This is a genomic window from Flavobacterium sp. MMLR14_040, from assembly GCF_033657265.1.
GTDB lineage: Bacteria > Bacteroidota > Bacteroidia > Flavobacteriales > Flavobacteriaceae > Flavobacterium.
This window is the reverse complement of record NZ_JAWVWO010000011.1, coordinates 115,343-169,057: the sequence shown is the minus strand read 5'-3', so window position 1 is coordinate 169,057 and position 53,715 is coordinate 115,343. Positions and strand designations below refer to the sequence as shown.

Here is a 53,715-nt window from a genome sequence, read left to right as displayed (position 1 = left end):
TGTATAAGAGACAGTTACCAATCTGTCAATGAACTTTCCGTGTTTTGCGGGGTGCAAATGTAACTTCTGTTTTTAAATCTCACAAGCTTTTTTGAATCTTTTTTTGAAAAAAATTTTCTTTCCAAAATTCGTTTGCTTGCCAGTATTTCAGTGAACGTCTATCGCTGTTGCGGGTGCAAAAGTAGCACCTTTATTTACATTTACAAGCCTTTTTTTTATATAATTTTAATCTTTTTCGAAAGTTTTTCTTAACACCCTGATAACACAAAACTTACGATTTAATATTTTTTGATAATTTTAAGAATTTTCTGTAGTGTTTGTGTTTGTCTCAATTCTTTTGCTTGCTGAACTACCGTTTTTATGGACTTTACATACTAACACATTCTTTTCTGAGAACTTTACAATATTTACCTTCTCCCATTTTTCCTGAATTTCATCCTCTTGAATGCCATTTTTGGTTTTTTGGACTCTTTGCCACAAAGGCACTAAAGACACGAAGTCTTTTTTCCTGCTTTCTCCTTACATAACAAACACTTCTCTTGAAAACAACTCCCCTAGCCCCGATGGGAGGGAAAATCCTTTTGTGGTGGGGTTCACCACAAAAGATTGGAAGGAACAGCGGGAAATAGCTCCTTACTAAAATAATAATTCCATAAAAGAGCTTCTACTTCGCTAAACCTGATAAAAACTACTCTTATATATTATAGTAGCAATATTCTACTTCTATAAAAAACAAATCCGACAGTTATTAAAAAACTTGTCGGATTGTAAATGTGAATCTTTAATTATTATAGTTAATCGAAACGAATAGCTTTAACTGGAGAAATCTTGGTTATAATATAGGAGGGAATTAATAACACAACGAAACAAACTGTAATAGTCATTAGATTCAATAAAATCACATATCCCCAATTTATATAAACCGGCGCCTGGTTTACATAATAGTTTTCAGGATTTAATTGAACGACTCCGAATTGCTGCTGTATAAGCAATATTGAAATCCCGATTAGATTACCCCAAAAAAGCCCTCTTATAATAAGATAGAAAGCATTGTACAAAAATATTTTGCGTACTGTCCAGTTATTAGCACCTAAAGCTTTTAGAATTCCAATCATTTGTGTACGTTCTAAAATAAGAACCAATAAAGCTACTACCATGTTTATTGTGGCTACTAAAATCATAACCACTAAAATAACGATGATATTGAAATCGAAAAGCTGTAACCAATCGAATATATAACCGTATTTTTCAACTATTGTTTTTGTATCCAGACTTGAAGATGTCTGTTCGTAAATCTGATCACCGGTTGCTTTGATATTTTTAAAATCTTTTACAAAAACTTCAAAAGCACCAACCTGATCCGGATTCCATTTATTAATTCGTTGTATATGACGAATATCTCCTATTATATAAGTTGCATCGAAATCCTGAAATCCTGAATTAAAAATACCCGTAATTTTGAATCGCCGGCTATTGGGCATCTTGCCTTGTTCTTCTTTAATAAAAAAGGTATTAAAATTATCTCCAACTTTTAAGCCTAAGCGATTTGCCAGGAATTTGGAAATAATTACTTCTTCGTTTAAGTTTTTAGAGAAATCCGGTAATTTACCTTCTACTAAATATTCTTTTATATTATTCCAGTCATAATCTCCTCCTACCCCTTTGAAAATAATTCCTTCAAATGCATTTTCGGTTCTAATGATTCCCGCTTTACTTGCGATTACCTGAATATGGCTTACCTCAGGAACTGACTTAAAATTGGGATAAAAATCTTGTTTTTTAGAAATTGGAACCAATGTTACATCTGAATTATTATTATCATAATTCGAAATAATAATTTGACCGTTGAAAGCTGAAACTTTTTCGCGTATTTTTTGCTGTAACCCAATTCCGGTTGCAACCGAAACCAACATCATTATAATACCAATGGCAATAGCCGAAATGGCAATTTTGATGATCGGTGCCGAAATACTGCTTTTATAATCTTTGGCAGTAATAAGTCTTTTTGCTATAAAGTATTCCAGATTCAATTTATAAGGGTCTTATTGATTTATTAAGTTTGCTAATTTTGTCTTTCAAAAATACATTTTAAAAAATAAAAACGATTGTAACTAAAAACAATTACAAAATATTTAAGTTCTTAAAGTGGTAATTTCTTTTTCATTTCTTCAACTATGTTATATGCTGCCGGGCAAATTGCAACATTTTTTAGTGTAAGGTCTGCAATTTGATGAAACTTTTTACGGTCAGTATGCGGAAATTCTCTGCAAGCTTTTGGCCGAACGTCATAAATCATGCAATAATTTTCATTATCAAGAAAAGTACAGGGAACACTTTTTAAAACATAATCTTTATCTTCATCTATTCGAAGATATTGATCAATGAATTGTTGTGGTTTTTGTCTGAAAGATTTTGAAATCCTTTCAATGTCTGCCAAAGTAAATAATGGCCCGGTTGTTTTACAACAATTGGCACATTGTAAACAATCTGTCTTTTTAAATTCGGCGTCATGCAAATCCTGCATAACATAATCTAAATTTTTAGGTTGTTTCTTTTTCAGCTTATCAAAATACTTTTTGTTTTCGATATGCTTATCTTTGGCTAACTTATTTAAGTTATTTAAAATCTGTTTCAAGTTTACTATTTAAAGTTGATGTGCAAAATTAAACAACTTTAAACTTGAAACCTTAAACTTTGAACTAAATTACCATGAAAGATCTTTTTGGAAAAGCGATGTTTGATTTTCAGACCAATAATTCGCCTGAAGATATTATTACCGAAACTACAATTTCTGAAGAAGATGAAATGAGTGTAGATTATTTATTCCGTTCTTATAATGAAATGCCTAAAATTGAGCAAAAGGCCCTACAACTAACAACTGGAAAAACACTTGATGTAGGTTGCGGAGCCGGAAGCCATAGCTTGTCCTTACAAAATGATCGAAATATAGACGTTACCTCTATAGATATTTCTGAAAAAGCAATAGAAACCTGTAAACTTAGAGGTGTGAAAAATGCCAAGGTTCAGAATATTTTAGATTTTGAGGGAGAAAAATTCGATACTATTATATTATTAATGAATGGTGTTGGCATTTTTGGAAAATTAGACAACTGTAATAAATATTTATCGAAACTAAAATCACTTTTAAATGAAGGCGGACAAATCTTACTAGATAGCTCCGATATAATATATATGTTCGACGAAGATGAAGATGGCGGAAAGTGGATTCCATCAAATAATGATTATTATGGCGAACTTGTTTTTAATATTTCTTATAAAGGAGAAAAAGAAGAGCCTTTTGATTGGTTGTACTTAGATTACAACACACTTCAAAATGCTGCTATTGCTAATGGATTAAAATGTGAACTTGTTTTAGAAGGAGAACATTATGATTATTTGGCCAGACTTTCAATTTAAATCACGCTTGAATTTATGGAAAATTTAGATTTAGAAAAATTAAAATATCCGATCGGAAAATTCATTGCTCCTAAAATGTATTCATCAGATTATATATTAGCTAAGATTGAAGAAATTGAATCTTTTCCTGAAAGGCTGAAAAAAGAATCAGGAGATTTAAATAATGATCAGCTGATCACTCCATATCGTCCCGGTGGATGGACGGTTCGACAAGTAATCCATCATTGTGCCGAAAGTCATATGAATTGTTTTATTCGAATAAAATGGACATTAACAGAAAATAATCCGGTTATAAAACCATATGACGAGAATCTTTGGTCGGCTTTGCCAGATAATTTACACATGCCAATAGAATCAAGTTTGGCTTTATTGGAAGGTTTACATGCACGGCTGGCATTTTTAATGAAAAGTTTATCCGAAACTGAACTTGAAAAATCATTTATTCACCCAGAAAATAATTCAGAATATAAAATAAAAGAAATTATCGGTCTTTATGCCTGGCATGGAAATCATCACCTAGCGCATATTACTTCCTTAAAGAAATATAAAAACTGGAAATAAAACATTGTATCCTTTTTATACATTCTTACACATCGTTGTGTACTATTTACTTAAAACAAAAAACTCTTCAAATGAAGAGTTTTTTGTTTTAGACCGCTTATGGAATATTTAAATATTTATGTGTTTGTAATGAAACTCTCCATTTTGGATTGTTCATTACATACTCAACAATTAAAGGTGTCATTTCTTCTTTTTTACTCCACTCGGGCTGAAGAAATAAAATTGCACCATCGTTTACAAGTTCCGCTTGTTCTTCTGCAAAGATAAAATCATGTTTATTATAAATAATCACTTTTAACTCGTGTGCATTGTCATATACAGTTTGAGTTGGTAATTTATTTTTTTTAGGAGAAAGACAAATCCAATCCCAAAACCCTGTTAGTGGATAAGCACCTGAGGTTTCTATATGAACTTTTAAATTTTTATTTTTTAATTCCTGAGTTAGTAATGTCATATCCCAAGTCAATGGTTCTCCTCCTGTAATTACAACTGTATCAGCATAACTTGCAGCATTCTTTACAATTAAATCAACACTTGTTGGGGGATGTAATTCTGCATTCCAACTTTCTTTTACGTCACACCAATGGCAACCTACGTCACAACCTCCAATTCGTATAAAGTAAGCAGCTGTTCCTGTATGAAAACCTTCACCCTGAATGGTATAAAATTCTTCCATCAAGGGCAACATCGCTCCTTTATTTACTTCTAATTGTATTTCTTTTGATAACATTATTTTATTTTAAAGTGCAAAGATAGTCAATTAAATACGGAACAAAAAAACCGATAGTCTTGCGAGCTATCGGTTTTATATTTAATAGAAAACTAAAAATTATTTTAAAGCTTTCACAGATTGTTGAGCGTAAGTATTAGCCGGATCTAAAACTAAAGTTTTATTGAAATATTCAACTGCTTTAGCTTTGTCTGTATTAGCGTAACTAGCACCAATACTATTGTAAGCTTCTACGATTTTTTTAACTGTAGCAGGTTTTGCTAATTCTTCAGCGCCTTTTGCAGTTATTTTAGTAATATACTCTTCATAGTTTTTGATGATTTGATCATCTTTCTCTAACAAGTTATTGATTCTGCCTTTGTATAAGTAAGCTTCGTCATAAGTAGGAGAAGCAACCAAAACTCTGTCAAAAGCAGCATCGGCTTTACCTAAATCAGCAATAACTTCCGGAGCGGTAGCCGTTTTATTTACATTTGCATAATAAAGAGAGATTCCATAATACACATTATCAGTTAAGTAATTTTTTGATTCTGTATTAGCAGAACTCAATTCATAAAGAGCAGCAGCCTGAGCAAATTGTTTTTTACCAAATAATTCTTTTCCAAAATCACCAAGTTCTTCAACAGCTAGAGGATCCATAGCAACTCCTTTTTTAATTTCGGCTAAACCAGCATTAAAAACTGCAGGATCAACAACACCTTCAGCATTAGTTCCTTTTTTAATCTTTGCGTAACCTAAATACAAATAATCTCTTCCGATTATTTTATTTGTTGGTACTTTGATATAATCTTCAATAGATTTAATAGCTACATCATAATTTCCATTTTCGTAAGCAGCATATCCTAAATATCTAAAGATTCTTGGATTAACTTTATCTTCAGCAATCATTTTGTTTGCAACAACCTCAAGATTTTTATAATCTTTAACTAAGATAAGGAAATCCGCATGACGCATTTTTGAATCTAAAGAATAATCTGTAAGGCTTAAATATTTCTCGTAATTCGTAATTGCTTTTTGTAAGTTAACAGTAGAAGTCGATGGTTTATTTCTTGCCCATTTGTAATATGTTTCAGCTAATTCTCTGTAAACAGGTCCGTAATTAGCATTTAAAGCAATAACTTCATTGAAAGATTTAATAGCTTCCTCGTAAGATTTTGCTCCTTTTAATAAAACTCCCAACTGCATTTTAGCTCTCAAAAGTGTCGGATCTGCAGTAAATGCATCACGATATGCTTTGTAAGCATCATTTTGATTGTTTGCTCCATAATATGCATCACCAATTGCCAAAAGTGCCTGAGCATTTTGTGGCTCAATAGCTAATGCTTTTTTCAAAGACGCAACAGCATTTGTATAATCAGGATTTACTGAATTCATGTATGCTTTACCGATGTAAATAAATTCATCTACATCTTTACGTTTTATGTCTTTTGTTGCTAACCCAAAATTAGCAGTAGCTGAAGCAGTGTTTTTATTATCAAGATCAATTTGAGCTAAACCTATGTAGTTTAAGTGTTTCTTTTCAGATGCTTCTAATCCATTTAAGTAATAAATTTTAGCAGAATCAATAATAGATTGATTTAAGTAAACATTACCTAAAACAAAATTAGCTTCTCCATCAGATGGTTTTGCTTTAATGATTGATTTCAGCAATGATTTTGCTTTTTGAAATTGCTCTGCATCGATTGCTTTTTTAGCTTCTTTGATATCTTGCGCTTTTACTACAGAAGCTGAAGCAACTAAGGCAAGACTAAAAATTTTAAATTTATTCATCTTTATTGTAATTAATTTATTCTTTATCATTTATAATTTGACTTCTAATTTGTAATTTTCTTCCCGGAGTTCTAACAGGAAGCAATCCAGATTTTAAAACTATACGTTGTCCTATATCTCCGGCGATGAATGAAGCAAACCCCATTCCTAATCCAGAATATCCCTGACAATTTATAATAAACAAATCACGTGCCAAAGGATATTTTAATTCAGCAAGATCATTTTGTGTTGGACTATAATAGTTATTATCTTTTAGTCCTTTTACGCTCAAAACATTAATTTTCTTTACAATGTCAACCATATTTTGAGAAGGCTGCGATAACCAATTTACGCCAACAACACCAATCATTCCGTCATTTTCTGAAACAAACTTAATAACTTCATCATTTGTTTTAAAAGAAAAAACACCATTTGCCGGAATTTCTTTAACCTTTGCCAAATCCTTCATATAACGTACTGTACTTGAATTTGGATTATCAAAAACTAACCCCTTTATTCTTGTATCTGACTTACCTTGCATAAAATCTATTACTGACTTCAACGCAATTAATGTGTCATTATTGCTCTTGTTTGAAATTAAAGCAATTGCATCAATTGCAAAAGGAGTTACTCTTGGATTAATTTTACTCTTTTCAAATTTTTGCAATTCTTCTTTAGTTAAATTTCGAGCGGTTACTGCTACTTTAGCTTTCTGACTTAACAAATCATTTATAAGCTCACCTTCTGACTTAGGTTTTACTGCAATTTTAGCATCATAATACGTCCCTTCAAAAACAGCTACCTGGTCATCTACAATTGGTTTTATCGTTTCATCAGTAACAATATCAATTGATCCTTTTAAAATTGTTTCTTTCGATTCGTTTTTGCTTTTTTGGTTACACATGGCAAACAAAAAGACAAAAACTATTAAACCGAAAATTTTACCATATTTCAACATAACTATTCTGCATTTGAATTAATTAACCTTAAAAAACGGATTGCCGAATAAACAATCAGTAAACCACCAAAAGCATATCTATACTTAGGCTCCATATCTAATGGAAGTTTTTTCCAGAACATAATCATTAAACCCAGCACAAGATATATTAAAAAAAACAGTATTCCTAAAACAAGAAGAAATCGCTCTTTGAGCGATTTCTTCTGAATATTATTAAGCAAATCTTTTAACATTATTCTGCAGATTGAATAGTAATAGGAAGAGAGTAAAGTACTCTGACTTTTTTACCATTTTGCTCGCCGGGAGTCCATTTTGGACACTTTTTAAGAACACGAATTGCTTCAGCTCCTGTACCGTAACCGATATCCCTTAAAACTTTAATGTCCGTTAACGAACCGTCTTTTTCAACTACAAAAGTAACATAAACTTTACCTTTTAAACCTTCTTCTTCCGGAGTCTTGTAATTATTTCCTACGAATTTGTAGAATTTTTCAATCCCTCCAGGGAAATCTGGTTTTACTTCGATACCAGCTGTGTTATACACGTTGTTATCTTCTTCTACTACCTGAGAAACAGGACCTGTTCCTACGGGCTCATCTACAGTAAGTACTGCATTTGGATCTCCTTTGATAGTTTCAGAACCAACTTTTTTATCCTTAAGTTCCTCAATTTTCGGAGGATCTTCAGTAATTTCATTTGCTTTAGCCACAACCGGTTTCACAAACTTCACCTGATCCACTTTTGGTGGTGGCGGTGGCGGTGGTGGTTGGTTTGGCTTAATTTCCTCTTTTTTTGGAGGTAATTTCACAGTAGCAATCTTAATATCGTTATTTACATCTTCTTCTTTAGAATCTGGCAATAAGCTTGCAATAAGAGGAGCTGCTACAGCAAAGCTAAAAATAACAGAACCTATAATAAGCGCTTTTATTGTAGTGCTTCGATTCGATTTCCTTAACTCATATGCACCATATATCTTATTACGCCCTTCGAATACGATATCAAGCCACTGATTTTTAATTATATCTAATTTCATTTTTCTTGAGTATTAGGGTATCCAAAAAAGATTATTGCTCTTTTTTATCTACCAATTTTGTTTCTTCAGGTGTAAACTCAGGAACGATAGCATAAGTTTCAACTCCGGTGATAGCCATTTCATCTAACATATCAACCAAATTACGATAATTTGATTTCTTAGTTGGTTTAATAATAACTATTATCCCGTTTTTAGGTTTCCCTAATGCTGTAGAATAAGCTAAAACCGATTTCTTTCTTGATAATAATTCTCTACGAATTCCATCTTTACCATAAGCAATGTCTTTTGGTCCAGCAATTGGACTTTCAAGTAATCCCATATAATAAACAATTTTATTATCTGCACCCAACATTACAGTCATTGTACGATTCTCATCAACCTTAGTTGGTTTCGCTGTTGGATCTGGATCTTTATCTGGCAGAGACAAATCCATCGATTGAGGTTTTGACAACGATGTGGTCAACATAAAGAACGTGATCAATAAGAATGCCAAATCCACCATTGCCGTTAAATCGACTTTAGAATTCTGCTTTTTACTTCTTACTTTGCCACCTTTTCCGCCGCCACCGTCGCCGGTATTTAATTCAGCCATTTTAGTGTATCTTTTTTAATTAAAAGTCTTTTCCTCTCATACCTGTAACTAAGTTAAAGGAATTGATTTTCTGATCTTGTAAAATATCCATAATCTTTTTGATTTGTGGATATTGTTCTTTCGCATCACCTTTTATTGCAATTTGCAATTCTTTATCATCTATATCGATCGCAGCTCTTCTTGAAATCAAAAGCCAATCTTTTAATTGATTATCTAAAGAATCTAATGGAATTCCAGGTTGATTTGCTTTTGTTCTATCAGCCGCTTTCATATCAATGATTTGCTTTAAATTTGTTACCGGAACACCAAAGTCATCCATTAACGCAAATTTAGTTTTATCATCTTCTGAAAAAGTCACACCGTATTTTGAACCCATTCCTTCAAGAGTTTTTTTACGAATCTCTCTTCCTTTAATGTCAAAAAACACTTTGCTTTTCCCGTCATCTCCTTTACCTATTGTAATAATTGCCAAATCTGAATCTGGTAATTTACTTTGTACAGTAGATGAAGGTGTATCAACAGGAAGCGCTTCTGGCACTTTAGCAGTAGCGGTCAAGATAAAGAACGTAAGCAAAAGGAACGCAACATCACACATGGCAGTCATATCTGTCGATGTTGACTTCTTTTTCATTTTTATTTTAGCCATTATCTTTTTATTTTATTTTGATATAATTAATTGTAATATTAATATCAAAAATTAATTATTGTTTCAAACTTCCTCTGAATCTTCTGTAAGTATTCACGATTGTAGTACCAGCCTCATCGATAGAGTAAGTTAAATCATCAATTTTAGCAGTAAAGAAGTTGTAAGAAACGATAGCCAAGATTGAAGTAGAGATACCTGTTGCAGTGTTGATAAGTGCTTCAGAAATACCTGTTGCAAGAGCAGCCTGGTCTGGAGTTCCAGCAGAAGCTAACGCACCAAACGCTTTAATCATACCAGATACAGTTCCTAATAATCCTCCTAAAGTTCCTAATGATACTAAAGTAGAGATAATAGTCATATTTTTTTCTAACATTGGCATTTCTAATGAAGTTGCCTCTTCGATTTCTTTGTGGATTACTTCTGAAGCTTCTTCACTGTTGAAACCTTCTTTTTTAACGTCTTGGTATTTAATCAAAGCAGATTTAATTGCATTTGCAACTGAACCTTGTTGTTTATCACATGCAGCGATAGCAGCTTCAATATTTCCTTCTTTAATACTTCCCTGAACGCTTTTCATGAATTTGTCTAAGTTAGCTTTTCCAGCCGCTTTTCCAATAACGATAAATCTTTCAATAGAAAACACAACAACCATTAAAAACATACCTAATAATACTGGTACAATAAATCCTCCTTTATATACTTGTCCTAATGTATTAATTGGGTGACCTGTTTCAGGATTACCTCCTTCGAAGTTAGCAGCATCTCCCATGATAACTTTCCAAATAAACACCCCAACCAAAATACACGCTACAATAATGATTCCAGTGATCATTCCTCCCCCATTCGAAGTGCTTTCTTTTTTAACTTTAACGTTTGCCATTTTTTTAAATTTTAATAGTTTTAAATAATTTTTATTTTTTAGTTATATTTAACTTGTAGAGGAGCAAATTTATACGTTTAGTTTAAATAAAAAAACTTTTTTTAATTTTATTCAAGCAAATTTAACGTCAATTTAAAAAATATCTCATTAAATTGCGAACCTCAGGTTTTCGATAAAACAAAAAATAGCATGATTTCTGGGAAAATTACAACGTTTTAGTAAATATTCAAAGATTCCATTGATATCTTCTTAAAAAGTTGCGAAATAATTTTTTATTATATTTTTAACCCGAAAAAGCTTTTTCTTACTAAAAAAAAAGTAATCAAATTGTTAAAAAACAAAGCAATACTCTTATAATCATCTAAATTACAAACAAAAAAATGAATAAAAAAGACAATTTCATTCAAGATATAAACAATGGTTATTTATCTAAGGGTGACAGCATCATTCTTGGTGGTGCAATTCTTGACGGCGAGCCAATTGCGGAGGCACACGTAAAAATTCCGCTAAAAACTTTAAACCGTCACGGGTTAATTGCCGGAGCCACCGGAACGGGAAAAACTAAAACTATTCAGGTTTTTTCAGAGCAATTATCAAATGCCGGAATTCCTGTCCTGATGATGGACATAAAAGGTGACTTTAGTGGTATAGCCAAAGAAGGAAAAGAAGAAGGTTTTATTACAGAGCGTCATGCCAAAATAAACATACCTTATAATGTAACTGCATTTCCTGTTGAATTGATGTCTTTGTCTAAACAAAACGGAGTTCGCTTGCGTGCCACGGTTTCTGAGTTTGGTCCTGTACTGTTTTCCAGAATTTTAGACCTAAATGATACTCAGGCCGGAGTTGTTGCGGTAATTTTTAAATATTGTGATGACAAGCAAATGCCTTTGTTAGATTTAAAAGACATTAAAAAGGTCATTAATTATATTACCGAAGAAGGGAAAGACGAAATTACTGAAAGCTACGGCAAGATTTCGACTGCAACAACGGGAACAATTTTGAGAAAAATAATCGAATTAGAACAACAAGGCGGAGATTTGTTTTTTGGTGAATTATCTTTTGAAATTGATGATTTAATGAGAATTGATGAAAACGGAAAAGGATATGTAAACATTATCCGTTTGACGGACATTCAGGACAAACCTAAATTATTCTCGACTTTTATGTTGAGTTTATTGGCCGAAATTTATCAAAAGATGCCTGAAAAGGGAGATGCTGAACAACCGGAATTGGTCATTTTTATCGATGAAGCGCATTTAATTTTTAACGAAGCCAGCAAAGCATTGTTAGAGCAAATTGAAACTATTGTAAAATTAATTCGTTCTAAAGGAATTGGTGTTTATTTCGTAACACAAAACCCAATGGATGTTCCGAGTGGTGTTTTGGCACAATTAGGATTAAAGATTCAGCATGCCCTTAGAGCTTTTACTGCAAATGACAGACAGGCAATTAAAAAAACAGCTGATAACTATCCAACTTCACAATATTATAAAACCGATGAGTTACTGACCAATTTAGGAATTGGGGAAGCTTTAGTGACTGCCTTGAATGAAAAAGGAGTTCCAACACCGCTTGTCGCTACTATGATGCGTGCACCAATGAGCCGAATGGATGTTTTGACTTCTGATGAAATCGAAGCCATCAACAGCAAATCTAAATTAGTAAAGAAATACAGTGAAGAAATTGACCGTGAAAGCGCTTACGAAATTCTAAATAAGAAAATTGAAGAAGCCACTCAGGCTGCTGCAGAGCAGGAAGAACAAGCTCCGACAAGATCTTCAAAATCTGAACCAAGTACAGCAAGTGTTGTTGGAAAATCTGTTTTGAAAGTAGTAACAAGTGCTACCTTTATAAGAGGTGTTTTTGGCGTTCTAACCAAAATCTTCAAAAAATAAAAGAATTTCACCATATAAGTTATATAAGTTCATTTAATCTTTACGCAAACTTTTTATTTGAACTTATATAACTTATATGTTTAAAAAATTAACCGCTTTGTAAATCTTTGCGTACAGTTTTTAATTGAACTTATATAACTTATATGGTTTAAAAAAATTATGCGTTTTGCAATAACTTCAAAATTCTATTATCGATTTCCGGAGTGTTCCAGATATTCTCGATGTTGTCTATTTTTAGAATTTCTTCCATAATTCCGTTTTGAAAATCTCCAATTGCTAAAGCTTCTGCATATGGGCGATCGCTAAAAGTGACACGGCTATAGAGTGGAATCCATTTATCAGGATGTTTATCAGAAAAAGCCTTTTCAATTTTCTTTTGAAGCAAAAACTTCTCATCGGCAGTTTTCGTACTCATTTCCATGAAATTTCGGTATGAAAGTTCTGCAATTGCATCGGCATTAGGTTTGCGTGAAACTTGATATTCAGAAAAAATCTTCTTCCAATCGTTACCATATTTTTCAATCATTTCATTTAAAACCGTAATATCTTCAAAACCTGCATTCATTCCTTGTCCGTAAAAAGGAACAATAGCATGACAGGCATCTCCAATTAGGGCAATTTTATCTTCGTAAGTCCAAGGAAAACATTTCATGGTTACCAAAGTACTCGTTGGATTTTTAAAGAAATCTTCTGCCAGTTTCGGAATCACCTCAATCGAGTCCGGGAAGTTTTTTGTAAAGAAATCTTCGACCATTTTTCGATCTGTAAGCGATGCAAACGAATTTTCTCCTTCAAAAGGCATGAATAACGTACAGGTAAAACTTCCATCCAAATTAGGAAGCGCAATCAACATATATTCGCCACGAGGCCAAATATGAAACGAATTTTTATCTAATTTATGTGTTGCATCTGCATTTGCCGGAATATTCAATTCCTTATATCCCATATTTAAAAACTCCTGCGAATAATTAAACATACTCTGGCGTTGCATTCTGTGACGAATTCTCGAAAAAGCACCATCGGCGCCAAAAACCATATCGTATTTCTTTTCTTCCCACTCGCCTCTTTCGGTTTCGCCAATATGCAAAGTCGCATCGCTTAGCGTTACATCCCAGATTTTTTGGTCAAACAGAAATTCAGCTCCGGCTTCTTCGGCAAGATCAATCATTTTTCGGTTTAAAGTTCCTCTGGAAATCGAATAAATCGACTCCCCTTCCTGACCATAATTCTGAAAATTGAGTTTATCAACCAAATGAATCGCCCGTTTGTCCATCGGAATTGCGATTTCACGAACCGAATCGCCAACGCCAACGCCATCAAGTGCTTTCCAGCCACGATTAGACATAGCCAGATTGATGGAACGCCCAGAAAAATTTATTTTGCGAATATCAGGGCTACGATCATAAACATGAACGGTGTGACCTGCTTTTTTAAGATAAATTGCCAATAATGATCCTACCAATCCAGAACCTACAACGGCAATTTTTAGTGAAGTTTGCATCAAGAAAAATCTAAATATAAGATCGTAAAAATAAGTAATAATTCTACAAGACCTTAAAAATAAAGGAAATATTTATGATTTATATGGGCATGACCCGCCAATCCCGAAGCCTCGGGAGCGGGTCGGGCTATTCACTTGTATCTTTTATGGCGAACCCCGCCATAAAAGGATACCGCTGCTATCCCTCATGCACACTCATTTTCATAACAAAATCCCGGTTTTATTGATTTATTTACCATTTGCAAAAGAGTATTTTCGCTGAAAAACATAATCGCGCAATCCCGATAACTATCGGGAGCAAAAAGCGCAAAGTTTCTTTCTTTTTGTCATCCTGACGGAGGAAGGATCACATACGTAACTCTACAAAGATTGACGAATCAGGCGCGGAGCTTCTAGTGTGATCCTTCCTCCGTCAGGATGACAAGATCGTGTTAAAAACTTTGTGCCCTTGCGCCTTTGTGGCAAAATCAAAATCATATGAAAAGCGAACTATTACAAACAAACATTATCTTAGAAAACGAACGCGTTTTATTACTCCCATTCGAAAACGAAAGAAACATCGAACTCAAAGAAATCATTTTTGATGACGAAATCTGGAAATACATGGGAATGTACGTTCGAACTGAAAATGACTTCGAAAACTACATCAAAAGTACCTTAAAACAAAAAGCAGACGGAATTTGTTATCCGTTTTTGATTATTGACAAAGCCACAAACAAAGTCGCCGGAAGCACAAGATATGGTTATCTAAACCACGCAAGCCAAAAATGCGAAATTGGCGCTGGACCTGGTACGGAAAAGCATTTCAAGGAACTGGTTTAAACAAAGCCTGTAAATATGAATTATTGAATTTTGGTTTCGAAAATATTCAATTCAAAAGAATACAATTTAGTGCTGATTTAGAAAATAAAAAATCACAAAGAGCGATTGAAAAACTGGGTGCAGTAAAAGAAGGAATCTTTAGAAATAATTATGTTGATTCTGAAGGAAAAAGTAAAGATGATGTTTATTATAGTATTATTTTGGAAGAATGGGAGAATACTAAAGGAGAATATTTTTTGGAGTTTTTGTAGAAATCAATAAAAACTTGAAACAAAAACAAAATTTTTACGTCTAATAATTAGAAACAAATCTCAGAATTATTCACCAACATAATACTCTAAAAATGAACTTATATTCAGAATATTATGTGAGCGAAAATTGCGAACGATTTGTCAATAAAATTTGGTGTCTCGATAACAGCATCGGCGAAAGCCTGATCGAAAACAAACTCGTTTTACCAAACGGCTGTTTTAATCTCGCCATTGTGAGCGGAAATGCTATTGAAGTTCATACAAGCAAGCAAAAATATGAAATGCCAGAAGGTTTTTATTTTTGTTCGCAAATGACGAATAAAGTTTTGGTCAACATTCAGCCGAGAACAAAAGTCACTATAATTCAATTGCATGCCTGGACGCTTTCGATGTTCCCGAATTATGATTTAAGCAATTTTACCGATTCTATTATCAAAATTAATTCTAATGAATTGCCTTTTGAAAAGGAAATTGATTTGGATTTAAACAGCGATATTTCGGTATTATTAAACACAATAAATCATTATTTTGAAGGATTAAATAACCAGAATCCAAATAAAAATATCGTCGAAAAAATCTGTGAACTTATTAAACTTCAGCATGAAGAAATTACGGTTTCGGAAATTGGAAACATTTTAAATATCTCACAAAGATCATTGCAAATTAAATTTAAATCCGCAACCGGACTTACAATCAAAAAACACATTACGATTCTGAAATTCAGAAAATCAATCGATCAAATGGTAAATATCGGTCTTGAAAAATTAAATCTGACCGATGTTGCCCTTTATAATAAATATTTTGACCAGTCGCATTTTATAAAACAATTTAAAGATGTGATGAAAACATCTCCAAAAACATTCAATTCAGATTCTTATTTTCTTTCTAAAAAAAGAGCCTAATTCGCATTTGTACAATTTTATCCGCAATATTTATCCTAATATTGCAAATCATCAATCAAATCAATCAAAAAATGAAAATCAATCTATTATTTTTCCCAGTAAAGACAATTTTAATTGGGGCATTACTTCTTCAATTCCATTTTGGATTTTCTCAAGAGAAACCAAACTCAGAATTGTACAAAACTATTATGTCAAAAGACAGTCTTCTGTTTGATATTGGCTTTAATACCTGCGACATTTCACAGTTTGAAAAACTGTTTACTAAAGATCTTGAATTTTATCACGACAAATCCGGTGTTTCTGACAAAGCTTTGTTTGTGAAAAATATGCAAAAAGGTTTGTGTGGCTCTATTGGAACACGTCAATATAGAAGATATTTAGTTCCAAATACTACTGAAGTTTATCCATTATACAATAAAGGTGTTTTATATGGTGCAATGCAAATGGGAATTCATCAATTTTATGAAAAATCAGTAGAAAAAAATGAATCTCTGGCAAATGCTAAAGAACATTTTGGCAGTACAGCTCGATTTACACATGTCTGGCTATTGAAAGATGGAATTTGGAAACTGGCAAGATGTTATAGTTACGATCATCAAACGGAGAATACTGCAGAAACTTCTAAATAAAAAACATATAGAAGCTATGACACGAATGATAAATACATTAGCCTTTTTTATATTGTTTTTGAGCAGAGAAGCAAAAGGCCAAACCAGTAATGATATGGTGAAAATGGATCTTCTGAAAAATGAAATCCTGAAAATGGACAGTTTGCTTTTTGATGTTGCCTTTAATCAATGCGATGCTGCACTTTTTAAGAAAATAATAGCCGAAGATGTCGAGTTTTACGACGATCGTTTCGGATTAAATACTTCTAAAGGAAACGAAATAAAATCGCTGGCCGAAAAATGCGCCGGAACAGAAAAACTTACCCGAAAATTAGATTCCACCACAATCGATAAATTAGGCGATTTTGGAGCGGTACAATTAGGCGAACATACTTTTCTTGTCAATAATATTCCGGTTGGAACGGGTAAATTTATTCACATTTGGGAACGGAAAGAGGATAATTGGATATTGAAACGAATTGTGAGTTATGAGCATAGGGCAATCAAAAAGTAATCTTTCTTTTTTGTGGTATTTATAAGTTATTAAGACAAATACCAAAAAAAAGATTGATATTTGAAACAAAATGAAAGAATAGTCGTCTAAATAATTAGAAGAGTTTCATTCATCATTTCACAATCAAAAAACGCTCATTAACCTAACTAATTAATCAAATGAAAAAACCAATCAAACTTATTGCAGTTTGCTTTCTTGTATTATCTGCTTTTAATGTTGCTGCACAGGACAAAGCAAAACAAATTGAGCAATTATTAAACCAATACAATCAATACGGATTATTTAACGGCTCTGCACTTGTATCAGAAAACGGAAAAGTTATTCTGCAAAAAGGATACGGTTCTGCCAATATGGAATGGAATATTCCAAATCAGCCTGATACAAAATTTAGATTAGGTTCTATAAGTAAACAATTTACGGCTCTGTTAATTGTGAAATTAGCAGAAGAAAGCAAAATAAAATTAGATGTTCCAATCACAACTTATTTACCGGATTATCCAAAAGAAACGGGTGAAAAAATCACGATTCATAATTTATTGACACATACATCCGGAATCCCAAATTATACCAATGCACCCAACTTTATGAATGAAAAGGCCCGAAATCCATATTCGCCTGCAGATTTCGTGAAAACATTTTCGAATTTACCACTTGAATTTAAACCTGGTGAAAAATTCGCTTACAGTAACTCCGGTTATTTTTTATTGGGATATATTATTGAAAAAATTACAGGTAAAACCTATGAGCAATATTTACAGGAAACTATTTTTACTCCTTTAAAGATGGTTAATTCTGGTTACGATCACAGCGATGTGGTATTAAAAAACAGAGCGGCAGGTTATGAAAAAGCGGGCAAAAAAATCGTAAATGCTTCTTATATCGACATGAGTATTCCGTATGCCGCGGGTTCTTTATATTCTACTGTAGAAGATTTATATTTATGGGATCAGGCACTTTATACCAACAAATTGCTCTCAGAAAAATCAATGGAATCTTTGTTCAAGCCTTATATTGCACAAGGAGATGAAGCTTATGGTTACGGATGGTTTCTTAGAGATGTAACAAACGGTAAAGGAAAAGTAAAAGTTATTGAACATGGCGGAGGAATTAATGGTTTTAATACCAATATCTCCCGCGTTCCATCTGACAAGATTCTTATCGTTTTATTAAATAATACAGGAAGAACTGTTTTGGGTGAAATGACAGAATCTATTAGAAATATTTTATACAATCAACCTTTTAATCAGCCAAAAAAATCAATGGCATTTGAATTATTAGATGTACTAACAGAAAAAGGCGCGGCCACAGGAGCAGAAACTTATAAAAAACTAAAAGCAGATGCAACTTATGGCATTAAGGAAGATGATATGAATAATGTTGGATATCAATTATTAATGACTGGAAAAAAGAAAGAAGCACTTGAAGTTTTTAAAATTAATGTAGAGGCTTTCCCTAAATCCGGAAATGCGTATGATAGTTTAGGCGAAGCTTATCTTGCCGATGGAGACACAAAATTAGCAATTGCGAATTACCAAAAATCGATAGAACTTGATCCTAAAAACGAACATGGAAAAGAAGTTTTGGCAGAAATTTTGAAAAAGAAATAATCAGAACGAAGAATAAATCATCAAATTAACTCTAATACTTCAGCCTAAAAACTGAATTGTTAGAGTTTTTTTTTATTTTGAAAATGATTATTTTAGCTAAGCTCTTCAATCAATAAATGTTATGAAAGTTCACACTACAAATTATCAAAATACTTTTATTGAAGTTGCCGAAGATTGTCCGGCATCGAATGGTGAAATTCCGCAGCAAAAAAGCGACAAGAAAACGGTTGCCAATATTGAGTTTGACATGATCAGTAAAAATCCATATAAATATTCTTCTGATGATGTTTTATTTCAGGTTTTTGCAGATAAAAATGATTTAACCCAATCTGAATATGAAAAATCCAGAGAACAGTTTTTTTCAAAAGGTCAGGCCTGTTTTCGCGCTTCACCTTTAACCAAAAGATATGGTTGGGGAATTCACAATGATGAAAATGGAAAAATCGCCTTATACGGAATGGAAACTCCCGAATACCAAAAACTCTCAAAAGATAAAAACCTGAAAGTCGTAAAGGCAATGCGAACTTCGAGAAAATAAAGGATTGAAAAATGCAAATCTTCGAAAGCAAAAATTCAAAATTTGCTTTCGGAGATTTTTTATTTAAAAGTCATTTTTTCCATTGAATATTTAGAACAAAAAAACTATTTTAGCCAAGCCCAAAAAATAATATTTAAAATCTAAATCAACCTGATTTACAGCTTAAAAACTGTAATCAATTTTAAGATAACCTATGAAAAAAAACTACTTCCTGTTTCTTGTATTATTGATGTTTGTTCCTGCTATTTGTATTTCTCAAACTTCGGTTGCAAAGGCGCCAATGCCAACACAGCAAAATACTATTATTGTCAATAAAATTATTGATGTAACGAATTACAAAACCTATTTTGTTGATTATTGCTTAACCAAAATAAACGAAACGGCTTATAAAGAAAAATGGAACGAGCAAAAAACAGTTCAAATAACTGAAACCATCAACTTTAAAAACTTTAGGGATGCGGTTTATAATATGTTTGCCTTTTACAACGAAGTAGAATTGGAAACGTTATTAAAAGAATATCAAAAAAATACTGCTTACCAAACCACAAACGCAATGACAACCAACAAAGTACTACTTAACAATCTGGACATTTATGCCAAAGATGTTGTTGAAGGTAAATATTTATTGGTTAAGTAAGGCACAAAGGTTCAGAGTTGCAAAGGTTCAAAGGTTTTTTCTAACCTTTGAACTAACTTGAAACCTGAAACTTGAAACAAATCAAACTATTTTGTTGTTGGCTTGAAAACCAATTTTGTCGAAGTTTTTATAATTTCTTCTTTGTTCAGTTTCATTTTTCTGAATTTTCCGTGAACAAACATATCGGCCTGATCGTCGTAATGCTTGCTAAAAGGGTTTCCCGATTGTCCGGTTGGTAAAACGCTCCAGCTGTTTTCAATATCTGCAAAATCAACGATTCTTCTGGTTGAAGGACCGCCTTTTACATAATATTTCCCTTCTTCATTATATCCAAAAAACTGATTGTTGATTACTTCATTCGATCCCGGATCTGCAAAGGGACCAACATTAAATAATTTTCGTAAAGCTGCTACTTTCCCCAACGGATGTTCGTGTTCTACGGTATGCACTTTTCCCCAATTCCAATTGGGAACATTGTTTCCTAATTGTTTTTTAAGTGCTGTGATCGCTTCGTGAAATGATTTTGATACGATTTCACTTCTGGTTTCTTTTACGTTTTTGGTTTTTATATTATCCCACCAAACCGAATTTTCGTTTACAATTTGTCTGGCTATAACTTGTTTTCCTAAACTCACTCCCAGAAATAAATTAAAATTATCAGATCCCATTTCGTCTTCAAAAGTATTCTTCAAATACAAATAAATCCATTTGTTGTAAATGGTTGGCGCAATATCTTCTAAATTATTGGTTCCTTTCCATGCTTTTAATACTCCAATTGCCTGTTTTTCTTCTATCGAAAGGGATTTTTTATTTAAACTCAAAATTAAATTTTGAGCAACGCCTGTCGAGATATCAGAAGTATTGTCATAAATCATTTTACTAACTTCTTCCTTATCCCAATTTGATTTTGCATCCATCAAAGAAGAAATTCTTTTTGCACGATCTTCCGGCAAATAATATCCCGGATATAAATAGCCATCAATAGCTTCCGGCTGATTATTGGCGGAATACACATAACCCCATTCAGGGTTTTCTGCCGATGGATTTTTGGAGAAATCCAGATATTCTGCAATATCATCTTTTCCGCTTGCGCCATCTAAAATAAAGTACGAACTCACGCCTTTATTGTGTTTGTATAATTTTCCCGTTGCCCACCAAGCCACATTTCCTTTGGCATCGCCGTACATTACGTTTAATCCCGGCGCCGCAACTAATTGTACTGCTTTTTTAAAATCATCTTTGCTTTTAGCGTGCGAAAGTCCGTAAACGGCATCCAAAATCTGAATCGGCTGTTGGGTATAAGTCCACGTCATTGCAATTGGATTTTTACGATCTAAACGTTCCAGCAAATCATTCATAATAGGTCCGTGTCGACTTGATTTTACACTTAAAACCACATCAGAACTATCTTTTATTTTAATTGTTTTTTTTATCAATTGATATTTGGCAAAACCATCAGGCGTTTGATATTGAGTTGAATCTCCGGCTTTATTTTTTTCCTGATAAAAATCGATATCATCATTTTCAAACATCGTTAATCCGTAAGCATAATCGCGATTGTGCGCCAATAACGGAAACGGCGTTCCGGCCAGATAGCAACCGTACAATTCATGATTTGGCGTTACCAAGTGCGCTTCATACCAAGTGCCAGGCTGCGAAAACCCAATATGTGGATCATTCGCAAAAATTACTTTTCCGCTTTTGGTTTTATTTGGTCCTGCAACCCAGCTGTTACTGCCCACAAATGGAGGAATTGGCGATTTATCCAGCAACGCTGCAACCGACTTTGAAATTGCCGTATATTCTTCAATATTTTCTTTTGAACTTTTGATTTGTGTCGTATTAAATTCGCCTTCAATTCCTAAATCTTTCAAATATTCTGCTCCGTATTTATTGCGAATATCTGTCAATAACGGATCTGTTTTTTGCGCCATTGCGAAACTAAAAGACATATATCCAAAAATATTATAAACATCCTCTATCGTAAATTTTTTCTTTTTCACACCAACCAGAGTAAATTCAATTGGCGTTACGCCTTCATCCAGATATTGGTTGATTCCGTCTAAATACGCCATTGTTAATTGATAACTCTGGCTGTTTTTATCCAATTTTGCTATGGCTTTCGCCGAAGCGTCTTCGATACCAATTCCGGAGAAAAACATATCATTTTTAAGCGCAACAGATCCAAAAATCTCTGATAATTTCCCTGGAGCAATTCGGCGTAGTAATTCCATTTGCCACAATCTTTCCTGTGCGTGTACATAACCTAAAGCTGTCATTGCATCTTTTTCAGAGTTGGCATAAATATGAGGAACACCAAAATCATCAAAATAAACGATGGTTTCTTTTTGAATGTTTTTAAGTTGTAATTCGCCTTCATACTTTGGTTTTAAATAAAAAATGTAACCGCACAAACCAATTCCTAAAACAACAATTAAAGTCAGTAAAACAAGTAAGATTTTTTTAATAATTTTCATATTCAAAAGATTAAGCAAATAACAATTATGTAATGATGTAACTTAATGATTGAATCATATAAGAAACATGACTTTTAAAAAGCCTAAATTTATGTATTTAAAACCAATACCATAAATGTCAATCTATAAAAAAATAGCAATCGGTGTCATTTCAGTCTTTCTTTTTTTGATTTTAATCAATTTTGGGTTGAATATTTGGATAAAAAAACAATTACCGATTATTATTCACGAGAAAAACAAAACAGTCTACAACATCAACTACGAGAAAATCGAAGTATCTCTTTTTTCCCGAAACATCTATGCCGAAACTTTATTGGTTCATCCGAAAAACCAGCCTAAAGACAGCAAGAATGGACTTTTCTGTAAAATCGAATCTATTACAATACAACATTTTAATATTTGGGATTTGGCTTTCCGCGACATTATTCAGGCCGAAAGCATTATCATCAATAAACCAAGGGTTATTTTATATAAAAAAGGCGAAAAACTTTTGAATAACAGTAAAAGTATCAAAAATGAAATCATTGCACCGTTTCGTAAAATAATTGCAGTTTCAAACATTTACCTGAATGACGCATCTGTGGATGTTGTTTCCTTAGATTCTCAAAAACCAATTTTTAGTATTAAAAAAATGATTTTAAAACTGGAAGGTATTTTAATAACCGATGCAACCTTAAACGAAAAAATTCCGCTTCAATATAAAAGTTATGCTTTGGTTATTGATAGTTTATTTTACAGACCAAGTGCTTTTTATCATATTAATATTGGCAAAATAAGTAGTGAAAAAAACTTTCTAAAAATCAATAATTTCTCTAATCTTCCGCAGTTTAACCGACAAGATTTTGTGAAGCGTTTAGAGAAGGAAAAAGATATTTATACATTAAAATTTGATTCGGCTCAAGTAGCAAAAATGGATTGGGGTTTTAAAAATGATCGTTTTTTCTTTAAAGCAAATTCACTTGTAATTAATCATTTTGATGCCAATATCTATCGTGGTAAAATGCCAAAAGATGATTTAAGCAAAAAATATCTTTACAATCATTTATTACGAAATATCAAATTCCCACTTGAGATTGATACTTTGCAAGTCTTAAAATCGAAACTGGTTTATGAGGAAGAAATTGATTTTTCAAAAGGTCCGGGTGTTTTAAACTTTGATCATTTTAATCTGCAGGCAACAAACTTGAAAAGTGGTTTTGGATTAAAAAAAACTGATGATGTAAAAATCAAAATTAATTGTGTTTTCATGAAAACGTCACCTTTAAATGTTAATTGGAATTTTAATGTTTTAGATAAAAAAGATAGTTTTCATATTCAGGGCGTTATCTCCAATTTTGATGTTGCGGCTATTGGCCGATTCAGTAAACCTTATATGAATGCTTCATTCACTGGTGTCTTTAATAAATACCGTTTTAATTTTTATGGAAATGATAATATTTCAAAAGGAAATGCTTCATTAGATTATGACGATTTGAAAGTCAAATTATTCAAAAAGAAAAAACCGGAGAAAGAAGCTAAATTAAAATCAGCCATTGTTAATTTACTTGTCAAAAATGATTCAAAAGATAAAACAAAAAATGCTGATGTTGAAGTAGAAAGAATTCAGGAAAAATCGTTTTACAACTTTTTATGGCGAAATATCGCAGAATCTTTGAAGAAGATTTTGATTTAGTATTTTTTAGCCACGAATTACACAAATTACCACGAATTAATAATTTCAACTTTATCTAAATAAAAATTTGTGTTAATTTGTGTAATTCGTGGCAAACATTAATTCTCAAACCTGACAATTATCAGGTTTTCAATAATTATTTTTTTCAACATTTGTTTTTATTTTAATTTGAAAACAAATGACAAAAAGGCCTTTACATACTTTTCATATTCCGGTAATGGGACTCGCTTATACTATTGACAGCCCAATACGAGTGGCGCAATATGGGATTTCGTCTGTAATTTCTATAGCCGACGATGATTTAATCGAAAAGATGCGTAATTTTTACAGCACTAAATTCAATTTTCCATATGAAGAAATCACGCAAAAATTTCACGATTACCGTGCGGAAAGAATTACTTCTTACCTTAATTTAGTTGATACAATTGTAAAACAGAAGTTTGAAAGTTTTAAAACAGAATTAGCTGAAAGTAAAACCGCTGTAGAAAATTTTATAGCAACATTACCCAATACTTCTGACATTAAAAAGGGTTTTCAAAATTTACTGGAAGATGGAATTTTATTCAAAGAAAACATTCAAAATTACATCGAATCCAATCTTTTTCCCGGCGAAATTGATGTGAATATCATGACGAAACTAGATAAAGATAATTTTGTAAAAAACGAACAGCTTCCGATTGAATTTAATGACGCTCACGCCGCTTTAAGAGGATTTGCCAACAGTAACCTGGAATCTTCAGTAGTACTTTCTGCAGGAATGAATCCAAGACTTTACAGTTATTTTGAGAATTTTCCAGACTTTTTTCCAAATCAAAAAAACGAACTCAAAAAGAAAATTATTCTAAAAGTTAGTGATTTTAGATCTGCAATGATTCAGGGAAATTTTTTAGCTAAAAAAGGACTTTGGGTTTCTGAATATCGCATAGAATCAGGTTTAAATTGCGGCGGACACGCTTTTGCCACCGATGGCCTTTTATTAGGAACTATTCTGGAAGAATTTAAACTAAAAAAAGAGCAATTAGTTCAATCTGCCCATGAATTAATGGTAAAAGTGCTGCAACAAAAAAATGCACCTATTCCTGATCAGCCTCTGCCTTTAAAAATTACAGTTCAGGGCGGCGTTGGAACTGCTGAAGAACATGAATTTTTATTAGAAAAATACGAGGTTGATTCTGTTGGCTGGGGTTCTCCTTTTTTATTAGTTCCCGAAGCAACATCTGTAGACCAGACAACCCGAAATTTATTGATAAATGCGAAAGAAAAAGATTTGTATTTAAGTCATATTTCGCCATTGGGAGTTCCTTTTAATACCGTGAGAGGCACATCAAATGAAATTTTAAAACAAAAACGAATTCACGAAAATAAAGCAGGAAGCTCTTGCCCTAAAAAATTTCTGGCGCTGAGTAAAGAATATGACCCACACGGAATTTGTACAGCTTCAAAAAAATATCAGGATATAAAATTAGCCGAATTAGATAGTATAAAAAATACAATTTCGATTAATGCTTTTGAAAATGCTAAAACTAAAATCACAGAAAAATCATGTTTGTGTGTTGGTTTAGCCAATTCATCTTATTTAGAAAATGATATTAAAATAAAAGGACAGGACCAGGGTGTTGTTATTTGTCCAGGCCCCAATATGGCGTATTTTGATCAAGAAGTTTCACTGACTGATATGTTGCAGCATATTTATGGAAATACATCTGTTTTAAGGGCTAAAAACCGTCCTAATTTATTTGTAAAAGAATTAAAGATGTATATTGATTATTTTAGAAGCGAGATTGAAACTATTTCCGGCGAAGTTACTGCCAACCAACTTAAAAAATGGAATAGTTTTAAAGCTAATCTTCTGGAAGGTATTGATTATTATCAGAATTTATTTGAATCTGGCTTATACTTTAAAAGCGATACAGAAAAAATCAAATATCAGTTCGATTTTTATAAACTGGAATTAGCAGCAATCAAAATTCCAACGCCGCAATTGGTATAAAAACAAAACCCCGATTTAGAAATCTAAATCGGGGTTTTATATATAGCGCTATTTAGCTTACTCTTTTTTATTTTTACTATCAATAACAGCACCTGTTCCAGTACCTAAAGCAGCACCGGCCAAACCACCAATAATGGCACCTTCTCCTTTTTTCTTACTTACGATTGCTCCGGTTGCAGCACCAACTCCCGCACCAATTACAGCACCTTTAGCAGTAGCACTCCAGCCTTTCTTTTTGGTTGTAGTTGTCGTTGTTGCAGTTCCATTCGCATTATCTTGTTGATGAACGACCACAACTTTTTGCGATTCTACTCGTTGCTCTTCTTTTATTTTTGCCATCTCAGTTTTCATCGAGTCCATTACTCTTTGTTTCTCGATTTCAACTTTCATAGAATCTATACTTGCCTGTTTTGCCTTCTTCATATCTGCATTCGATTGATTCTGACAAGAAACAATTGATATAGCGATCAATATTACATATAAGGTTTTCATGATTGTAGTTTTATTAGATTTATACACTACAAAGTAAAGAAGATGTTTTTTGCTGATGTTATATGATTTGTACAAAACATTATAGAATTTGAAGATTACTATGATAGTTTGAACGCGGATTAAAACGGATTTTTTAAGTCAATACCTAAAAAGATCAGAAGTCGAAAATTTCAATTATTGGCCGTATTCTGCACCAATTTGTCATTTCGACTCAGGAGAAATCTCCGCGAGAAGCTCAACCAAGATTGGATTCTCGTTGCGGAGTTACTTGTGGAGATTTCTCCTGCGTCGAAATGACATAAAATGAGATAAAACTTTGTGACTTTGTTTTACTTCTCTAAAATTCCCTTTTTCAGAATTTGCCCAAAATCATACATATCTTCATAGGAACAATACAATGGAACTGGTGCGAGGCGAATTACATTAGGTTCACGCCAATCTGTAATAACTCCGTTTTTCATTAAATAATCGAATAAACTTCTTCCTTCTCCGTGTAAAAAAACAGACAACTGAGAAGCTCTTTCTTCAGGGTTTGAAGGCGTAATGATTTCAAAATTACCTTTTACTTCCTTATCAATTTCATGCAGAATAAACTCTAAGTAAGATGTAATATGATCTCTTTTAGCGATTAAAGCATCCATTCCAACCTCAGCAAACATTTCAACTGAAGCCAGATAAGGTGCTAATGAAAGAACTGGTAAATTACTAATTTGCCATCCTCCTGCACCATGAACAGGATCGAAAGTTGGTTCCATTTTAAAACGACGTTCTTTATTATGTCCCCACCAACCGGCAAATCTTGGTAAATCAGCATCATTGTGATGTTTTTCGTGCACAAAACATCCGGAAGCATTTCCCGGACCTGAGTTCATATATTTATAACTGCACCATGCCGCGAAATCTACATTCCAATCGTGAAGTTCCAATTTGATATTTCCAGCAGCGTGTGCCAAATCCCAACCCACTTTTGCTCCGGCTTTGTGTCCCGCAGCAGTGATAGTTTTAATATCAAAAACTTGTCCTGTATAGTAATTTACTCCGCCAATTAAAACCAAAGCAAGTTCATCTCCAACTTCTTCAATTTTTGCCAGAACATCTTCCAGGCGAATATTATGTTCTCCCTCACGTCGTTTGATTTCTACAATCGCATCTTCTGTTTTATATCCATGAAAATGAACCTGACTCTGAAACATATATTGATCTGAAGGAAAAGCTTTTTCTTCGCAGATAATTTTATAACGTTTGCCTTTTGGCTGATAAAATGAAACCATCAATAAATGAAGATTTACTGTCAAAGTATTCATCACCGTAACTTCTGATGGCAAGGCACCAACAATTTTGCTCAACGGTTCTGCAAATCTTTCCTGATAATCCCACCATGGTTTTTGAGCATAAAAATGACCTTCAACGGCTAGTTCTGCCCAGTCATTCATTACTTCATCAATATAAGCTTTGGTGCGTTTTGGCTGTAAACCTAGAGAGTTTCCCGTAAAATAAATTACGCGTTTGTCATTTACTTTAGGAAATATAAATTGATCCTGATAATGATTTAAAGTATCTTGTGAGTCAAGTTGTTTCGCGAATTCGCGTGTATTTTGAAAAGTCATTGTGTAATTTTTGAAAGGTAAAAATAACAACTTTTAAAGTATCTCAAATAAAATTAACATCTTTTGAATTAATTCAGTCGCAGTCTCAGTTTTTAGTTTTCCAGAATCAATTCTAAAACCTTTGGGGAGGGGAAAAAATTTTACCGCAGAGAACACAAAGATTTTTCGCAAAGTTCACTAAGATTTGAGTTGTGTTTACACAGTCTAAGTCCGCAAAGCTTTGTATTGATTTAGCTTTGCGAACTCTGTACTTTTTAAAGTATTCTTAAATAAAATCTTTGTGTTCTCTGCGGTAAAAAATTATTAGTGAGCATAATTTATGTTTCTCCATAACATTTAGCGTTGATCTGAAACAAAACAAAAAACCCGACAGGTCTTAAAACTTGTCGGGTCTTTTTATAAGATAATTCTAATTACAGGATCAACATTGCATCTCCGTAAGAATAAAATTTGTATCCTTCTTTGATTGCTTCTTCGTATGCTTTTTTCATTAAATCATGTCCACAGAAAGCAGAAATCATCATTAATAATGTTGATTTTGGTGTATGGAAATTTGTAATCATACAATTTGCAATACTAAAATCGTGAGGAGGAAAGATAAATTTATTTGTCCATCCTTCATAAGGATTTAAAGTGTTTTGAGATGAAACAGAACTTTCAATAGCACGCATTGAAGTTGTTCCAACAGCGCAAATACGTTTTTTGTTTGCTTTTGCAGCATTTACAATATCGCAGGCTTCTTGTTTGATAATCAATTCCTCAGAATCCATTTTGTGTTTTGATAAATCTTCAACCTCAACCGGATTAAAAGTTCCTAAACCTACGTGAAGTGTTACTTCTGCAAAGTTTACTCCTTTGATTTCCAATTTTTTCAAAAGGTGTTTTGAGAAGTGCAAACCAGCAGTTGGTGCCGCTACAGCTCCTTCTTCTTTTGCGTAAATTGTTTGGTATCTTTCTGCATCTTCAGCCGTTACTTCTCTGTTGATATATTTAGGAATTGGAGTTTCTCCAAGTTCTGTCAATTTGTTTCTGAATTCTTCGTAAGAACCGTCATATAAAAAACGTAATGTTCTACCACGAGAAGTTGTATTGTCAATTACCTCAGCAACTAACGAATCATCGTCACCAAAATAAAGTTTGTTTCCGATACGGATTTTTCTCGCCGGATCAACCAAAACGTCCCAAAGACGTTGCTCTGAATTTAATTCTCTTAATAAGAAAACTTCAATTCTTGCTCCTGTTTTTTCTTTGTTTCCATACAAACGTGCAGGGAAAACTTTAGTATTGTTAAGAATTAAAACGTCTCCATCATCAAAATAATTGATAACATCTTTAAACATTTTATGTTCTATAGTTTGTTTTTGACGATCGATTACCATTAAACGAGACTCATCTCTGTTTTCTGCTGGAAATTCCGCTAAAAGTTCTTTTGGTAAGTTAAATTGAAAATGTGATAATTTCATATTGGCATTGTGATTTTTAGAGTGTAGATTTTAGATTTTTTATCTAAAATTATAAATCGTGTGCAAATATACGATTGTGAGATAGGCGTTGTCAAGTGTTTTGCTGTTTATTTTCAAAAGTCCTTGATTTAGTGGTGTTTCGAGTTGATTAAAAAATGTATTTTCCACCATATAAGTTATATAAGTTCATTTAATTTGAGTTTTTTATTAATTTGAGTTTTTTGTCAATTTCGACCGAACGGAGAAATCATATAAGAACTCCGTTATCTAAATCGCCAATCTTTGTCAAGTTACATGTGTGATTTCTCCCTTCGGTCGAAATGACAAAACATAAAAAAACCTCCAATTAAAAACTGGAGGTTATCAAATTATGCTCATTTTATTTAAATGAACTTATATAACTTATATGGTGAAAATTTACAATTTTGAAACTTCAAAATTTAATTCTTTTAAATCATTCCAGAAATCGGGATATGATTTTGAAACTACTTCGGCATTTTCGATAATAATTGGAACTTTCAGGGCTAATGGCGCAAATGCCATTGCCATACGATGATCGTTGTAAGTAGCAATTTTTACATTATGGTTAATGTTATGTGAAGCCACTAAAGTTAAAGAATCATTTGTAACAGAAATATTAGCTCCCAATTTTGTAAGCTCAATACGAAGCGCTTCCAATCTGTCCGTTTCTTTGATTTTTAGAGTATGAAGACCTGTTAAATGACAGCCAATTCCTAAACCTAAACAAGTTACAACAATTGTTTGCGCAATATCCGGAGTATTATTTAATTCAAAATTGACATCTTCAAACTTAAAATTCTTTTGTTTTACCAAAGTCATTTTGTTGTTTTGAAACGTAGTCTGAACGCCCATTTTCTCATAAAGCGATACCAACTCTGAATCGCCCTGCAAACTGTCTTTTTTATAACTGCTTAATGTAAGTGAAGCCGAATCAGACAGCGCCACCAAACTAAAAAAGTAAGATGCCGAACTCCAGTCAGATTCTACAACCATTTCTTTAGCTGCAACTTCTGTTTTTGGATATACTTTAATTACATTTCCTTCAAAACTGGTTTGAATATCTAAATCATTTAGCAAAGCCAAAGTCATTTTGATGTATGGAATTGAAGTGATTTCTCCTTCTAAGGTTAATTCTAAACCGTTGTCTAATTTTGAAGCGACTAACAATAAAGCCGAAATATACTGACTGCTTACATTTGCCGCCAAAGTTACTTTTGTAGCTGTAACTTTTTTTCCTTTAATTCGTATTGGCGGATAACCTTCTTCTTTTTCATAAGAGATCTCAACTCCTAATTGTGCCAAAGCCTCAACCAAAATTTTTATCGGGCGTTCCTGCATTCTGCTTGAACCTGTCATTACGACTTCTCTGCCTTCGTTTACAGCAAAATAAGCCGTTAAAAAACGCATTGCAGTTCCTGCATGATGAATATCTACAATTTCGTCATTTCCAATTAACGCTTTTTGCATTACTTCGCTGTCATCAGAATTTGAAGTATTGGCTAATGTAATGTTTGGAAATAATGCTTTCAGTAATAATAAACGATTGGTTTCGCTTTTTGATCCGGTTATATTTAATTGAGAATTATCAATGGTGAATGGTGAATTCGTGCTTAATTTTAAATTCATTTTTTTTATTGTAAGTGGTGAATTTGAATTATGATGGTTAGAAACCTAATTCAGGCATGCAATTTACCACTCCCCATTCATAATTCAAAATTCAAAACTCATAATTCAAAGTTTATAACTGATATTTCACAATTATTTCAATTTATCGTTGTTTTTGTGACGATCTTTATCCCTAACCGATTTTAAATCCATTTTTTTATCAAAAGCGGCCTGTAAATCTATACCGGTTTGATTTGCCAGACACAAAACCACAAAAACAACATCGGCCAGTTCTTCGCCTAAATCTTTGTTTTTATCGCTTTCTTTTTCTGATTGTTCGCCATATCTGCGGGCAATAATTCTGGCAACTTCACCCACTTCTTCGGTAAGCTGCGCCATATTTGTTAATTCATTAAAATAGCGAACTCCGTGTTCTTTTATCCAGGTATCAACGTCTAGTTGTGCATTTTTCAAATCCATGATTATATTTTTTTAAGGACAATTTTTTCATTTTGACTGGCGATTATTTTCTGGAAAAACTCTTTCAGCATATCGTAGTCGCTTGCTGCAAAAATAGCTTTGTTTATTCCTTTTGTCACCTGAATTTGTATTTTATTTTCTTCAGTATTCATATTCATTATATAAAAACCATCTTTACCTTCTGTACTAATGCGTATTGGTTTTGGAAGGGATTCTACAGCATAGCCATCCGGGATTTTCAAGAAGATATTGTAAATATTTTGATCTGGATATCCAAAATAAATTGGCATTTGTCTTTCTTCCTGAATAAGCGGATTGGAACTGTCTGTAAAGAAAAACAAGGGTTTTAAAAATATTTTCCCGTTAATCATATCATATGCATTGCTCCATGAAAAATTAAATTTCTCTACTACTGGTTTCGACAAATCTTCATTCTTATTTTCCAATAAATAATCTTTAACTTCGATTTTGCTCAACTCATTTTCTAACTTTTCAAGATAAGCGTCTTCATCATTATTGCTCACTTTTAATTCTCTAAATTGAAGTGCCGAATAATCTGCTCTTCTAATTCTAACTTGTCCCTGAATTTGTCTTAATTCAGGATCTATAGTAGCTATTATTGTATAACTGGCTTTTGAAGGAGATTCAGGAATAAGATCAATTTCCTGCGAAGAACCATCTTGTTTTATAAGTCTTCCTTTCCAGTTTAAAAGATTTAATGGTAAAACATTCGGCGTAGTAAACTTATTTGTTGCATCTAATAAAATTTTCTTTCCATTAATTTCTGCAGCAGCAATAACACAGTTAAAAACAGTACGATTTGGAAATACAGGAACTCCATTTTCAAGCGTACTAACCAAAACCGGACTCACTTCTATCCCCGCAGTTTTTAGCATCGAAATCAAAATGAAATTTATTTCTGCGACATTTCCTGTTCTTGCTTCATATGCTTTTTTAACTCCTTTGTCTACAAAATATCCATTTTCTTTATTCCAGTTCATTCTATTCTGAACAAAGTTAAATATCGCATTTAATCGTTCTAAAGGCAGAATTTCATTTGCTAACAAAGATTTTAAATCTTCCGAATAATAGTTTTTTAGTTTAAGTTCTTTTCCGAAGCTCTCATTTTCATAAATACTGCTTGCAACTCCTTCCCAGGTCTTAGTTAAATCTACAATAGGTTCACTTGGAAATCGCTTTCTTTCTAATTCATTTTGTATAGAACCTGAATAATTGCTTATGTTATCGACAAATTTTTCATTTTTTAGAGCAGGAATATTTTCAGAAGTATAAAGACTGTTAATTTGTTTGTAACCCGTAGCAAATATTTGTCTACTCTCTACTACTTCATTACTTGACTTAATATTTACCTGGCCAATAAGTATTGATTTATAGATCAGAAATTCAGGAATTTCAGTTTTATACTCAAAAAAAGCAACAGGAAAAGGATATTGAAAATCGAAATCAGGAAGCCTAATCAGATTTTCTGATTTCACAACATATTTAAATTCGATAACAGACCCAACTTTTACGTTGGGCAAAGTAATAATTGCCTGATTCCAATATTTATTTATGTTGCTATTAAAAATGCCTTCACGATTTAATTTTGTTTTTACAATGACACCATTTTCCAAATTATATGTCACTGCATTTGAAAAACTAACACTTTCATCATTCCTGTTTTCATATCCTATGTAGTAAGAAACTTTATGGTTTGCCAGGTTAAGTCCTTCTTTTTTGTATATTTTGATTTTAAATTCATAAACATGATTAGCCGTAAAACCTCTTTCAGATGTATAAGTAAAAAATGTTTTTCCTTTTTTAAATAAAACTGTTGCAGCTGCGGTAGTATCTTTTGCATTTACTTTTTGCTGTAATTCTTCAATTGTCACTTTACCTAATTCATAATTTTGAGCGTTAATTTTTGAAATACTTAAAAGTAAAAAAGCAAACAATACTAAACCGTAAAATCTCATATTATATTCTTTTTAAAACTATTTTCTCTGTTTCTTTTGCAATCATTGCTTTGTAATATTCTTTTAGCATTTCATACTTATCAGTTCCTACAATAGCTTCATTAATCTGATGTGCAACAACCAATTGCAAAGAATTTCCGCTTATTGCAATATTATATTTGAAAGTACCTAAATTATCCTCCATTGTCATTAATGCCGGCGCCGGCAGACTCTCTACTGAAAAACCTTCGGGAATTTGAATGGTAATATTATACTTGTCTGCAAATGGAAAACCAAAATCAACCGGATATTCTCTAACTTCCTGCTTAAAAGGATTTTTTTCATTTGTAAAAAATAACATCGGATTAATATAGATTTTACCTCCAATTTGCTCGCATAAATTATTTCCTGTAAAAGAATAGGTTTCCACAATTGGCAATAAAATTTCTTTTTCGTTTGTTCTGGAATATTCGCTTATTTCTATTTTATTATTTTCGTTCTCCAGTTTTTCCAGATATTCTTCTTCTTTCAAACCAGAAATATTATCCCTCGTTATCATTGCATTATACTCTGTGCATTGTCTTCTGGTTTTTCCGGTAATTTTACCTTCGCTGTCAATACTATAATTAATAAAAACATTATCACCTGATGGCTTTCTGGGCATTAAATCAACATCTTCTGATGTTCCGTCTTTTCTAATTAGTCTTCCCTGCCAGTTTAGTGTTCTTAATGGCAAGATATTAGGTGTTGAGAATTTATCGGTTGCGTCCAGTAAAATATTTCCATTTGGAGTTTCGACTGCAGCAATGACATAATTAAAAGCTGTTCTGTTTGGGAATAAAGGAATCCCGTTTGAACGTGTGCTTACCAAAACCGGATTTGCCGTTAACCCCGCATAACGCAACATTGCCGTAAGCATTAAATTGATATCACCAACATTTCCTGATTTTTCTTTGTATGCTTTTCGAACACCATTATCGCAATCATAACTGTAATAATTATTCCATTTTACAGTTGATTTTACATGATTTAGGATTGCCAAAATCTTTTCCTCGTCAGAATTTTTATTGACTAAAAGAGCTTTTACATCATCTTCAAAATAACCTGTTTTATTTAGCTCAGGTCCAAAAGTCTCGTAATCATAAATTGTTTTTACTACCGAATTCCAATCAGTCGAAAAAGGCTTTAAGGGTTCATTTGGAAATTGTACCATTGCTAATTCATGCTGAATACTTGATGTATAGTTATCAATGTTATTTACAAAAGCCTCATCTTTCATCGCAGGGAAATTCTCCCCAACATATGTAGTTTTTGTTTCTATATAATCAATTTTATCCTGAGAAAATTCTGTTCTTGTACCTGCTCCAAATCCATTTCCAATTCTTTCTTTAGAAGTTATAAGTATGGATTTACTGTTTTTCTCAACAGTCATTCTAGGAAAAACATATCCCTTTTGTCTTGCATTAAAAGTATAATATTCTGGAACAAAAGTTACAAATTCAGAATAATTGACCGGAATACTGGTTTGAAAATCCCATTCTCTAATCATTCTGGCGGGACTTCTAATGGTATATCTAAATTCGATAATTGAACCTTCTTTTACATTAGGCATTGTTATCTTTTTTTGTCCGCTAAATTTATTGCGGATTTCATCAAATATTCCTTCGCTCTTTAATTTTGTTTTCTCGATTTTGCCATCTACTAAATTATAAGTAATCGCATCACTAAAAGAAACTTTCTCTGATAAATTAGTAGTATTATAATACCAAACTTTATGAGTAACCCAGCTGTAACCTTCTTTTTTATAGATTTTAATTCTGGTCTCAACATCAGTTACTGTAACAAACCCATCGTTTTGATTGTACTCTATTCTTGAACTTCCTTTTTTATATAATATCGCTGCTGCAGCTGCTGTATCTTTTGGATGAATTTTTTCCTGCAATTCTGCAACAGAGACTTTTCCTAATTTAAATTCCTGCGCATTTACATTTGAAATCAATAACAAAAGAATTGAAATACAAAAAGGTTTAATAAGTTTCATATTATGGTTGGTTTAGTTATTTCAGATACTTGATTAGTTCCTGGTTAAAATAATTTTGGAATTATCGTTTCTGGATACTTGTTCCATAAAAAGGCGATATTCATCATATTCTTTATTCGAATATTTTCCCTTATTTAAAAACATAGAACGCTTGTAAACAAGTTTGTTATTTTCTTTTTTGATAATTTCGGTTTTGTATTCACCGAATTTCCCTTTCAATTCATAGTTTGCAGGCAAAAATTCAATCGTAAAACCATTTGGTAAATTGATTTCTATTTCATCAGAATCTAAATATCCACGTTGAATTTGAAATGGATTTTTTCTGTTTCGAATTCGTTTAATGTTATTTGCATTTTGATTAAATGCATCAACCGGAAAAATTAATTTGCTGGCAGCAAGTACACCATAATTTATAGCACTTAACTGAATGTTTTCTGTAAATCGAATATTCTCTTTATCGTTAGCAAAAACTATTTTCTCAAGTTTTAAATTATTGATATTGCCCCAATATTCTTTATAATGTTTTTCTTTTTCTGTAGGTTGCAAATGTTCTATTCTTGATTTTGTACTGTATTGTGATCCCTCTGAAATGATAGACAATGATCCTGAAAAATTTCCATTTTCATCAATCGTATAATTGCCCTTATCAATTTGTGTATTGCCTTTATCGGTATAAATATTCGTCCGAACAATTTCTCCTCCTTCGGGTTTGATCACCAAAACATCTCTGTCATCTGTAAAAGTTCCCTGATATCCAAAAGGATCGTCCTGACTTGTGCATTCCAGCCATGTATAATGATTTCCGTTTGGGATACACAAAATCATGTGATTTCCCTGCATGGCAACAAAATCGGCTTCAATATTGGTTTTATAACGATCTCCATATAAAACTGTATTATACGAAGGAACATCAACAGCTTGCAAAAGTGCTTTGGTATAGTTCGTTAAAGCTTTGCAATCGCCATAACCTAATCGGTCGACATCTGTAGCCAACATAGGTTTCCAACCTCCAATTCCAACCTGGATACTAACATAACGGGATTTTTTTTGTACAAAATCATAAACTAATTTTGCTTTTTTAATCGGATCTTTTTCATCTCCAACAACAGCTTTAATTTTTGCTTTTGTTTCTTCAGTCAAATCTGTTGTTCCGGATAATATTTTTTCAGAATACCATTTTCCAAAATCAGTCCAGTTTGCGGCTGTTCCGTCAACACCTTCGAGGTGAAAACGCTCTAAACCCATCATTACTTTAGGAAATAAATCTCTGTAAGACGGACTGTAATCTTCTTGTTTTTGAGCCAAAATATTGCTGGCAGTATAGGAAAGTTGTGTATCGGTATCTGTTATTTTTTTTATATTAAATCCTGAAAACTGAATTTCTTTCTTTTTGAATCCTAAATCTGATGAATAAGTAACATTTAAAACCGCTTTTTCAATGCTTGTATTGAATCCTCCCAAAGGCATCCATTTTGGAATAAAAGCTGTTGAAGAAGTTTGAACTTCACTAGTAAACTCAATTGTAAAAGGATATGAAATTGGCGTATAATCTAAAAAAAGATAACGATTATCAGAAAAAAGCGTGCCCCCGTCAGCAACACTTTGATCTTTGAAATCTTTTCTTCTGATTTTTTTTATTTCCTTGCCTGAAGCATCATAAATTATAGCTTCGATATTTTTGATTGAAGTTGATTTATCATAGAATTCGTAAGCGCTAAGGTCATCAAAACCTTTTTTATTAAAAACCGTCACAACCCAATGGCTTTTGGTATTTAAACTGCGTTGAGACACTATAGTGATATCGGTCTGGTCTAATCGTACTACCGCATCAGCATTTTCTTTAAGGCTGTCTGAAATCGCAGTTATAGGATATTCGCTCTTTTGAGCAGAAGAAATAAGTGTAAAGAGAAGAAAAAATAACGCAAAAACGGGGTTTTTCATCAGTAAGGAATTTCGCCAAATATATATTATTTTTAGAAATCCTTAACATTTGTTTATGATTTTTTACTCTCTGTTTTTGCTATCTATCAAAATAGTAACAGGACCATCATTTAACAAACTAACTTTCATATCCGCGCCAAAAATTCCGGTTTGTATTTTTTTATTGAATTCTTTTTCAAGAGACTGAACAAAATTCTCATACATCGGAATTGCGAATTCTGGTTTTGAAGCTTTTATATACGAAGGACGGTTTCCTTTTTTTGTAGAAGCATGAAGTGTAAACTGACTAACCACAATAATATCCCCATCTATATCCTGAACAGAACAATTCATAACGTCATTTTCATCACCAAAAATTCTCATTTTAATGATTTTCCCAACAAGCCAGTCAATATCTTCCTGAGTGTCGGAATCTTCAATTCCAACTAAAACCAATAATCCTTTTTGAATATCGGCAGTTTTATTTCCTTCCACAGTTACTGAAGCTTGGGAAACTCTTTGAAGAACTATTCTCATATTTTCTAATGATTTGGTTTTGCCACAGATTACACGAATTAAAAGATTTTAAATTCTGACGTTAGATGCACTGCTGTGCATCTCTACAATAAAACTTTGCCGCAATTTGGAATTTCTGTATTGGAATTTACTTTTGGTTTCTCGTTTCATCACTAATTTTACGATCCTCATCATAAGTGTCGGTACGATAATTTTCTTCATCGCCTTCGAGAATCTTCAAATAACTATTATAACGGGACCAAGCGATCTCGTCTCTTTCTAAAGCTGCTTTTATGGCGCAATGCGGTTCTTCTTTATGTAAACAATTGTTAAACTTGCATTGATCTTTCAATCTGAAAAATTCAGGAAAATAACCACTGATTTCTTCTTTTTCCATATCAACAATTCCAAACCCTTTAATTCCGGGCGTATCGATGATTTTGGCATTAAAAGACAAATCATACATTTCAGCAAAAGTAGTTGTATGCTGACCTTGTTTGCTGGCCTCAGAAATAGTTTTGGTTTTAAGATGCAAAGAAGGTTCCATAGCATTTACCAAAGTCGATTTTCCAACACCGGAATGTCCTGAAAACATACTTACTTTACCAATCATCATTTCTTTTAATTCGTCAATACCTTTCATTTCTGTTGAAGAAACACGAAGACATTTGTAACCAATTTGCTGATAAACATATTGCATATACAATTGATCTTCCAGAGTTGGCTCATCAAAAGTATCTATTTTATTAAAAACCAGAATAGTCTCGATATTATAAGCTTCGGCAGTTACCAAAAAACGGTCTATAAAATTGAAAGTAGTTGGCGGATTATTAATCGTAATCAATAAAAAAACACGATCAATATTCGACGCGATAATATGCATTTGATGCGAAAGGTTAACCGATTTACGAACGATGTAATTTTTTCTTTCGTGAATATTAAAAATCGTTCCGGTTACAGCGTCCGAAGTCTCTTCGAGTTCATAATCGACAATGTCGCCTACAGCAATAGGATTTGTACTTTTAATACCTTTCATCCTAAACTTCCCTTTCATACGGCATTCTATAAAATCGCCTTGTTCCGATTTTACGGTGTACCAACTTCCTGTAGATTTATATACGAGTCCTGTCATTATTTAATTTTAGATTGTTGATTTTAGAATTTAGATTCAAACTCTAAATCTTTGCAAAGATAAATGAATAATTTTTACCATATAAGTTATATAAGGGAATATAAACAAGCCTGGATTTCATCTTTACGATTAGTACGTTCATAAAATAATAAAATCTCCAAATTTCACTGAAACATGGAGATTTACTAAAGAATTACAACAAGTGATATAAGAAAACTTAAATTCAATAAAATAAAAAGCTTAAAATACTTATATCACTTATATGGTTTAAAAAATATTATGCGTTGAATATTTTCTCCTGGTGACCAATACTTTCCTGGTGAATTGCTTTGAACATTCTCAAAACAAATTCTTCAGTAAGACCTTTTTTCTCACCTTCTAAAATCATCTTTCCTAAGATTTCGTTCCAACGATTGTTTTGAAGAATTGCAACGTTTGCATCTTTTTTCACCTGACCAATTTCGTCAGCTACTTTCATACGTTTTCCTAAAAGCTCTAATAAGTTAGCATCAAGTACGTCGATGTTTGCTCTTAGTTTAGTCATTTTTTGAGTGTACTGATCTGTAGTATCATCCGTTTTTCTGATAGTCAAATCTTTAATGATTTGTTTCAAAGCATCTGGAGTAACTTGTTGAGCAGCATCAGACCAGGCGTTGTCCGGATCGTAGTGCGTTTCGATAATCATACCATCGTAATTCAAATCTAAAGCTTCTTGTGTTACTTCAAAAATCATTTTACGATCTCCTGTAATGTGAGATGGATCGATGATTAAAGGTAAATCAGGAAATTTATTTTGCAATTCGATAGCAATCTGCCATTCAGGGATATTTCTGTATTTTGTTTTTTCGTAAGTAGAAAAACCTCTGTGAATAACTCCTAATTTCTCAATTCCAGCCATGTGTAAACGCTCAACACCACCTAACCATAAAGCCAAATCCGGGTTTACAGGGTTTTTAACCAAAACGATTTTATCAGTTCCTTTTAATGTGTCAGCAATTTCCTGAACTGCAAAAGGGTTTGCAGTTGTACGTGCACCAACCCATAAAACGTCAATATCATGTTCTAAAGCCAGTTTACAGTGCGCTGCAGTTGCAACTTCAGTACCCATTAATAAACCAGTTTCTTTTTTAGCTTTTTGCAACCATTTTAAACCAATTTCTCCAACACCTTCAAATCCTCCCGGACGCGTTCTTGGTTTCCAGATTCCTGCTCTGAATACACTAACTTTTGAATCTTTCAATTCATGAGCAATTTTCAATACTTGATCTTCTGTTTCTGCACTACATGGTCCTGCTATCACAAGTGGGTGATTTAAATTGAAATCTTCTAACCACTTTCTCATTTCTTTCTTATTTTCCATCTTAATTCTAATTTACTTTTTAGTTGTTGTTAATCCGTTTAGTATTTCTTTTATTTTATTTGTGCTTTCCATTTCTTCAAAAATGGCGTTGTAATTTTCTTCTTTCAGCAAATCCCTAAACCGACTGAGATTTGAGATATATTCTTCCAATGTTTCAATAACATGTTCTTTGTTTTGCTTAAAAATTGGTGTCCACATTGCGGGAGAACTTTTTGCTAAACGAACAGTACTTTCAAATCCACTTCCCGCCATATCAAAAATATCCTGTTCGTCTTTTTCTTTGTTCATTACTGTTTTCCCGAGCATAAACGAACTAATGTGCGACAAATGCGAAACGTAAGCAATGTGTTTATCGTGCGAAATCGGATCCATATATCGAATTCTCATTCCTATTTCTGCAAAAAGCTTCAAAGCCTTTTCCTGCAATTTAAAAGTGGTTTTTTCTACTTCGCAAATAATATTTGTCTTTCCTTGAAACAAACCTTTTATCGCTGCCGAAGGTCCAGAAAATTCCGTTCCCGCAATTGGATGCGTTGCGATAAAATTTCTTCTTTTCGGATGACTTGCCACTGCTTCACAAATTGGTTTTTTAGTTGATCCCACTTCAAAAACAATCGTTTTATCTCCAACCAAATCCAGAACTTTAGGTAGAACAGTCAGCGCCACATCAACCGGAACTGAAACAATAACAAAATCGGCTTCAGCCAAATCTTCAAAACTTCCTGCTTTCTCAATAACACCCAAATCAATTGCTTCCTGCAAGTGTTTTTCGTTATTATCTATTCCAAAAATAGTTGCGTTTGGATGCTTTTCTTTGATGTCCAGCACCATCGAACCGCCTATTAACCCTATTCCTATTACGTATACTTTCATATTTATTTTTATTAGAAGCTGATTCCTGCTATCCGCTGTATCTTTTGTGGTGAACCCCACCACAAAAGGATGCCGCTTCTATCAGGGCTAGAGCTTCTTGTTTTCATAAGAGCTTTACATCTCCTGCAAGGTTTCCAAAACCTTGTAGGTCTAAATAATTAAGACCTTCAAACTCATACCTACAAGGTTTTGGAAACCTTGCAGGAAATCCTAATACTAAAATCGATCTATCGCTTCTTGCACTTTTTCTTCTTTTACACATAACGAGAATCTTATATATCCTTCACCATTACTTCCGAAGATTGTTCCCGGCGTTATGAAAATGTGTTTCTCATATAATATTTCGTCAATGAACTTTTCTGCTGATTCGATTCCTTCCGGTAATTTCGCCCAAACAAAAAGCCCAACTCCTTCTTTATAAACTTTGCAACCTAGTTTTTCTGCTAGTTTTTCTGTCAATTCACGACGACGTCTGTAAATCTTGTTTTGATCTTCGAACCATGATTTATCGCAATTTAAAGCAGCAATTGCTCCTTTCTGAATTCCGTAATACATGCCGCTGTCCATATTGCTTTTTACTTTTAAGACTGCATCGATAATTTCAGGATTTCCTAAAACCATTCCTACTCTCCAGCCCGCCATGTTGAACGTTTTACTAAGAGAGTTTAATTCTAAAGCCACATCTTTCGCACCTTCAATCTGCAATAAACTCATCGGATTATCATTCAAAACAAAACTATACGGATTATCATTAACCAATAATATGTTGTGTTTTTTAGCAAAAGCAACCAATTTTTCAAATAACGCTAAACTTCCTCTCGCTCCTGTAGGCATGTGCGGATATCCCAGCCACATAATTTTTACTTTCGAAAGATCTAATTTTTCTAAAGCTTCAAAATCCGGTTCCCAGGCATTTGCCTCTTTCAAATCATAATAAACCGGAACTGCTCCCACTAAATTCGTTACCGAAGTATACGTTGGATAACCTGGATTCGGAATTAAAACATGATCGCCTTCATTTAAAAAGGCTAACGAAATATGCATAATTCCTTCTTTTGAACCCATCAAAGGCAAAATTTCGTTATTCGGATTTAATTCAACACCAAATTGATTCTGATAAAAATCTGCCATCCCTTTTCTCAATTCCGGTAATCCCTGATAGCTTTGATAACCATGTCCGTTTTCATCCTGAATTGCTGCGGCAACCGCTTCAATTACTGCTTTCGACGGACTCAAATCAGGGCTTCCAATTCCCATATTGATGATAGATTTTCCTTCAGACTGCAGTTGTCGAACTTCTCTTAATTTTGATGAGAAGTAGTATTCTTCAACTGTATCTAATCTTTTTGCTGTTGTAATCATTTTTTTTTTGCTTTACGCTTTAAGCTGTAAGCTTTAGGCTCTTTTTTAACTTCTATCTTTTCACTAATAACTTCTAACCGATATAAGGCTTAGTGTCTTTATATTCTCCTAATACTTTGAAATATTCTGCCATTATGTTTAGTAATGATTTTGCTTTTGCGTAATCTTCGTAACTTTCAAATGTCACATCTACGAAAAACGAATATTTCCACGGAGTTTCAATTTTTGGAAGCGACTGAATTTTTGTCAAATTCAGTTTGCAGTCGCTCATTACATTCAAAACCGCTGCAAGACTTCCTCTTTTGTGATCTAATTCAAATTTGATAGAAGCTCTGTTGATTTCGTTTTCAGGCAAAAATGAATTCTGTTTTTTGATAATCACAAAACGAGTCATATTGTTTTTGATCGTTTGTATTTCCGGCGCGATGATTTCTAAATCATACATTTCAGAAGCTACTTTACTTCCTATAGCTGCAATTCCGGTTAATTGTTTTTCCTGGATTCTTCTTGCCGTTTCGGCCGTATCTTTATCTTCAACCAATTTGATATTTGGATATTGTTTCAGGAAATCCATGCATTGCAATAATGCCATTGGGTGCGAATGAACTTCTTTTATATCTTCGATCTTCTGACCTTTTAATGTCATTAAATTTTGGTGGATACTTAAATAATGTTCTCCAATTATGTGTAAATTATTCTTGTCAATCAAAGCATAATTCGGAATAATTGGCCCTGCAATAGAATTTTCAATCGCCATAACCGCCTGATCAGATTTTCCTGAAAGCAGACTGTCAATTAATTCCTCAAAAGACAAACATTCATCAATAGCCACATTTTCAGAGAAATACTCTTTCACAACCTGATGATGAAAAGAACCTTTTATACCTTGTATTGCAATTTTAGTTGTCATATATTCAAAAAAAAATCCTGATTTGCATCAGGATTGTATATTAGTTTTATTTGTATTTTATATTTTTCAAATAACCATAGCACAATCCTCACTTCTACTAAAGAAGAAATAAAAAGAGTTGCTAAAATAAAAACGGTTATTAGACATTTTGTTTGTGTTTTTCAATAAATTCTCTGCGAATGTATAAATTATTTTCACTGCACCAAAAAAAATATTGCATTTTATGAAACAAAAGAGGATTTCTTAACAAATTTATCAAGTTTTGTATGATAATGTAAAAAAAGCAGCTTAAAATGTGGCTTTGAGAAGAGGTTCTAAGATTCTGAGTCGCTAAGATGCTAAGTTTTTTCCCCACGAATTCACGAATTAATACAAAACAATTGAGTGTAAAATTAAATTTCCCAAATTACAAAATAAAAAATTCGTGAATTCGTGGCTATTTTTTGCACCTAAAATAACCCTGAAATCGGTTTATTCCTAATCCCAATTTTAGAATAATCGAAATTCATTTTTTCTTTTAATAAAGAAGCATACACACTTCTGAAATCAATTTGATGTTTTAAATCGCCATTGTTATCTAGTTCTACTAAATTTGGATTATCCCCTAAAACTCTTCCTTTATTATTTCCTCCAATTATGAACATTGGCGCAGCTGTTCCGTGATCTGTTCCGTTACCGTTGTCTTTTACACGTCTTCCAAATTCTGAAAACACCACAACTGTTACATTCTGAAGCAATTGAGCCTGTTTTAAATCCTGATAAAAACTATATAAAGCATCATTTAATTCTGTCAATTTTCTTTCATGAATAGAAAGCTGATTATCGTGCGTATCAAATCCGTTAAGCGATGTATAATAAACTTTCGAATTCAGATTCCCTTTCACCAATCGCGCAATCCATTCCAGATTTTTAGACAATCCTGTTTTAGGATAACTAATTTCGGTTTTCGATTGTTTTAGGGCTTTTTGAATACCATCTGATCCTTGTATAACTGAGTTGGCAATTTTTCGAACAAAATCCAATTGCGGATTGTTTGATAATTTTTCATTTTCTTTATTTGATTTTACCTTAAAACTATCTGGATCTTTTACCGTGATCGAATTAGGTTCCATTCCTTTTAATGCCAGATTATCTATCGAATCCAGGTTGATTCCTGCAGTTGGCTGATGATCGTGACATTGCAAATCTAAATATCTGCCTAACCAGCCTTCGTTTATATACTTATTAGAATCAACAGCTGTCTGCCAAATTTCCTGACTGCGGAAATGCGAACGATTAGGTGATGGATAGCCCACATTCTGGATTACTGTTAAATCTCCGTTTTGTTGCATTTGAGCAAAATCTTTTAATGCAGGATGAAAGGCCATCCCTTTATTTTTACCAACAACTACTTCTTTATTTAGGGCAATTTTGGTCCTGAAATCATAATACAGAGGATCTTCATATGGAATAAAAGTATTCAATCCATCGTTTCCTCCATTAAGCTGAATAAAAACAAGACATTGTTCACCAATGACCAAATTGTCCTGCGTTCCAAAAGCATGCAAAAAACTTGGAAGCACCAACATACCGCCGGTAAAAGTTCCTGTTAACGTTAAAAAATTTCTTCTGTTCATAATGATAGATTTTTAAATCAACTGATATTCCGGCAGCTTAGTGATATAATTAAACACACGAATTACTGCATCATTGGCATTAGGATTTTTAGGGTCAAAATCATATTTGAGTAAATTTTCCATATCTTTTTGCATCGAATCATTGACAGTAAACAGTAATCTATTAGACAATTCAGCAATAATTGTTTTGTTATTTCCCTCAGAATCAAAATCTATTCTAGCTTCTACTTTCTCAGACTCCTTTTTTTTGTCCTGATTTTCCTCAATCATTGTATTTGCAGCTTTTTTTGAAACATTTTGTCTCTTACAAAGCAAATCTGAAGTATTGTTTCGTTGCAAATATATCTGCGAAGTAAGCCATGAATTCCCACCGTCCCAGCCCTTTACATTAATTTGACTGTAGAAATCCATTCCTTGCTTTCTTAAAAATGCAATTATCATTGTTTCATTATAATCTTTCACATTTAATTCATCAATGAGTTGAATAATATAAATGAGGGGATCCTTGATTTTATTTCCTGAAATATTTTTCGCATATTCTTCAGTAAAGATTATAGTAAGAAGAGGTTCGATTTCAAAGTTCACTTTTCTAAAATAATCGCCATAATAACGCACCGATTCTTCTGATGGGTTATCGTATAGAAACCATTTTAGAATTTTTCGTGTAATTAGATATGGTATATTTTTTTGTTCGAAAATAATATCAACTAAATCATCTGCTTTCCAGTTTCCTGTTCTTCCAAAATAGGTTTTATTACTATCATCTTCTAAATTCTTTTTGTAAACCGCACCATCATCACCATAATTTAATCCTGCCAAAGCTCTCGCGCCGTTTTTAATATCTTCTTCTGTGTAGTTGCCGATTCCAATTGTGAATAGTTCCAGCAATTCTCGACTTAAGTTTTCGTTATATTTACCTTTTTTATTATCGATATTATCCAGATATTTAACCATTGCATTCGATTTCACAATTTTTTTTGTTATTTCCTTGAAATTCCCAAAAGCATTCTCCCGTAAAATCATGTTGTGCTGATAAATCCAGTAAGTGGTTGTTATCTTACTAGAACTCACCACAAAGTGGTTGTGCCAAAAGCAAACCATTTTTTCCCGCAATGGAAATTCATCATTTTCCATTTTTTCAAACCACCATTTTTTTAATTCACCTATAGAATTAGTCACTTTTTTTTGAATTTTCATTCTTTCTTCAGGATCTAATTTTTTTAAGTACTGTGTGTATTCTTTTAATTCGATTAATGTTTTGGGACTATCTTCTAAAAAAGCAGGAAGTTGTGTATCAACTTTTGAGTCATAAGATTTCTTTAGAAATTTTTCTAATCCAAATTTTTCAATTTCATCGGCTTGCTTGCCGGAAAAACCCAATCGTAGCGACCAAAGATTACTTTTTTTCATAATTCAGGAATTATTACAATAAGACTTAATTTTTCTATAAAGGTTTAATCTTTAGATTCTAAGATGTTGAGGCACTAAGATTCTAAGTCTGAAATATGTTGTTGGTATTAATAAAACGGGGATTTTTTGGAGATATTGCTCATTATATGTTGAAACAATTATAATCATTATAATCATTATAATCATTATAATATACTATTGAAAACGTGGGCAGTATTAAAAAGAGCTACTTATGGAGGTTTTTTCTTTCCGCAGAATTTACAAAAATGAAATCTTTAATCAATAATAAGAAATTCATCGACAAAGTTTTTTCTTTCATCGATATATAAAATGTAATGACCTATATGTTTTTGTTCATTCTGATGTTTCAATTCTAATTTTATTTCAACACAAGGAATTGGAATAAATTGATGATCAATTACTATAGAAATCGATCTTGGAACAATAAAATATTCTTCTAAATATTCTTTATCAATCTTATTGTAATACTCAATAGCTAGACTGTAGAGCTCTTCTTTGTTTTTAATAACACTTTTATGTAAATCCATTTATTATTTTAAAATCCTACAATTTACGCCAAATCTATCTGCGGCCTTTAAAAATTATTGAGCTACATTTTCATCTTCGATTTCTAGAATTATGATCTGATCTTCTAAAAGCATATCAGCATTTGTTTTAGACTCCAATAAAGACAAACCAAGCTTTTCATATTGCAATTTAGTTAGAGACACCATCTGTAATCCTTCTCGCCAACTTTCCATTATTACTTTTGCCATAAATATTTTGTTTTATTTTCCCCTAGCCCCGATTGAAGTGGAAATCCTTTTTTTATTTTTTCTTTAAAAAATAAAAAAGATTGAAACGGAAAGCGGGAAATGGCTCCTAAAAAAAACAAAAGCAGCTATCATTACAATAACTGCTTTTATAATTCTAAAAATCTAAAATCTCAGATCGAAAATCTAAAATTATTAAGACCCACACATTTCACAATCCTCAGGATCTGCCGCTTGAGCTTTCAAAAGCATCGCTTTATAATCTTCAACGTTGATTTCTTCAGTTGCTGCAACTAGAGTTGGAACTTCCTCTTTTTTATCGTTGTTTAATGTGAATTTAATAGCATCTACTGCTGATTTAGTTCTCAAGTAATACATTCCTGTTTTTAAACCAGATTGCCAAGCGTAAAAGTGCATTGACGTAAGTTTAGAATAGTTTGCATCTTGCATGAACAAATTCAACGATTGCGATTGATCAATGAAATAACCTCTCTGACGTGACATATCGATAATATCTTTCATCGACATTTCCCAAACTGTTTTGTATAGCTCTTTTAAGTCTTGTGGAATCACATCAATATTTTGAACTGATCCATTATGACGCATGATTTCTTGTTTCAAAGTCTCATTCCATAAACCTCTTTCTACTAAATCATGAAGCAAGTGCTTGTTTACTACAATGAATTCTCCAGACAATACACGACGTGTGTAAATGTTTGATGTATATGGTTCGAAAGCTTCGTTGTTTCCTAAAATTTGTGAAGTTGAAGCTGTTGGCATCGGCGCAACCAATAATGAGTTACGAACTCCATGCTCCATTACTTCTTTTCTTAATGAAGCCCAGTCCCAACGACCAGATAATTCTTCATCTTTCATTCCCCACATATTATATTGGAATTCTCCTTTAGACATTGGAGATCCTTCAAATGTAGAATATGGACCTTCTTCTTTTGCCATTTCCATAGAAGCGGTTACGGCTGCGAAGTATAATGTTTCGAAAATTTCCTGGTTCAAAGCTTTAGCTTCATCACTTGTAAACGGCATACGCAACATGATAAAAGCATCTGCCAAACCTTGCACTCCCAATCCAACCGGACGGTGACGCAAGTTAGAGTTTTCAGCTTCTTTTACCGGGTAATAGTTTCTGTCGATTACTTTGTTCAGGTTACGAGTTACACGTTTTGTAACGTTGTAAAGCGCCTGGTGATCAAATTTTCCGTTTTCAATAAACATTGGCAACGAAATAGAAGCTAAGTTACAAACTGCAATTTCATCTTTAGAAGTGTACTCCATAATCTCTGTACACAAGTTAGACGAACGAATTGTTCCTAAATTCTTGTGGTTCGACTTACGGTTTGCAGCATCTTTGTACAACATATAAGGCGTTCCTGTTTCGATTTGCGATTCAAGGATTTTCTCCCATAATTCACGTGCACGAATCGTTTTTCTACCTTTTCCTCTAAATTCATAATCCAAATACATGGCTTCGAATTCTTCTCCGTAAACATCATATAATCCAGGACATTCGTTCGGACACATTAAAGTCCAAGATGCATCTTCCTGTACACGTTTCATGAATAAATCTGATGTCCACATGGCGAAGAATAAATCTCTTGCACGCATTTCTTCTTTTCCTGTATTTTTCTTTAAATCCAAAAATTCGAAAATATCAGCATGCCATGTTTCGATATAAATCGCAAAACTACCTTTACGTTTTCCACCACCTTGGTCTACATAACGAGCCGTATCGTTGAAAACTCTCAACATTGGCACAATTCCGTTTGATGTTCCGTTTGTACCACGAATATAAGATCCGGTTGCACGAACGTTATGAATAGAAAGACCAATTCCTCCAGCTGACTGAGAGATTTTAGCCGTTTGTTTCAAAGTGTCATAAATACCATCAATACTATCATCCTGCATTGCCAAAAGGAAACAAGAAGACATTTGTGGTTTTGGAGTTCCCGCATTAAACAACGTTGGTGTTGCATGCGTAAAGAACTTTTTAGACATTAAATCGTAGGTTTCTATTACTGATTTTAAATCGTCTAAGTGAATACCAACCGAAACACGCATCAACATATGTTGTGGTCTTTCGACGATTTTTCCGTTAATTTTTAACAAATACGAACGCTCTAAAGTTTTAAATCCGAAGTAATCGTAATTAAAATCTCTTGTATAAATGATATGAGAATCAAGGAAAGCAGAGTTTTCCTGAATCACTTTAAATACTTCATCCGAAAGTAGCGGTGCTTCCTGACCGTTTCTTGGATTTACGTAATTGTACATATCTTTCATCGTTTCTGAAAACGACTTTTTTGTATTCGAATGTAGGTTTGAAATCGCCACACGAGCTGCCAATTGTGCATAATCAGGATGCGCAATAGTCATAGATGCCGCCGTTTCTGCTGCAAGATTATCAAGTTCAGATGTAGAAACTCCGTCATACAATCCTTCGATAACTCTCATGGCTACCTTAACAGGATCTACGAGTTCATTTAACCCGTAACACAATTTTTTGATTCTTTCTGTAATCTTATCAAACATTACGGGCTCTTTGTGGCCATCTCTTTTTACTACATACATAAGCTTACTTTTTTTAGTTTATTGAAAAAATGAAAGTCACTAGAAAACGAATTCCGGGACTTAAACATTGTGTGTTTTTACATTATTTTTTGAGAATTACGGCATTCTCAATAGCCACCCTATTCCAATCTGAAATCAGACCGAAAATGCGTTGAAAATTATTGAATCTTCGATTTGGGAAAAGAGATTCTAAAATGTTTTTGTTATAAAATTGTAATCGTTATCAGTGTTTATTTGGGGAAAACACTAAAATATTTTTTGTTGTCTAAAAATCTGCATCGAATGAAATTTTCTGAGCATCACTATCTGTGTTCATCACACCAGATTTTTGATATTCTGCAACACGTTTTTCAAAGAAATTAGTTTTTCCCTGAAGAGAAATCATATCCATGAAATCAAACGGATTCGCTGATCCATAAACACGTTCACAACCTAATTCTACTAATAATCTGTCAGCAACAAATTCTAAGTATTGTGTCATTAAAGCTGCATTCATACCAATTAAACTTACCGGAAGAGATTCTGTTACAAACTCTCTTTCAATATCTAAAGCATCAACGATGATTTCTTTAATTCTGTCTTTTGGAACTTTGTTAATCAAATGATGATTGTGAAGGTGAACTGCAAAATCACAATGTACGCCTTCGTCACGAGAAATCAACTCGTTAGAAAAAGTTAAACCTGGCATTAAACCACGTTTTTTCAACCAGTAAATAGAACAGAAAGCTCCAGAAAAGAAAATACCTTCAACCGCAGCAAATGCAATTAGTCTTTCAGCAAACGAATCAGATTCAATCCATTTTAAAGCCCAGTCTGCTTTTTTTCTGATAGCTGGAAAAACTTCCAAAGCATTAAATAATTCTGCTTTTTCCGCTTCATCTTTCACGTAAGTGTCAATCAATAAAGAATACGTTTCACTGTGAATGTTTTCCATCATGATTTGAAATCCGTAGAAAAACTTCGCTTCAGCATATTGAACTTCGTTTACAAAGTTCTCAGCAAGGTTTTCATTTACAATTCCGTCTGATGCTGCAAAAAACGCAAGGATGTGTTTAATGAAATATCTTTCATCATCATTAAGCTTGTTATTCCAGTCCGTCAAATCCTGATGCAAATCGATTTCCTCTGCAGTCCAAAAACTAGCTTCCATTTTCTTATACCATTCCCAAATATCATGATGTTTGATAGGAAAAATAACGAAACGGTTCTTGTTTTCTTGTAAAATTGGTTCGACTTGCGACATGGCTTTTATGTTTAATTTTTTTACTGATTTTTTGCTTTTTCAGAGTAGTACAAAGATTGTCATTTATCGCTAAAAATGAAAGCCAAACTTATTCACAATTTGACGTAGTTTTTAACAACGGCAAAAAAGTAGTCTATTTTTCAGACAATATTTAAAATATTGAAAATGAGTATTTTAAAATCATCTATTTCACCTTAAGTGCCGTAAAATATAGACTTTTTACAATAAAAAGCAAGAAATTTTTAATTGTTTTTAAAAGTTTTTTTAGAGTTAAAACTTTAATTCATTGAGTTAAAAAATACCGTATAAAAAGCGTATTTTTTACAGTTATTTTTTTAAGAATTTTTAAGTTCCTGAGCTACTTTTTCAAGCTCCATATACCAATCTTCGCCAAAGCGACGAATCAGGGCTTCTTTTACAAACTTATAAACCGGAACTTCCAATTCTTTACCCAAAGAACAGGCATCATCGCAAATATCCCATTTGTCATAATTAACCGCAGCAAATTCTGTGAAGTCTTTTACACGAATTGGATACAAATGACACGAAACTGGTTTTTTCCAGTCAACTATTCCCTGATTATAGGCTTGCTCGATTCCACAAAGTGCAGTTTTTCCATCGAAAATTACGTAAGCACAATCTTTTTCGTCTATTAAAGGTGTTTCAAGCTCGCCGTCGGTTCCTTTTACCCAGGTTCCCTGCGCTTCGATTGCTGCAATTCCTTCTTTACGTAAAAAAGGTTTTACTTTAGGATAAATCTCTTCCATTATTTTGGTTTCAGCTTCGCTTAAAGGCGCTCCGGCATCTCCATCAACACAGCAGGCTCCTTTACAAGCCGACAAGTTGCACACAAATTCTTTTTCAAGAATATCTTCTGAAATAATGGTTTTACCTAATTGAAACATGATATTGAAATACTGAAATTTATAAAATGCAAAGATAGTCAAAGAAAACAGATAAAATACGTTCAAATTTTATTACAGTGCCCGGTAAGGTTTTACCACAAAGTTTTTTCACAGCGTTTCGCAAAGTTTAATTTTATCAGGAACGCATTTTTTAAGTTTACAAAGATTTGAGATTTTACTTTCGTAAATCTAATAAAGACTTTGTGTGACTCTATGAAAATCTTTGTGAATCCCTGTGGGAAAGTTATCAATTGTTACAAATATCACTTTTTTAACCAATAAAACGTGTTTTTATAACAAAAATACATCATGTCGAAAAAACACCTACCTTTATTATCTACCTTTGCAAAAATTTTAAACGCTTAAAACCAAAGTAATATGTTAGAAATTGACTTCAAAGAAATTGTTACTGTTAGCATGGTGCTTTTTGCTGTAATTGATATTGTGGGCTCTATTCCGATTATTGTGAATTTAAGAGCAAAGGTTGGTCATATTGAATCTGAAAAAGCCACTATCGTTGCAGGAACTATTATGATTGTTTTTCTTTTTGTTGGAGAAGGCTTTCTTAATCTAATAGGTATCGATGTACATTCATTTGCTGTCGCAGGTTCTTTTGTCTTATTTTTTCTTGCTTTAGAAATGATTTTAGGACTTAGAATTTTTCGCGACGAAGAACCCGGATCTGCTTCTATCGTTCCTTTGGCTTTTCCGTTAATTGCAGGAGCCGGAACAATGACTACTTTATTATCACTTCGATCTCAATTTCATACCATTAATATTGTAATTGCTATTTTGCTAAATATAATCCTGGTTTATATCGTTTTAAAATCGTCTAAAAAAATTGAAGATTTATTAGGAGAAAACGGACTTGGCGTAGTTCGCAAGGCATTTGGAGTGATACTTTTAGCGATTGCTGTTAAATTATTCGCTGCTAATGTTAAAGGTTTGTTCGTCTAACATTTATTTTTATAAATTTACCCCCATTAAAATTTCTAAATACAACTTTAAGACAATTTTACGTCAAAAGGTTTTACTTATTATTTTAGACAAACAAAATAGCCATATGAAAATTTTCACTTCCATATTAGTACTTTTAGCTTTAGCTTTAATCGTTTTCAACATTACATTGTTAGACTTTAAAAATCCTTTTCAGGGAGATAGTGCCGTTGCTTTTATTGGAATAGCAGCTTCTTTTTGTGCCGTTTTAATTCTTTTGATTTTTAGAATTTCAAAAAGAATTGAAGAAAAAATGAACGGTAGATAATATGTTTGATATTTTAATTATTGGCGGAGGCGTTTCTGGCATGTCCTGTGCTCTCGTATTAGGTTCTGCCAAAAACAAAGCTTTTGTTGCCGATAAAAAAATCGGGATTTTTACACACCAAAAAAATTCTTCTTTGCAGGAAGCAATTTTCTACAATGCTTACGGAATTACGCCAGGCAAATTAGGATCTGATTTACT

Annotated in this window: 49 protein-coding genes (1 of these 49 running past the window's edge); 16 read left to right on the top strand and 33 right to left on the bottom strand. The window is 32.9% G+C overall.

Going from position 1 to position 53,715, the window contains the following annotated elements; all coding sequences use genetic code 11:
* Window positions 1-794 precede the first annotated feature (794 nt).
* A complete protein-coding gene (locus SD960_RS15755; protein ID WP_318804623.1) occupies window positions 795-2,030 on the bottom strand; it encodes an ABC transporter permease in 1,236 nt (411 codons plus the stop codon).
* Between the two features lie 110 nt (window positions 2,031-2,140).
* Window positions 2,141-2,635, bottom strand: coding sequence for a YkgJ family cysteine cluster protein (locus SD960_RS15750; RefSeq protein ID WP_031455300.1), 495 nt, complete (start codon window positions 2,633-2,635; stop codon window positions 2,141-2,143).
* 74 nt (window positions 2,636-2,709) lie between these two features.
* On the opposite strand from SD960_RS15750, the gene SD960_RS15745 reads away from it, so the two are divergent.
* The gene (locus SD960_RS15745; protein ID WP_318804619.1) at window positions 2,710-3,417 is read left to right on the top strand and encodes a class I SAM-dependent methyltransferase; all 708 of its coding nucleotides are present in this window, start codon (window positions 2,710-2,712) and stop codon (window positions 3,415-3,417) included.
* A gap of 15 nt (window positions 3,418-3,432) precedes the next feature.
* Window positions 3,433-3,978 carry a YfiT family bacillithiol transferase gene (locus tag SD960_RS15740; RefSeq protein ID WP_318804617.1) on the top strand — a complete coding sequence of 182 codons (546 nt, stop codon included), beginning with the start codon at window positions 3,433-3,435 and terminating at the stop codon, window positions 3,976-3,978.
* A gap of 97 nt (window positions 3,979-4,075) precedes the next feature.
* On the opposite strand, the gene SD960_RS15735 is transcribed toward SD960_RS15740, so the two are convergent.
* From SD960_RS15735 to SD960_RS15700, 8 genes are all read right to left on the bottom strand, one after another.
* Entirely contained in the window at window positions 4,076-4,708 is a 633-nt protein-coding gene (locus SD960_RS15735) for a 7-carboxy-7-deazaguanine synthase QueE (protein ID WP_318804615.1), read from the bottom strand.
* Between the two features lie 99 nt (window positions 4,709-4,807).
* On the bottom strand, window positions 4,808-6,478 hold the full coding sequence (locus SD960_RS15730; RefSeq protein WP_318804613.1) for a tetratricopeptide repeat protein: 1,671 nt from the start codon (window positions 6,476-6,478) through the stop codon (window positions 4,808-4,810).
* A gap of 16 nt (window positions 6,479-6,494) precedes the next feature.
* A complete protein-coding gene (locus SD960_RS15725; RefSeq protein WP_318804612.1) occupies window positions 6,495-7,415 on the bottom strand; it encodes a substrate-binding domain-containing protein in 921 nt (306 codons plus the stop codon).
* 2 nt (window positions 7,416-7,417) lie between these two features.
* Window positions 7,418-7,648, bottom strand: a complete 231-nt coding sequence (locus tag SD960_RS15720; protein WP_318804611.1) for a hypothetical protein — start codon at window positions 7,646-7,648, stop codon at window positions 7,418-7,420.
* Complete coding sequence (locus SD960_RS15715) at window positions 7,648-8,448, bottom strand: energy transducer TonB (RefSeq protein WP_318804610.1); 801 nt, start codon at window positions 8,446-8,448, stop codon at window positions 7,648-7,650. The genes SD960_RS15720 and SD960_RS15715 overlap by 1 nt, the downstream gene beginning before the upstream one ends.
* A gap of 31 nt (window positions 8,449-8,479) precedes the next feature.
* On the bottom strand, window positions 8,480-9,040 hold the full coding sequence (locus SD960_RS15710; RefSeq protein ID WP_318804609.1) for a biopolymer transporter ExbD: 561 nt from the start codon (window positions 9,038-9,040) through the stop codon (window positions 8,480-8,482).
* A gap of 19 nt (window positions 9,041-9,059) precedes the next feature.
* On the bottom strand, window positions 9,060-9,686 hold the full coding sequence (locus SD960_RS15705) for a biopolymer transporter ExbD (protein WP_318804608.1): 627 nt from the start codon (window positions 9,684-9,686) through the stop codon (window positions 9,060-9,062).
* A gap of 55 nt (window positions 9,687-9,741) precedes the next feature.
* Window positions 9,742-10,566 (bottom strand): MotA/TolQ/ExbB proton channel family protein, encoded by an 825-nt coding sequence (locus tag SD960_RS15700; RefSeq protein WP_042563690.1) that lies wholly within the window; start codon window positions 10,564-10,566, stop codon window positions 9,742-9,744.
* A gap of 380 nt (window positions 10,567-10,946) precedes the next feature.
* On the opposite strand from SD960_RS15700, the gene SD960_RS15695 reads away from it, so the two are divergent.
* Entirely contained in the window at window positions 10,947-12,464 is a 1,518-nt protein-coding gene (locus tag SD960_RS15695; protein WP_318804606.1) for a helicase HerA-like domain-containing protein, read from the top strand.
* 157 nt (window positions 12,465-12,621) lie between these two features.
* Here SD960_RS15695 and SD960_RS15690 read toward each other — a convergent pair whose 3' ends face one another.
* Entirely contained in the window at window positions 12,622-13,965 is a 1,344-nt protein-coding gene (locus SD960_RS15690) for an NAD(P)/FAD-dependent oxidoreductase (RefSeq protein ID WP_318804604.1), read from the bottom strand.
* A gap of 477 nt (window positions 13,966-14,442) precedes the next feature.
* On the opposite strand from SD960_RS15690, the gene SD960_RS15685 reads away from it, so the two are divergent.
* From SD960_RS15685 to SD960_RS15650, 8 genes are all read left to right on the top strand, one after another.
* The gene (locus SD960_RS15685) at window positions 14,443-14,787 is read left to right on the top strand and encodes a GNAT family N-acetyltransferase (RefSeq protein WP_318804601.1); all 345 of its coding nucleotides are present in this window, start codon (window positions 14,443-14,445) and stop codon (window positions 14,785-14,787) included.
* Window positions 14,733-15,038 carry a GNAT family protein gene (locus tag SD960_RS15680; protein ID WP_318804599.1) on the top strand — a complete coding sequence of 102 codons (306 nt, stop codon included), beginning with the start codon at window positions 14,733-14,735 and terminating at the stop codon, window positions 15,036-15,038. The genes SD960_RS15685 and SD960_RS15680 overlap by 55 nt, the downstream gene beginning before the upstream one ends.
* A gap of 92 nt (window positions 15,039-15,130) precedes the next feature.
* The gene (locus SD960_RS15675; RefSeq protein ID WP_318804597.1) at window positions 15,131-15,940 is read left to right on the top strand and encodes an AraC family transcriptional regulator; all 810 of its coding nucleotides are present in this window, start codon (window positions 15,131-15,133) and stop codon (window positions 15,938-15,940) included.
* A gap of 71 nt (window positions 15,941-16,011) precedes the next feature.
* Entirely contained in the window at window positions 16,012-16,569 is a 558-nt protein-coding gene (locus SD960_RS15670) for a nuclear transport factor 2 family protein (protein ID WP_318804595.1), read from the top strand.
* Window positions 16,570-16,585: 16 nt separating this feature from the next.
* The gene (locus SD960_RS15665; protein ID WP_318804593.1) at window positions 16,586-17,062 is read left to right on the top strand and encodes a nuclear transport factor 2 family protein; all 477 of its coding nucleotides are present in this window, start codon (window positions 16,586-16,588) and stop codon (window positions 17,060-17,062) included.
* A gap of 158 nt (window positions 17,063-17,220) precedes the next feature.
* The gene (locus tag SD960_RS15660) at window positions 17,221-18,669 is read left to right on the top strand and encodes a serine hydrolase (RefSeq protein WP_318804592.1); all 1,449 of its coding nucleotides are present in this window, start codon (window positions 17,221-17,223) and stop codon (window positions 18,667-18,669) included.
* A gap of 121 nt (window positions 18,670-18,790) precedes the next feature.
* Entirely contained in the window at window positions 18,791-19,207 is a 417-nt protein-coding gene (locus SD960_RS15655) for a DUF6157 family protein (protein WP_318804590.1), read from the top strand.
* Between the two features lie 193 nt (window positions 19,208-19,400).
* Window positions 19,401-19,844 carry a hypothetical protein gene (locus tag SD960_RS15650; protein WP_318804588.1) on the top strand — a complete coding sequence of 148 codons (444 nt, stop codon included), beginning with the start codon at window positions 19,401-19,403 and terminating at the stop codon, window positions 19,842-19,844.
* Between the two features lie 86 nt (window positions 19,845-19,930).
* Here the strand turns inward: SD960_RS15650 and SD960_RS15645 are convergent, their stop codons facing one another.
* Entirely contained in the window at window positions 19,931-22,321 is a 2,391-nt protein-coding gene (locus SD960_RS15645) for a penicillin acylase family protein (RefSeq protein ID WP_318804587.1), read from the bottom strand.
* A gap of 187 nt (window positions 22,322-22,508) precedes the next feature.
* On the opposite strand from SD960_RS15645, the gene SD960_RS15640 reads away from it, so the two are divergent.
* Window positions 22,509-23,993, top strand: coding sequence for a hypothetical protein (locus SD960_RS15640; RefSeq protein ID WP_318804586.1), 1,485 nt, complete (start codon window positions 22,509-22,511; stop codon window positions 23,991-23,993).
* Window positions 23,994-24,171: 178 nt separating this feature from the next.
* Complete coding sequence (locus SD960_RS15635) at window positions 24,172-25,983, top strand: hypothetical protein (protein WP_318804584.1); 1,812 nt, start codon at window positions 24,172-24,174, stop codon at window positions 25,981-25,983.
* A 57-nt stretch (window positions 25,984-26,040) separates the two neighbouring features.
* Here SD960_RS15635 and SD960_RS15630 read toward each other — a convergent pair whose 3' ends face one another.
* The 21 genes from SD960_RS15630 to SD960_RS15530 form a co-directional block, all read right to left on the bottom strand.
* On the bottom strand, window positions 26,041-26,475 hold the full coding sequence (locus SD960_RS15630) for a YMGG-like glycine zipper-containing protein (protein WP_318804583.1): 435 nt from the start codon (window positions 26,473-26,475) through the stop codon (window positions 26,041-26,043).
* Window positions 26,476-26,804: 329 nt separating this feature from the next.
* A complete protein-coding gene (kynU, locus tag SD960_RS15625; RefSeq protein ID WP_318804581.1) occupies window positions 26,805-28,082 on the bottom strand; it encodes a kynureninase in 1,278 nt (425 codons plus the stop codon).
* Window positions 28,083-28,495: 413 nt separating this feature from the next.
* On the bottom strand, window positions 28,496-29,545 hold the full coding sequence (queA, locus tag SD960_RS15620) for a tRNA preQ1(34) S-adenosylmethionine ribosyltransferase-isomerase QueA (RefSeq protein ID WP_318804579.1): 1,050 nt from the start codon (window positions 29,543-29,545) through the stop codon (window positions 28,496-28,498).
* A 417-nt stretch (window positions 29,546-29,962) separates the two neighbouring features.
* Window positions 29,963-31,192 (bottom strand): 3-phosphoshikimate 1-carboxyvinyltransferase, encoded by a 1,230-nt coding sequence (locus tag SD960_RS15615; protein WP_318804578.1) that lies wholly within the window; start codon window positions 31,190-31,192, stop codon window positions 29,963-29,965.
* A 132-nt stretch (window positions 31,193-31,324) separates the two neighbouring features.
* A complete protein-coding gene (locus tag SD960_RS15610; protein ID WP_012022600.1) occupies window positions 31,325-31,651 on the bottom strand; it encodes a nucleotide pyrophosphohydrolase in 327 nt (108 codons plus the stop codon).
* A 2-nt stretch (window positions 31,652-31,653) separates the two neighbouring features.
* Complete coding sequence (locus SD960_RS15605) at window positions 31,654-33,627, bottom strand: DUF3857 domain-containing protein (protein WP_318804565.1); 1,974 nt, start codon at window positions 33,625-33,627, stop codon at window positions 31,654-31,656.
* 1 nt (window position 33,628) lies between these two features.
* The gene (locus tag SD960_RS15600; protein ID WP_318804562.1) at window positions 33,629-35,647 is read right to left on the bottom strand and encodes a DUF3857 domain-containing protein; all 2,019 of its coding nucleotides are present in this window, start codon (window positions 35,645-35,647) and stop codon (window positions 33,629-33,631) included.
* A gap of 33 nt (window positions 35,648-35,680) precedes the next feature.
* Window positions 35,681-37,588 (bottom strand): DUF3857 domain-containing protein, encoded by a 1,908-nt coding sequence (locus SD960_RS15595; RefSeq protein ID WP_318804560.1) that lies wholly within the window; start codon window positions 37,586-37,588, stop codon window positions 35,681-35,683.
* A gap of 63 nt (window positions 37,589-37,651) precedes the next feature.
* Window positions 37,652-38,104, bottom strand: a complete 453-nt coding sequence (gene dtd, locus SD960_RS15590) for a D-aminoacyl-tRNA deacylase (RefSeq protein WP_318804558.1) — start codon at window positions 38,102-38,104, stop codon at window positions 37,652-37,654.
* Window positions 38,105-38,231: 127 nt separating this feature from the next.
* Window positions 38,232-39,215 (bottom strand): ribosome small subunit-dependent GTPase A, encoded by a 984-nt coding sequence (gene rsgA / locus SD960_RS15585; RefSeq protein ID WP_074660950.1) that lies wholly within the window; start codon window positions 39,213-39,215, stop codon window positions 38,232-38,234.
* A gap of 277 nt (window positions 39,216-39,492) precedes the next feature.
* Complete coding sequence (locus SD960_RS15580) at window positions 39,493-40,575, bottom strand: bifunctional 3-deoxy-7-phosphoheptulonate synthase/chorismate mutase type II (protein ID WP_115847983.1); 1,083 nt, start codon at window positions 40,573-40,575, stop codon at window positions 39,493-39,495.
* Window positions 40,576-40,587: 12 nt separating this feature from the next.
* Complete coding sequence (locus SD960_RS15575) at window positions 40,588-41,448, bottom strand: prephenate dehydrogenase (protein ID WP_042563667.1); 861 nt, start codon at window positions 41,446-41,448, stop codon at window positions 40,588-40,590.
* Window positions 41,449-41,664: 216 nt separating this feature from the next.
* Window positions 41,665-42,810 carry a pyridoxal phosphate-dependent aminotransferase gene (locus SD960_RS15570; protein ID WP_073397780.1) on the bottom strand — a complete coding sequence of 382 codons (1,146 nt, stop codon included), beginning with the start codon at window positions 42,808-42,810 and terminating at the stop codon, window positions 41,665-41,667.
* A gap of 73 nt (window positions 42,811-42,883) precedes the next feature.
* On the bottom strand, window positions 42,884-43,720 hold the full coding sequence (locus tag SD960_RS15565) for a prephenate dehydratase (RefSeq protein ID WP_318804554.1): 837 nt from the start codon (window positions 43,718-43,720) through the stop codon (window positions 42,884-42,886).
* 449 nt (window positions 43,721-44,169) lie between these two features.
* Window positions 44,170-45,336 (bottom strand): DUF1501 domain-containing protein, encoded by a 1,167-nt coding sequence (locus SD960_RS15560; protein WP_318804553.1) that lies wholly within the window; start codon window positions 45,334-45,336, stop codon window positions 44,170-44,172.
* 12 nt (window positions 45,337-45,348) lie between these two features.
* On the bottom strand, window positions 45,349-46,746 hold the full coding sequence (locus SD960_RS15555) for a DUF1800 domain-containing protein (protein WP_318804552.1): 1,398 nt from the start codon (window positions 46,744-46,746) through the stop codon (window positions 45,349-45,351).
* Window positions 46,747-47,021: 275 nt separating this feature from the next.
* Window positions 47,022-47,294: a hypothetical protein gene (locus tag SD960_RS15550; protein WP_318804551.1), complete on the bottom strand. Its 273-nt coding sequence runs from the start codon at window positions 47,292-47,294 to the stop codon at window positions 47,022-47,024.
* Window positions 47,295-47,348: 54 nt separating this feature from the next.
* Window positions 47,349-47,522 (bottom strand): hypothetical protein, encoded by a 174-nt coding sequence (locus tag SD960_RS15545; protein ID WP_318804549.1) that lies wholly within the window; start codon window positions 47,520-47,522, stop codon window positions 47,349-47,351.
* A gap of 192 nt (window positions 47,523-47,714) precedes the next feature.
* Window positions 47,715-50,105: a ribonucleoside-diphosphate reductase subunit alpha gene (locus SD960_RS15540; protein ID WP_318804547.1), complete on the bottom strand. Its 2,391-nt coding sequence runs from the start codon at window positions 50,103-50,105 to the stop codon at window positions 47,715-47,717.
* A 265-nt stretch (window positions 50,106-50,370) separates the two neighbouring features.
* On the bottom strand, window positions 50,371-51,348 hold the full coding sequence (locus SD960_RS15535; RefSeq protein ID WP_318804545.1) for a ribonucleotide-diphosphate reductase subunit beta: 978 nt from the start codon (window positions 51,346-51,348) through the stop codon (window positions 50,371-50,373).
* A gap of 335 nt (window positions 51,349-51,683) precedes the next feature.
* Window positions 51,684-52,253, bottom strand: a complete 570-nt coding sequence (locus SD960_RS15530; protein ID WP_318804543.1) for a DUF3109 family protein — start codon at window positions 52,251-52,253, stop codon at window positions 51,684-51,686.
* Between the two features lie 378 nt (window positions 52,254-52,631).
* Between SD960_RS15530 and SD960_RS15525 the strand changes: the two genes are divergently transcribed.
* The 3 genes from SD960_RS15525 to SD960_RS15515 form a co-directional block, all read left to right on the top strand.
* A complete protein-coding gene (locus SD960_RS15525) occupies window positions 52,632-53,210 on the top strand; it encodes a MarC family protein (RefSeq protein WP_318804541.1) in 579 nt (192 codons plus the stop codon).
* 106 nt (window positions 53,211-53,316) lie between these two features.
* A complete protein-coding gene (locus SD960_RS15520) occupies window positions 53,317-53,517 on the top strand; it encodes a hypothetical protein (protein WP_042563701.1) in 201 nt (66 codons plus the stop codon).
* Window position 53,518: 1 nt separating this feature from the next.
* Window positions 53,519-53,715, top strand: partial view of an FAD-dependent oxidoreductase gene (locus SD960_RS15515; RefSeq protein WP_318804539.1) — the start only. It continues 409 nt past the right edge of the window; 197 of the gene's 606 nt are visible here — the first part of the coding sequence; it begins with the start codon at window positions 53,519-53,521; its stop codon lies beyond the right edge, outside the window.

What these genes read in the sequence shown, in the direction of transcription:
- SD960_RS15745 (WP_318804619.1), top strand. Translation starts at nt 2,710, where the DNA reads ATGAAAGATCTTTTTGGAAAAGCGATGTTTGATTTTCAGACCAATAAT.
- SD960_RS15740 (WP_318804617.1), top strand. Translation starts at nt 3,433, where the DNA reads ATGGAAAATTTAGATTTAGAAAAATTAAAATATCCGATCGGAAAATTC.
- SD960_RS15735 (WP_318804615.1), bottom strand. Translation starts at nt 4,708, where the DNA reads ATGTTATCAAAAGAAATACAATTAGAAGTAAATAAAGGAGCGATGTTG.
- SD960_RS15730 (WP_318804613.1), bottom strand. Translation starts at nt 6,478, where the DNA reads ATGAATAAATTTAAAATTTTTAGTCTTGCCTTAGTTGCTTCAGCTTCT.
- SD960_RS15725 (WP_318804612.1), bottom strand. Translation starts at nt 7,415, where the DNA reads ATGTTGAAATATGGTAAAATTTTCGGTTTAATAGTTTTTGTCTTTTTG.
- SD960_RS15720 (WP_318804611.1), bottom strand. Translation starts at nt 7,648, where the DNA reads ATGTTAAAAGATTTGCTTAATAATATTCAGAAGAAATCGCTCAAAGAG.
- SD960_RS15715 (WP_318804610.1), bottom strand. Translation starts at nt 8,448, where the DNA reads ATGAAATTAGATATAATTAAAAATCAGTGGCTTGATATCGTATTCGAA.
- SD960_RS15710 (WP_318804609.1), bottom strand. Translation starts at nt 9,040, where the DNA reads ATGGCTGAATTAAATACCGGCGACGGTGGCGGCGGAAAAGGTGGCAAA.
- SD960_RS15705 (WP_318804608.1), bottom strand. Translation starts at nt 9,686, where the DNA reads ATGGCTAAAATAAAAATGAAAAAGAAGTCAACATCGACAGATATGACT.
- SD960_RS15700 (WP_042563690.1), bottom strand. Translation starts at nt 10,566, where the DNA reads ATGGCAAACGTTAAAGTTAAAAAAGAAAGCACTTCGAATGGGGGAGGA.
- SD960_RS15695 (WP_318804606.1), top strand. Translation starts at nt 10,947, where the DNA reads ATGAATAAAAAAGACAATTTCATTCAAGATATAAACAATGGTTATTTA.
- SD960_RS15690 (WP_318804604.1), bottom strand. Translation starts at nt 13,965, where the DNA reads ATGCAAACTTCACTAAAAATTGCCGTTGTAGGTTCTGGATTGGTAGGA.
- SD960_RS15685 (WP_318804601.1), top strand. Translation starts at nt 14,443, where the DNA reads ATGAAAAGCGAACTATTACAAACAAACATTATCTTAGAAAACGAACGC.
- SD960_RS15680 (WP_318804599.1), top strand. Translation starts at nt 14,733, where the DNA reads ATGCGAAATTGGCGCTGGACCTGGTACGGAAAAGCATTTCAAGGAACT.
- SD960_RS15675 (WP_318804597.1), top strand. Translation starts at nt 15,131, where the DNA reads ATGAACTTATATTCAGAATATTATGTGAGCGAAAATTGCGAACGATTT.
- SD960_RS15670 (WP_318804595.1), top strand. Translation starts at nt 16,012, where the DNA reads ATGAAAATCAATCTATTATTTTTCCCAGTAAAGACAATTTTAATTGGG.
- SD960_RS15665 (WP_318804593.1), top strand. Translation starts at nt 16,586, where the DNA reads ATGACACGAATGATAAATACATTAGCCTTTTTTATATTGTTTTTGAGC.
- SD960_RS15660 (WP_318804592.1), top strand. Translation starts at nt 17,221, where the DNA reads ATGAAAAAACCAATCAAACTTATTGCAGTTTGCTTTCTTGTATTATCT.
- SD960_RS15655 (WP_318804590.1), top strand. Translation starts at nt 18,791, where the DNA reads ATGAAAGTTCACACTACAAATTATCAAAATACTTTTATTGAAGTTGCC.
- SD960_RS15650 (WP_318804588.1), top strand. Translation starts at nt 19,401, where the DNA reads ATGAAAAAAAACTACTTCCTGTTTCTTGTATTATTGATGTTTGTTCCT.
- SD960_RS15645 (WP_318804587.1), bottom strand. Translation starts at nt 22,321, where the DNA reads ATGAAAATTATTAAAAAAATCTTACTTGTTTTACTGACTTTAATTGTT.
- SD960_RS15635 (WP_318804584.1), top strand. Translation starts at nt 24,172, where the DNA reads ATGACAAAAAGGCCTTTACATACTTTTCATATTCCGGTAATGGGACTC.
- SD960_RS15630 (WP_318804583.1), bottom strand. Translation starts at nt 26,475, where the DNA reads ATGAAAACCTTATATGTAATATTGATCGCTATATCAATTGTTTCTTGT.
- kynU (WP_318804581.1), bottom strand. Translation starts at nt 28,082, where the DNA reads ATGACTTTTCAAAATACACGCGAATTCGCGAAACAACTTGACTCACAA.
- queA (WP_318804579.1), bottom strand. Translation starts at nt 29,545, where the DNA reads ATGAAATTATCACATTTTCAATTTAACTTACCAAAAGAACTTTTAGCG.
- SD960_RS15615 (WP_318804578.1), bottom strand. Translation starts at nt 31,192, where the DNA reads ATGAATTTAAAATTAAGCACGAATTCACCATTCACCATTGATAATTCT.
- SD960_RS15610 (WP_012022600.1), bottom strand. Translation starts at nt 31,651, where the DNA reads ATGGATTTGAAAAATGCACAACTAGACGTTGATACCTGGATAAAAGAA.
- SD960_RS15605 (WP_318804565.1), bottom strand. Translation starts at nt 33,627, where the DNA reads ATGAGATTTTACGGTTTAGTATTGTTTGCTTTTTTACTTTTAAGTATT.
- SD960_RS15600 (WP_318804562.1), bottom strand. Translation starts at nt 35,647, where the DNA reads ATGAAACTTATTAAACCTTTTTGTATTTCAATTCTTTTGTTATTGATT.
- SD960_RS15595 (WP_318804560.1), bottom strand. Translation starts at nt 37,588, where the DNA reads ATGAAAAACCCCGTTTTTGCGTTATTTTTTCTTCTCTTTACACTTATT.
- dtd (WP_318804558.1), bottom strand. Translation starts at nt 38,104, where the DNA reads ATGAGAATAGTTCTTCAAAGAGTTTCCCAAGCTTCAGTAACTGTGGAA.
- rsgA (WP_074660950.1), bottom strand. Translation starts at nt 39,215, where the DNA reads ATGACAGGACTCGTATATAAATCTACAGGAAGTTGGTACACCGTAAAA.
- SD960_RS15580 (WP_115847983.1), bottom strand. Translation starts at nt 40,575, where the DNA reads ATGGAAAATAAGAAAGAAATGAGAAAGTGGTTAGAAGATTTCAATTTA.
- SD960_RS15575 (WP_042563667.1), bottom strand. Translation starts at nt 41,448, where the DNA reads ATGAAAGTATACGTAATAGGAATAGGGTTAATAGGCGGTTCGATGGTG.
- SD960_RS15570 (WP_073397780.1), bottom strand. Translation starts at nt 42,810, where the DNA reads ATGATTACAACAGCAAAAAGATTAGATACAGTTGAAGAATACTACTTC.
- SD960_RS15565 (WP_318804554.1), bottom strand. Translation starts at nt 43,720, where the DNA reads ATGACAACTAAAATTGCAATACAAGGTATAAAAGGTTCTTTTCATCAT.
- SD960_RS15560 (WP_318804553.1), bottom strand. Translation starts at nt 45,336, where the DNA reads ATGAACAGAAGAAATTTTTTAACGTTAACAGGAACTTTTACCGGCGGT.
- SD960_RS15555 (WP_318804552.1), bottom strand. Translation starts at nt 46,746, where the DNA reads ATGAAAAAAAGTAATCTTTGGTCGCTACGATTGGGTTTTTCCGGCAAG.
- SD960_RS15550 (WP_318804551.1), bottom strand. Translation starts at nt 47,294, where the DNA reads ATGGATTTACATAAAAGTGTTATTAAAAACAAAGAAGAGCTCTACAGT.
- SD960_RS15545 (WP_318804549.1), bottom strand. Translation starts at nt 47,522, where the DNA reads ATGGCAAAAGTAATAATGGAAAGTTGGCGAGAAGGATTACAGATGGTG.
- SD960_RS15540 (WP_318804547.1), bottom strand. Translation starts at nt 50,105, where the DNA reads ATGTATGTAGTAAAAAGAGATGGCCACAAAGAGCCCGTAATGTTTGAT.
- SD960_RS15535 (WP_318804545.1), bottom strand. Translation starts at nt 51,348, where the DNA reads ATGTCGCAAGTCGAACCAATTTTACAAGAAAACAAGAACCGTTTCGTT.
- SD960_RS15530 (WP_318804543.1), bottom strand. Translation starts at nt 52,253, where the DNA reads ATGTTTCAATTAGGTAAAACCATTATTTCAGAAGATATTCTTGAAAAA.
- SD960_RS15525 (WP_318804541.1), top strand. Translation starts at nt 52,632, where the DNA reads ATGTTAGAAATTGACTTCAAAGAAATTGTTACTGTTAGCATGGTGCTT.
- SD960_RS15520 (WP_042563701.1), top strand. Translation starts at nt 53,317, where the DNA reads ATGAAAATTTTCACTTCCATATTAGTACTTTTAGCTTTAGCTTTAATC.